Raw genomic sequence first — 52,244 nt, forward strand, 5'->3', positions numbered from 1 at the left:
TCCTTGGCCTGTTCCTGATGCGCAGCCTGGCGACCTGGGTCAGCGATTACACGCTGGCAAAGACCGGCCGCAGCGTGGTCCGTGACCTGCGTGAGCAGGTGCTGGACAAGTACCTGCACCTGCCGTCCTCGCACTTCGATACCGAAGCCACGCCGGTGATGGTCAGCCGCCTGAACTTCGACACCGAGCAGGTCACCCAGGCCAGCGCCGATGCGCTGAAGACCATGGTGGCAGACACCCTGACCATCATCGCCATGCTGGTGGTGATGCTGCAGATGAGCGTCAAGGTGACCCTGGCCATGCTGCTGGTGGTGCCGCTGATCGGCGCCATCGTGTCCTACGTCGGCAAGCGCTACCGGCGCATCAGCCGCGGCATCCAGGACGGCATGGGCACCATGGCGCAGACCGCCGAGCAGTCCCTGGCCGCGCAGCAGGAAGTGAAGGTGCACGGCACCCAGCAGCACGAGATCAGCCGCTACTCGCGGCTGGCCAACCGCATGCTGGCGCTGAACATGAAGGTGGAAGTGACCCGCGCGGCCGCCTCCAGCGTGGTCCAGTTCCTGGCGGCGCTGGCGCTGGCGGTCATCGTCTGGGTGTCCACCCGCGAAGCGCTGGCTGGCAAGCTCAATGCCGGCCAGTTCATGGGCCTGATGACCTCGATGATGGCCATCATTCCCTCGCTGCGACGCCTGACCAGCGTGCAGACCTCGATTTCGCGCGGCGTGGCGGCCGCCGAGCGCCTGTTCGGCATCATCGACATGCCGGTCGAGCGCGACGCAGGGCGTACGCCGCTGCAGCGCGCCCGGGGCGAGCTGGCCTTCGAACACGTCATGCTGCGCTATCGCGCCGACAGCGGCATCGCCCTGGATGACATCACCTTCGTTGCCAAGCCCGGCACCGTCACCGCCATCGTCGGCCGCTCCGGCAGCGGCAAGACCAGCCTGATCCGCCTGGTACCGCGCTTCTACGAGCCCAGCGGCGGTGTCATCACCCTCGATGGCGTGGCGCTGGACGATTACGCGTTGGCCGATCTGCGCCGCCAGGTGGCCATGGTCGGGCAGAAGGTGATGCTGTTCGACGACACCATTGCCGCCAACATCGCCTATGGCATGGAAGCAACCGAGGAGCAGATCCGTGCGGCGGCCGAAGCGGCCAACGCCTGGGAATTCATCGCGCGCATGCCGCAGCAGCTGCAGACTCCGGTGGGCGAGAACGGCGCGCTGCTGTCTGGCGGCCAGCGCCAGCGCCTGGCGATTGCCCGTGCGATCCTGCGCGATGCGCCGATCCTGATCCTGGACGAAGCCACCGCTGCGCTGGACAACGAATCCGAACGCCTGGTGCAGGACGCACTGCAGCGCCTGATGCCCGAGCGCACCACCCTGGTGATCGCGCACCGGCTGTCCACCATCGAACACGCCGACCAGGTGCTGGTGATGGACCATGGCCGCATCGTCGAGCGTGGCACCCACAAGGAGCTGCTGGAAATGGGCGGCCTGTACCAGCACCTGCACAGCATGCAGTTCCGCGAAAGGCAGGACTGATGGCAGGCAAGGGTACGCAGACCCCGCCGTACTGGTACGACGGCAGCCCGGTTCCATTTGCGATGCGGCTGCTGGCCCCGGTCTATGCCGGCGTGGCCGCGCTGCGCCGGCGGCTGTACCGCAAGGGCTGGTTCAAGCGGCATGCGCTGCCGGTGCCGGTCATCGTGGTCGGCAACATCACCGCCGGTGGTACCGGCAAGACGCCGCTGACCATCGCGCTGGTCGAGCGCCTGCGCGCGGCCGGCTGGAAGCCGGGCGTGGCCAGCCGCGGCTATGGTCGCGAAGAGGCGGACAAGGCGCGCTGGGTTGAGGCCGATACGCCGACGGCACTCGGCGGTGACGAACCGGTCCTGATCGCGTGGAAGACCGGCGTGCCGGTGCGCGTGGACAGCGACCGCGTGGCCGCCGGCAAGGCACTGATCGCGGCCGGTTGCGATGTCATTGTCTGCGACGACGGCCTGCAGCATTACCGCCTGCAGCGCGACATCGAGATTGAAGTCGTTGATGCGCAGCGCCGCTACGGCAACGGCCGGATGATTCCTGCCGGGCCGTTGCGCGAGCCGGTCAGCCGTGCCGAGGAATGCGATTTCCGTGTGGTCAACCTTGGCCAGGCCGACGAGACGGCCGCTGCCCAGGCCTGCGGCTTCGGCCAGTGGCCGATGGCCCTGCATATCGACAGCGCGCAGCCGCTGGCCGGTGGCCGGCCGCGTCCGCTGGCGTATTTCGCGGGCCAGCGCGTGCATGCCGTGGCCGGCATCGCCCACCCACAGCGCTTCTTCGACATGCTGCGGGCACGTCGCATCGGCGTGGTGCCGCATGCCTTCGCCGACCACCAGGTCTACCAGCCGCAGGACCTGTCCTTCGGCAGCCAGCTGCCGGTGCTGATGACCGAAAAGGATGCGGTGAAATGCCGCGCCTTCGGCAACGACTGGCATTACGCGGTGCCACTGCGCGCTGAGCTTCCTGCCGCCTTCTGGGTGGCCCTGACCGACCGCCTGGACAAGCTGCGCCCGAACTGAGCGGCCGCGCGGCGCTTGCAAACGCCTGCCGCCGGCCGCATTCCCGTTGTATCGCGCCTGCCGAGTACCGCCCGCATGACCGAATTCGTTGTCGCCATTCCGGCCCGCTATGCCGCCTCCCGGCTGCCGGGCAAGCCGCTCCGCCTGCTGGGCGGTGAGCCGCTGGTGCTGCACGTGGCACGCCGTGCATTGCAGGCCGGTGCCCGTGAGGTCTGGGTCGCCACCGATGACACGCGCATCGCCGATGCGCTGGACGGCCTGGGCGAGGTGAAGGTCGCCATGACCGCAGTCGAGCATGCTTCCGGTACCGACCGCCTGGCCGAGTGCGCGCGCATCGCAGGCTGGTGCGACGAAACGGTGGTCGTCAATCTGCAGGGCGATGAGCCGTTCGCCCCGGCTGCCGGCATCCGTGCCGTGGCGCAGGCGCTGGTCGAGGGCGATGCGCCGATGTCGACCTTGGCCACGACCGTCGAGGATGCCCACACCCTGTTCGACCCGAACGTGGTCAAGCTGGTGCGCAACGTACGCAACGAGGCGATGTACTTCAGCCGTGCGCCGATCGCGTGGCATCGCGATGGCTTCGCGCGCAGCCGCGATGTGTTGCCGGAAGGGCACCGCTGGCTGCGCCATATCGGCATCTACGGCTATCGCGCCGGCTTCCTGCAGCAGTTCGCAGCGATGCCTGCGGGCCAGCTGGAGCAGGTCGAGGCGCTGGAACAGCTGCGCGTGCTGGAAGCGGGTTTCCCGATCAGCGTGGCGATCTCGCCCGAAGCCTTCCCGCCGGGCATCGACACGCCCGAAGACCTGGCCCGTGCCGAAGCCCTGCTGCAGTCCATGGCCGCGCGATGAACCTGCTGGTGGTCTGCCTGGGCAACATCTGCCGCTCGCCGATGGCCGAGGGCGCGCTGCGTGCGCGGCTGCAGGCCTCGCCGCTGGCCGACCGGGTGCAGGTGGATTCGGCCGGTACCGGCGACTGGCACGTGGGCGAAGCGCCTGACCGCCGCGCCATTGCCTGTGCCGCCCGCCATGGCGTGGGCATCGGCGACCTGCGTGCACGCCAGTTGCAGGCGGCGGATTTCAACCGTTTCGACTGGATCCTCTGCGCCGACGAGGCCAACCTGCGCGACGCCGCACGGTTGGCCACGCCTGCCCGGCGCGAGCGCCTGGCGCTGTACCTGCCCTGGTCGGGCGGGCAGGGCGCCCGGGCCATCCCCGATCCCTATACCGGCGGGCAGGACCACTTCGAACACGTCTGGGCGATGGTCGACCAGGCTGCAGAACGTACCGTGGCACGACTGTTGCATGACGCCGACTCCGGCATAATCAGGCCATGAACGCACAGCCCGTCCAGGACCTGCCCGAGTTTGCCACCTGGCTCAATGCCGCCCCCTGCACCTTGACCGAACTGCGTGGCCGCCCCGTCGCACTGCTGTTCGTCAACGCTGCATCGGCCTGGAGCATGCAGCGCATGGCCGAGTTCGGCCAATGGCTCTCGCGCAACCCCGGCCGCCTGCAGCCCCTGGTGCTGCATGTGCCGCGCTTCGATTTCGAACGTGATGCCGCTGCTGCGCTGAAACTGCTGCGCCGCCAGGGGCTGTCGATGCCGGTGCTGCTCGACGGTGACTGGGATGGCTGGCGCCGCTTCGGTGTGACGGCGTGGCCAACGGTCATCCTGCTCGATGCGCAGGGCCGCGAGCAGCAGCGACTGGTGGGGCTGGGCGCGCCGGGCGAGCTGGAGCGCGCCCTGAACGAGCTGTGCGAGGGCGCGCCACCGGCACCGCCGCGCGGTGGCAGCGAACTGCATCCCGAACTGCCGCACACGCTGCGCTTCCCGTCGGGCCTGGCGGTCAATCGTGATCGTCTGTACATCGCCGACAGTGGCCGCCATCGCATCCTCGAGTGCAGCCACGGCGGGCGTGTGCTGCGCCAGTTCGGGCTGGGCACTGCCGACTTCATGGACGGCAACCTGGCCGAGGCCGCCTTCCACCGCCCGCAGGGGCTGGTGCTGGAGCGCGAGTCGCTGTACGTGGCCGACACCGGCAATCACGCAGTGCGCCGCATCAACCTGTCCACCGGCCAGGTCGACACCCTGTGCGGCAACGGCCGCCCCGGTACGCCGGTCGAAGGCCCGGTGGCGCAGCCGCGGCAGGTGGCACTGGACCACCCGGTCGGCCTGGCCATCGCCGACAACCAGCTGCATATCGCCATGGCCGGCGACAACCGCCTGTGGAGCTTCCACCTCGGCCTGCGCAGCCTGCAATGGCGCGCCGGCAGCGGTGCCATCGACGAGCGCGACGGCAGTGGCCACATGGCCGCCTTCGCCCAGCCCACCGGGCTGGCGGTGGTGCAGCAGGTGCTGTACGTGGCCGACGCCCTGGGCTCTTCCATCCGCGCGGTGCAGTTGCGCGGCGACCTGGTGCAGACCCTGGTCGGGCAGGGCGCGTGGCGCTTCGGCGAAGACGACGGCCCGCGCGCGCAGGCCAGCCTGCAGTTCCCGCAGGCCATCGCGCTCAGCCCGGACGCGCCGGAGCTGTGGATCGCCGACACCGGCAATGGCCGGCTGCGCACCCTGCGCCTGGGCGGCGGTGACCTAGTCACCCAGCCGCTGCCGCGCCGCCTGCATGGTCCGGCCGGCCTGACCGTGGGCGCCGGTGCGGTGTGGATCGCCGAGACCGACGCACACGCCGTGCTGCGTTTCGACCCCGACAGTGGCGTGCTCAGCGAAGTGCCGATCAGCGAATGACCGACGTCACCGCACCGGCCTTCGACGGCAAGGCCTTCGCGGCCCAGTTGAGCACCGCACCCGGCGTCTACCGCATGTACGCGGCCGACGACACCCTGTTGTACGTGGGCAAGGCACGTGCGCTGCGCAATCGCGTCGGCAGCTATTTCAACGGCAGCCCGAAGAATGCGCGCATCATGTCGATGCTGTCGCAGATCGCGCGCATGGACGTGACCGTCACGCGTTCGGAAGGCGAAGCGCTGCTGCTTGAAAACCAGCTGATCAAATCACTGTCGCCGCGTTACAACGTATCCCTGCGCGACGACAAGACCTACCCGCATGTACTGCTGACCCGCGAGGACTGGCCGCGCATCGCGCTGCACCGTGGCCCGCGCGCCATTCCCGGCCGCTACTTCGGGCCGTACCCGGGTGTCACTGCGGTACGCGAGACGCTGAACCTCATGCACAAGCTGTTCAAGCTGCGCAGCTGCGAGGACAGCGTGTTCCGCAACCGTTCGCGGCCCTGCCTGCAGTACCAGATCGGCCGCTGCAGCGCGCCCTGCGTGGATCTGGTGCCTGCCCCCGAGTACGCCGAATCGGTGCGCCGCGCCACGCTGTTCCTGGAAGGCAAGAGCGACGAGCTGACCCGCGAGCTGGGCGAGCAGATGCAGGGCGCCAGCGAAGCCCTGGAGTTCGAGCAGGCCGCGCGCCTGCGCGACCTCATCGCCTCGCTGCGCAGCATGCAGACCCGCCAGTACGTCGATGGCCGCGCTGCCGACCTGGACGTGCTGGCCGTGGCCATGCAGGGCTCGCAGGCCTGCGTGCTGCTGCTGGCCTTCCGTGACGGGCGCAACCTTGGCACCCGCCCGTTCTTCCCGCGCACCAATGGCGAGGACAGCCCGGAAGAGGTGCTGGCCGCGTTCGTGTCGCAGTACTACATCGAATTCGAACCGCCGCGCGAGATCCTGCTGGACCGGCAGATTCCCGATGCCGACCTGCTGGTGGCCGCGCTTTCGGCCTCGGCCGAGCGCAAGGTACAGCTGAAGTGGAACGTGCGTGGCGAGCGCGCCGGCTACCTGGAACTGGCCAGCCGCAACGCCCAGCTGACCCTGGCGACCGAACTCAACAGCCGCAACGCGCAGCACGCGCGCAGCGAAGCCCTGCGCGAAATGCTGGGCCTGGCCGAGCCGGTCAAGCGGGTGGAATGCTTCGACATCAGCCACACCATGGGCGAGGCCACCGTGGCGTCGTGCGTGGTGTTCGATGCCGCCGGGCCGGTACGCGCGCAGTACCGCCGTTTCAACATCAGCGGCATCGAGCCCGGTGATGACTACGCCGCCATGCACCAGGCCATTGACCGCCGTTTCCGGCGTGCGGTGGAAGAGCAGGGCGTGCTGCCCGACGTGCTGCTCATCGACGGTGGTGCCGGCCAGCTGGCGCAGGCGCAGGCCGCCCTGGCCGACCTGGGCGTGGAGGGCGTGCTGCTGGTGGGTGTGGCCAAGGGCGTGGAGCGCCGTGCAGGCCACGAAGCGCTGGTGATGCCCGATGGCCGCGAGCTGCGCCCGGGCGCGGCCAATCCGGCGCTGCAGTTCATCCAGCAGGTACGCGACGAGGCGCACCGATTCGCCATCACCGGCCACCGCGGGCGCCGCCAGAAGGCCCGGATGACCAGCAAGCTGGAAGACATCCCTGGTATCGGCCCGCGCCGGCGTGCCAGCCTGCTCAAGCATTTTGGTGGCCTGGTAGGCCTGAAAGCCGCCGGTGAGGCCGAGATCGCCAAGGTCGAGGGCATCAATGACGCCCTCGCTGCACGCATCTACGCTAACCTGCACGGGTTGGCCACGCCTGACCCGGCCGAGTAGAGAGAGAAGCAAGCCGCATGAAGTTGACCCTGCCCACCTGGCTGACGTTGTTGCGGATCGTGATGATCCCGGTGCTGGTGCTGGTGTTCTACCTGCCCTACACCTGGACCAATTTCGCGTCCGCAGCGATCTTCGGCCTGGCTGCGATCACCGACTGGCTCGATGGCTGGATCGCACGTCGGTACAAGCTGGAATCGGCGTTCGGCGCGTTCCTCGATCCGGTGGCGGACAAGCTGATGGTGGCCGTGGCGCTGTTCCTGATCGTGCAGGGCCACCCGACGCCGTGGATGGCGTTCTGGGCGGCGGTGATCGTCGGCCGGGAGATCGCGGTGTCGGCGCTGCGCGAGTGGATGGCCGAACTTGGCCAGCGCGCCAAGGTGCGCGTGGCGATGATCGGCAAGGTCAAGACCACGGCACAGATGGTCGCGCTGTTGTGCCTGCTGTATTCGGTGGCGCCGAGCGTGCCGGTCAGCGACATCTGGATGGGCCCGCCGGTGTTCCATATCGGCGACTGGACCCTGGCCATTGCCGCCGTGCTGACCCTGTGGTCGGGCCTGCAGTACCTGCACGCCGCCTGGCCAAGCCTGCGCGAAGACGAGCGCGCGGCGCGCGAGCGTTCGCGGCAGAAGAAGCTGGGCAACTGATGAGTCCGGGGTCGGATCCCTTTCCACAGGAAAGGGCTCCGACCCCACGGCTGGCCCCCATCCACGCATGGCGTGGATCTACTGGGGTATCCCGCTCCGGGGTCGGATCCCTTTCCGCAGGAAAGGGCTCTGACCCCGCGGTTGCTGCCATCCACGCATGGCGTGGATCTACTGGGGTATCCCGCCCCGGGGTCGGATCCCTTTCCGCAGGAAAGGGCTCTGACCCCACGGTTGCTGCCATCCACGCATGGCGTGGATCTACTTGGGTATCCCGTCTTCGACGTGCACATGGTCCATTGATGCGGATGTAAAACCGCCAATGAAATGCGCTTCGCGATGCTCTGGGCGCTTGGGTGCAAAGGCGCCTGATCGGAGCGCCCAGTCGTACGCGCCTTCATTCAACGGATAGCAGGTGAGCACACCTGTCAGCGCGTGCTTGGCCGCCCATGACAAGCCGGCCTCACGATTGCCGAAGACGCCCCCGGCGAAGCGCGCGCCTGCGCCGTGGAAGACCCAGATCTCAGTGGGTTCGGTGTTGATGTTCGCGCCTCGGCTGGATGTACACCGGCATGGATACAACATGTCGGTCGCTTCGCGAAGCCCCCCGAAAAAACCGCTTGACGCCATTCCCAGAACAGGTAGAATTTCGCCTCCCAAGCGGGAATAGCTCAGTTGGTAGAGCGCAACCTTGCCAAGGTTGAGGTCGCGAGTTCGAGTCTCGTTTCCCGCTCCAGATTCAAGAAAAGCGCTCCCGCAAGGGAGCGTTTTTCGTTGTGTGCGACTCCGCTTCATCCCCACTTCACCGCCACCCCATCGCACCGCCACGCACGCCGGCGAAGCTGCAACACCGTTCCAACCGGTGATGCTGCGATGCCCCACATGTCCTCTGCCTACGACCACGATCTGGTCATCGTCGGCGCAAGTTTCGCTGGTGCGGCCTGCGCGTTGGCCGCTGCGCAGTACGGTCTGCGCGTCTGCGTATTGGAGCGCAAGTCCGATCCCGGCGAGCGCCTGCACACCACCGGCATCGTGGTGAAGGAAGCGATGGAGCAGACCTGGCTGGAGCGCATGCCAGAGCATCTGGTCGAGCGTGTCGCCCGCGTGCGGCTGTACGCGCCGAACCTGCGCAGCGTGCAGCTGGCCGCGCCCGGGTACTACTTCCTCACCACCGACACCCCGAACCTGATGCGCTGGCTGGCCGACGAACTGCGTGCCAGCGGCGTGGATCTGCGCCTGCAGCAGTCCTTCAGCAATGCGGAGGCCGATGGCGATGGCTGGCAGGTGGAAGGGGCAGGGCGGTGCGCCTATCTGGTCGGTGCTGATGGCGCGCGATCACGCGTCGCCCGGCGTACCGGCCTGGGCCAGGTGCGCGACAACCTCTATGGCGTCGAGCGCGAATTCGATGGCCTGCAGTTGCCACGGGGGGATGCGCTGCACTGCTTCGTCAGCAAGCGCTACGCACCGGGCTACATCGGCTGGGTCGCGCAGAATCCCACGGGCGCGCAGATCGGGCTCGCCCTGCGCCATGATCCGATGCAGGCGCGGGTGCCGGACATCGATGGCTTCATCGAGCACGTGCGCGACATCGTCGGCATCGCACCGTCCTTGCAGCCATCGTCCACCCGCGCCGGGCGGGTGCCCTGCGGCCTGCCGGATGGCCCGATCACCGGCCACCGCCTGGTCCTGACCGGGGATGCGGCCGGCATCGTCTCGCCACTGTCGGCTGGTGGCATCCACTCCTCCTGGCGGCACGGCTGGGCAGTGGGTGATGCCATCGGCCTGCATCTGCGCGGCAAAGGGCCTGCAGCCGAGCAGGTGGCCCGGCGGGTGGCGCCGACCTTCCGTCGCAAGCGCCTGCTGCGCTGGGCGATGGATCACCTGCAGCAGGATTGGCCGCTCAACGCCCTGCTGCGCACAGCGGCAACGCGCCGCGTGGCCGAGCAGATCTATTTCCATCAGCGTGGGGTGCGGGCCTGATCGATCAAGCTGAACAACGCCCCGCAGATCCCCCGGAAAATCCGGTTGACGCCGTGCAGCAATACCGACACAATAGCGCTCCTTCGACGCAGCTCGAACGGAATCTGCGGGAATAGCTCAGTTGGTAGAGCGCAACCTTGCCAAGGTTGAGGTCGCGAGTTCGAGTCTCGTTTCCCGCTCCAGATCAGGAAAAACGCTCCCGGAAGGGGGCGTTTTTCGTTTGTGCCTGCTAGGTGCGACGGTACTTCTGCCACGCCGTGGCCAGTGACACGGCAATCAGCGCCAGCAGCAGGGCCAGGTCAGCCAGCAACAGCCACAGCAGGTGCGTGCCATACACCGGCGACTGATGCATCGCACCCATCGCGAACGGGACCGACCATGCAAGCAGCAGCGTCCAAGCGATCAGCAGGCGCAGCCAGAGCCGACGCCATTGCCATGGGCGCACGATCAGCAGCATGACCGCAAGTTCGGCCGTGCTCATCAGGGCAAACGTGACAACCTTGCCGGTCGGGTAGGGCAGGATCGCCCCGGGCTCCAGGCCGCGCTGCATCCAGTAGTCGGGTTGCGTACCCGCGTGGATCAACGCTGCCATCAGCATCAGCCAGATCAGTGTTGCAACGACGCCGTATGGGCGGATCCTGCGCTCAGGCATCGGTGGGTTCCCTGCTGTTGGTACGGATGGCGGCGTGCGCGGACAATCGCGCTGCGGTGGAGATCGCGGCCAGAACCAACAGGCCCGGACCGAGGCTGAAGTACAGCATACGCAGCGGATGGTCCTGCAGCATCCAGGCCGCGATGGCGAGCGGAATGGCCAGTATCAGCAGTTTTGCCGCCAGCGGCCGCGCGACCGCGATCATTGGCTGTGCGCCTATGAACAGCACGTACGCGTAGTACTGCGCGAGACCCAGGCCGATGTCGCCGTGCGAGCTGAAGCCGACATGGTGGCCATACCCGTTCATGCCCAGCGGCATCAGCGTCCCATAGAGCGCGCCCACCAGCAGGTGCAGCAGGAGAGAGATCAGCAGGGGTTTGCCACGCAGGAACATGGGCGCATGCGTCCGGGCGGGGCAGGGTACCTCACCGCGCCAGGCCTGGATCGGCATGCGTGAAGACTGTTGACGACGTGAAGGAATTTGGACACAATAGCGCTCCTTCGACGCAGGTCGAACGGAATCTGCGGGAATAGCTCAGTTGGTAGAGCGCAACCTTGCCAAGGTTGAGGTCGCGAGTTCGAGTCTCGTTTCCCGCTCCAGATTCTACAGGGCCCCTCTCGGGGCCTTGTTTTTCTCCCGCCACGGCAGGGCGGGGCACGTTGAGCCACAAGGCTTTGCGCGCAGTCAGAAATGTGAAATCGCTGGTGTGTGTTTCGATTTTCCGGTACCATGGCGGCTTATGCGGGAATAGCTCAGTTGGTAGAGCGCAACCTTGCCAAGGTTGAGGTCGCGAGTTCGAGTCTCGTTTCCCGCTCCATGTTTCGACAGGCCCCATCGCGGGGTTTTGTCATGTCAGGGGCTCCGTTCCTGGCTGTAGTACGTTGGCCTCATGGCAGAGTGGCTATGCACCGGATTGCAAATCCGTTTACAGCGGTTCGATTCCGCTTGAGGCCTCCACATAAACCCCTGATTCGTCAGGGGTTTTTCTTTGTCTGGCGTTTGGCTGCAGGCTCTGGAATTCCCTGCTTTGGGCATGAAGTCAGCCGTCTGCCACCCGTTTCCGGGTGGCAGAGGCGCATCGGCATGTGCCAAGTGCGTTTCGTGAGGTTGAGCGGGGATGGAAACCAAGCGGCGCCGGGCCGATTCCCTGGAGGGTACGGGACGCTGTCAGGTCCAAGGACCATATAGATCGCTGGGATCGATTCCCGCTCGGGTCAGAATGCGATCACGTCGCAATTGTTCTGCCCATTGTGCCGTGAACTGCGCTGTTGGCACTTCCGCAGAGGTGCGGCATATCGGACAGGTCAGCTGCACGCCGCTAGGAACTTCTTCAAGCCCAACGCCTGCAGACAGCCGGGACTCGTTGCCGCAGGCCTGACAGTTGCAGATCACAGCCTCGACGTTCTTGAGGCTGCCGTTGATGCGCAGCAGAGCGCTGATCCTGAGGATCCGGAACGAAGTTGGGGTGGTCATGGGGTCCAGCCATATGAGGGCTGGACACGGGCACGAAGAATTTCGCGCCGGAGAAGAGCCAAGAATAGTGACAGTATCGTCAAACCGGTGAAGGGCGCATCAAGCCTGACAGTATCAATCCCTTCCTCCTTCGCATCTCTGTCGTGCGCAGCAAAGCCCGGGCGAGGTCGAGGTTCTTCGCGCGCTTTCTCGAGGTTGCCGACCGGTGAGCGTTCCTACAGCGGGGAAACGGAAATGAGCTTCCAGCAGCCTTCTGCGATCTCTTCAGCACCAGGATCCCCTCGCAGGCTGGACCTGCTTGCCAGACGCTCCTGGAGATCGTGCAACCAGGCGATGCGGGTGCCGTGCGGGTTCCTGATGTATATGTCGCAGGCCAACCGAACAACGGGTGCAACCTCATGACGAAAGTTCATTGCAGGAAGGGACCCGGCATTGAAAGCCAGTTCCCAGTGAGCGAGCTCTCTGTCTATGTCGACATAGTCCTTGTTTCTAAGGCTTTCCATGGCAGTTCTCCTATCGGAACCTGGACTGTACGCGCTTGCTCGCGCCGCTGTCTGCGCCGTTGTTCATAAATGGGACGCTGCAGCACGTTCCCCTAACAGGGGAAAGAGGACTGTGAGTGGGCAGCACTGAGCTGCACTGGAGTAACAGATGAACAATATCAATCAGAGTCAGGATCCCCGCAGCAACGACAGCGCCGATGCAAAGAGCGCTGGTCAGCAGGGACAACAGGGCCAGGTGAGTGGCGATGAGCTCGCTGGCAACCCAGATGGAAAGGGCGAAAAGGAGCTGCAGAAGCAGCAGCAAGGCAGTCAGGAAGACAGTAAACAGGGAAGCGGCGAGGAAAAGCAGGATCAGCAGCAGAACGCTCGCCGCTAGGGCATGACGAGGAGCCGTGCCTGGCGCGGCTTTCTTCCCGCTCAGCAGGATTCAAGAATGATGGCATTGCATGAGCAAGCGGTAAGTTTGATGACCAAGATCATGTATCAGTCACGCCCCGCAGTTACCACGACCATGGGGCTGTGTCGTTCCTGTCACTCCCCCAGCCCTGGTGGGATGGACTGTGCGCGCTGCCTCACTGAAGAGCTGGGAAGAGTCATTGAGAATCGAGGTGCAGCTGTGCGTTGGCTCGATTCGTTTTTGAAGGTTCAGCAGGACGAGGCACAGGTTTTCCTGTGCGCCAGTCGTGTCGCCCCGGGTGGGCACCTCTGAGCCCTCTGCACGGCTTCGGTCACCCCCATGCCTTTCTTCATCAGCATCTACGACAGGAACGGGAGAGGCTTGCGCCTTCCTGAAGGTTGGTGGATTGACTTGTCATGCGCCTCTCCGGCCTTGGTCAGGCGATCAACCCGGATTGATCTGCCCATGTCCTTTGTTGACGAGCATCCCCGGCTGGACCCGGTTGTTTTGGACGATCTCCATCGCCGTATTGAAGGTGCCCAATGGCTGATCTGGAAAAGCATGACCCCATAAGCGTACGCTGGCTCAGCTTTCGCCTGCGAAATGGGCAGTCCATCGGGCCAGAGAAACTGAAGGCCGTCTGGTCAGATGCTGCCGAGACCAACAGCTGCAGCGTGCGCAGGGAGCACGGCCCCGACGGTCATGTTGTCTATGTGCTGTATGCATCACGTGGTCTCCCAATGCCGCGGCGAGCAGAACTGCGGCTGCGATCAATGCTGGAAGACGCTGGGTACGCCTTCACCATGGGGGCGATTGCCGGTGGGCATCCGGCCGGAGGCTGAGCCCACTGTACCGGCCCAGGACTGGCGACGGTCAATGGCAGCCGGGCGGCTGCGGCCCGCCGAGCGTCATTTGCCCCTGCCAACCTGCACTGCCGGCCCAGCAGCCGCCCTGCTAACGTCCGTCCCCACACTCAGGAAGAGGGGCAGGCAATGCGCGCATTGGCAATCCGGCAGGCGATCCATCTTCCTCTCGGCGCAATGCTGGCCGTGATCGTGTTCGCCTTCACCGTGCCGGGTTACAGCTCGCTGTCCCAGCACCTCAGTGAGCTGGGGCTGATGCTGGGCCTGCCGGCACACGTGTTGACGGCCTGCATCGTGATCAATGGCGGGGCCATCTTCCTCTTCAGTCTTGCGCTGCTCGGCTGGGGGCGACGCTTCGCACTCACCGCGCTGACCTCCACCCTGTTTGGCATCGCCATGCTCAGCAACGGCCTGTTCACTACTGGCAGCCCGCTGCACGGCATGTACTCCATCGGCATCTTTTCGATCCTGATGCCGTTGTTGTTCCTGGTCGAGCTGGGTACCGATGCCTCCGCACGCATTGCCTGGGTAGCGCGGGTGACCTCGCTGCTGGGGATGGCGTATCTGTGGTTGATGCTGTCCGGCCTGGATCCGCAACCCTGGCATGGGCTGACCCAGCGCATCGCGCTGTTGCCTGCATTTGCCTGGTACACCTTCGCCGCGCTCGAACTGAGACGGGTGTTCGGGAACATCTGACAACGTGGCTGGTTAAACTCATGCCATGAACCAGATCGACAACTTCCGCGGCGCACTGCTCGGCCTGGCCTGCGGTGACGCCGTCGGCACCACGGTGGAGTTCAAACCGCGGGGCAGTTTCACGCCGCTCACCGACATGGTCGGTGGCGGGCCCTTCCATCTGAAGCTGGGCCAGTGGACCGACGACACGTCGATGGCGATGTGCCTGGCCGAAAGCTTGGTGCGCTGCGATGAGTTCGATGCGCGCGACCAGATGACCCGCTATGCCAACTGGTACCGCAACGGCTACTGGAGCGCGACCGGCGAGTGCTTCGATATCGGCATGGCCACGCGCGCGGCCATTGACCAGTTCCTGCTCAGCGCCCAGCCGTTGGCGGGCAACGAAGATCCACGCAGCGCCGGCAACGGTTCGATCATGCGTCTGGCGCCGGTAGTGCTGCGCTATGCAGGCACGCCGGAGTTGGCGGCCATGGCCGAGCTGAGTTCGCGCACCACCCACGCCGCGCGCGAATGCCTGGATGCCTGCCGCCTGCTGGCCGTGGCGATGGAACGGGCGCTGGCCGGGCAGCCGAAGCAGGCCGTGCTGGATCTGCGCGATGTTCCGGTGCAGGGTGAACGCCTTCAGCAGATTGCGGCGGGCCACTACCAGCAGGCGAGCCGCGAACAGATCCGCGGCAGCGGCTATGTCGTGGACAGCCTGGAAGCGGCGTTCTGGTGCTTCCACCGGCACGACAGCTTTGCAGCGGCCGTGCTCGAGGCGGCCAATCTGGGCGATGACGCCGACACCACGGCTGCAGTGCTCGGCCAACTGGCCGGCGCCTTCCACGGCGCGGCAGGCATCCCTGCACATTGGCTGCAGGTGCTGGCGATGCGCGCGGAGATCCAGGTGCTGGCCGACGCGCTGCATGAACGCAACCGGGTCACGCAGGCAGGCGGGGGCTTTGCCGCTGCCAGCGAACCGTCGTAGCGTAGGCAGCAACGGCCTGTATGGCCACGGACAGGAGGTCTGGATGAACGCACGCCTGGGTATCGGTCTGGTGTTGCTGGTGCTGGCGCCGTTGGCATCAGCGCAGGTCTACAAGTGCAAGGGTGCATCGGGTGAGACTGTCTATTCGCAGGACCCCTGCGGTGCGGGCAGCGAGCCGGTGAAGCTGCGTTCCAATCGCGCCGCCTCCGAGAGCGCCGGCGAGGCGTCCAACCGGGCCGCGGTGTATCGCACCACGGGCATGAGCGATGCGGCCATTGCCGAGCGTAACTGCCTGCAGAGCGAGCAGTCGCGCATCCATGCCCCGCTCGAATCGCGCACCCAGGCCGTCAACCGGCAGGTCGCCGAGCTGGAGCGCCAGTTGGCGGTGACCCGCAGCGCTCCGCCTGCGGAGGGGAACGATGTATCCCGTGCGACCCTGGAATCGGGCATGCGGGCGCAGATATCCAGTCTGCAGCAGTCGCTGAGTGCGGAGCGGGTCGCCGCCGATGCACAGATGTCCACCGCGCGCGACCGCTGTGCGACGGCGCGCCGACAGCAAGAAGACCAGGTCAATCAGCAATACGCCGCCCCGGCCAGGCCCTCGCCCTGAGGCGGCGCTGACCGGGCCGGTAGGGCGCCGGCTCGTGACGCAATCAGTCTCAAACCAGCGCGACATGCGAACGGGGTATGGTCGAGGTCCAGGCATTTGGGAGCAGCAATGGCACGTAGGGACATGCAGGACCGCATGCAGCACGCGGCAGGCCAGCGATGAGCAGATCCTCCGCAGATGTGCGCTGGCTGACGTTCCGGCTCAAGAACGGTCAGTCGATCGGGCCGGACCAACTGAAAGACGGCTGGGTCATCGCCGCCGAGACGCGGCACTGTGGCGTGCGCCGTGAGCATATCGAAGGCTCGGGCATGGTCTACGCCCTGTATGGCCCTTCCGATCTGCCATCACCGCGCCGCGCTGAGCTGCGCATGCGCGATTTCCTGATGCGCTCGGGCTACACGTTCACCATGGGCACGCTGGGCGGCTGAGGTCGCCCCCCGCTTGCCCGCACGCAAGCCGCTTACGGGCGCACGGTCAGGACCTGGCCGATGCTGCCGATCGGTCCCTGTTCGTCGTGCAGTACGGTGCTGGTCAGGCCGATGCCCTGGCTGCCGAACGAGACCGAGGTATCGAAGCCCAGCCAGTCGCCCTGCGGTGTACCGAACAGGTGCACGGTCAGGTCCAGGTTGGGGAAAGCGACGTCCTTTGGATCGGCGCGCACGGCCATGCCGTTGGACAGATCGAACAGGGTGGCGGCGCGGGCCAGGGGGCTCACTGTCTCGCCGTCCAGCAACGCCTGTTTCGCACGCGCCCAGTACGTCGCGCGGCCAGGGCCCTGGTCGTCGCGGCGGATCTGCACGTGCTGGATGAAACCGCCGGGCCAGACCAACGCCGGGTCCCATTCGGGCATGGTTTCAGGCCCTGCAATGCGGGCAAGCGGCGTGCCGGCAATGGCGGCGGTATCGTTCGGACACATCAGCCAGGCGCGCACGCGCAGGGCAGCGCGGTCCTGGTGGGTGAGGGTGGCTTCAACCAGTTCGATGGTGCGTCCACCGCGCAGCACCTGCACCTGCGCCTGCATGGCTTCAATCGGAATGGTGCCGAGAATGTCGTAGGACAGGCGGCCGATCAGGAAGCCATGGCCGCGTGCGGCCGCATCGCGTTCCAAGTGGTGGGCAAGCAGTCCCATTGCCGGGGCGATGTGCTGTTCGTTGGTGTTCCAGGCACCGCCCACATGTGCGGTCGGCAGGTAGCGGGTGTCGCTCAGTCGTTCGAAAAAGGCCATCGGTTCACGGTGCGGTGGATGGAACGACGCGCACCACGGCGCGTCGTCTGGCCATCGTAACGCTGCGCCCGCGGCGTTGCGCGTGGACGTGATCTTCAGCGGGTGGCGGCGGCCTTCAGCGCGTCCACCACCTGCGCGCCGCTGAAGCCGCAATGTCCTTCGCCCACGGAAGGCAGCACGCGCAGTTCCGCGGCACTGCCCGCACGTGCGGCCAATTGTGGATACACCGCCTGCATGCGCGGCACGATGGTCGGATCGCCATGGTTGAACTGCAGCACCAGCGGCCGTTGCAGACGGCCACTCAGTGACAGCCGGTCGCGCACGTACGCCTGCGCAGCGGCATTGGCCTGCACGCGCTGCACGCCCGCGTTGAAGGCTGCATCATCGCCGAAGCCACTGTAGACGGTGCCGTCGTTGCCTGCCGGCAGGCCACCGGCGCGCTGCGCCAGTTCATGCAGTACCAGCGCGTGCAGGCTGATGGTTCCGGCCAGCGCATCCGGCGCCACCTGCAGGCGCGCGGCCAGTTGCGCGGCGTGCTTCGGCTGTGTCGCCAGCGCGGTGGCGATGCCCTGGTACAACGCCATCTGCGGCAGTGCAGCGGCCTCGCTTGAGAGCAGGCCGGTGGCGGGAAGGCCCTCGGCCTTGGGGAAGAAGTAGTTGAACGCCACCAGCGTGGTCAGCAGATCCTCGGCCAGCGTTTGCCCGGGTAGCGTGGCACCACACAGTGAAACGCCACCCGCATAGGCGTTGGGGTGCTGTTCCAGGCTCGCCGCAGTGACCGCGCCGCCCATCGAGAAGCCCAGCATCCAGGTGTGCCGCACCTGCTTCAGTTGGGTCAGCGCGTGCTGGCGCAGGCGCTCCATGTCGGCCACCGCATCGGCCACCGCCCAACCCTGGCTGGAATAGGCGCTCTGGGCGACGGCATAGCCCGCATCAAGCAGCGCCTGGGTGCTGTCCGCAGCAGACATCGGTGTCTCGCGCGGCACGCCCACGGGTTCATAGCCATGGGCCAGCATCACCAGTTCACCGTTCCAGCGCGCGGGCACATCCAGGCGCCACGGTGCGCCCTGCAGTTCCCCGCTGAGCGTGCGTGGCGTCGGCGGGGTGGCCGCGTGCAGTGCGGGAAGGGGCAGCAGGCCGATGACCAGGGTCAAAGCCAGCAGAGCGCGCATCGCGGTCATCCCTGCGCCACCGGAGCTTGGCAGGCCATCCGATGCATCGGGAAATCCATCGCCTGCTGCGGGTTGTCGTGGGCGATCTCGATGCGCGCGTGCAGGCGCTGGTTGTCGAGGCGCTGGTAGTGGATGCGCTGCGGGAAATCGTTGGTGGGGTTCTCGAATACCGCGCCATCGGCATCCACCCGCGTGGCAGTGAAGTCGGTGGCGTTGCGCCCGTTGGGCAGGGCAGTGAACACCAGTCGGCCATCGTCGTGCTGGCGCAGTGCCATGAACTCGAAGCCGACGGTGCGACCGTCACGCAGGCTGCGGCTGCTGCCGAACAGGGTGGCACCGGCGGGCGTGGACCACTGTTCACCGGCGCCTATGGGTTGCCCATCCAGATGCCAGCAACCGGCCAGCCACGCCAGCTGTTCGATCTTCGCCGGCGTACCGGCGCAGGCGGCCGAGGTCATCAGCAGTGGCACCAGGGCCAAGGCCATGCGGTTGGGCATTGGTGCCTCCATGCGCGGGTCGAGCGGCCTGTATAGCGCCGACACGGCACGCGAGCCAGTGCCGCCGGGGATTGGGCGATGTGCGATACGATAGGTCTCCAAAAACACCATCTTTTTGATGTAGAGTCCCGTCATGGTCGACCGTCTCGCTGTCCTGCTGGAACGTTTCGCGGTCAACGCATCGGTGTTTCATGCCGGGGCGCTGTGCGGCATCAACAGCCTGCCGGGCGAAGACGAGGCGGGCCAACTGCATCTGGTGCGGCGCGGGCCGGTGCAGGTCAGTCATGGCCAGCAGACCGTGCAGGTCGATGCGCCCAGCCTGCTGCTGTATCCGCGGCCGATGCCGCACCGCTTCAGTACCGACCCGCAGCGCGGCGCCGACATGGCTTGCGCCAACCTGCATTTCGAAGGCGGTCGGCTCAATCCGATCAGCGCGGCCCTGCCGGATTTCATCTGCCTGCCGTTGGCCGATCTGCACGGCGGTGCGGCTGCCCTGGACCTGCTTTTTGAAGAAGCCTTCGAACAGCGCTGCGGTCGCACCGTGATGGTCAACCGCCTGTTCGAGGTGGTGATGATCCAGGTGCTGCGGCAACTGATGGAAGGCGGGCAGATGCGCGGCGGCTTGTTTGCCGGGCTCGGCCATCCGCGCCTGCGGCTGGCACTGGTGGCAATGCACCAGGCCCCGGCGCAGGCCTGGACGCTGGAGGACCTGGCCGAAACGGCGGGCATGTCGCGCAGCGTGTTCGCTGCCAGTTTCCGCGATGCCATGGGCACCACGCCCGGCCAGTACCTGCAGGGCTGGCGCGTTGGCCTGGCCCAGCAGGCGCTGCGCCAGGGCCGCCCGCTGAAGCGGATTGCCGATGACGTCGGCTACGGCAGCGAGGCCGCGCTGTCGCGTGCGTTCAAGGCCCACACCGGGCAGTCCCCCCGGCAGTGGCGCGAACAGGACCGCGCCAGCGCCGGCTGAGGGCTCAGCCCATCACCAGGCGGGCCAGCTTCATGCCGCCAAACAGGCCGGCCACGCCAAGTGCGACCGAGCCGCCGGCATACAGTGCCGCCAGCCCATGCTGGCCACGCTGCAGCAGCAGGCCGATTTCCAGCGAGTACGTGGAGAACGTCGTGTAGCCGCCAAGAATGCCCGTGGCCAGCAGCAGCCGCAGCTGCGGCGAAGCGCCGTTGCGCAGGGCAAAGGCCTCCACCACCACGCCCATCAGCAGTGCGCCGCTGATGTTGATGAGGAACGTGGACCATGGCCAGGGGCTGCCAACCGCGACGCGCGCGCCGAGCAGGTTGCAGGCATGGCGCAGGCAGGCACCGACGCCGCCGCCCAGGAAAACCAGCACGTAATTGTTCACTGCTTGCATCGCTTGCCTCGAGTACTTGTCTGCAGGATCGACGGCGTACGCGATGGCGGGCACGGCCTGCCATCGACGAACGCCGGGTTCGTCAACAACAGGAGCCATCAGCCATTCCAGGCGGTTATCGGGGGAGCCCCATCCCCATCGGCGTCCATGCTACCAGCGCAGCGCTGGCCTGGGCAGCCTGGATCAGGGCAGGGCGGTTGCGACCACGCGTGCCACCTTGCTGCGGCTGATCCCTTCGCGCAGCAGGTCATTGGCCATCAGTCCCAGTGATGCCTGACGGCGGAAGCCGACATCAAGCCCGCGTCGGTCCAGGATGTTGGCCACCAGTTCGTAGGCGGTTTCCCAGACATCCAGGTAGGCCTCGCTGGGCATGTACATATAGGCGGTGCCGCGCTCGCCCACCGCGCCATCGACCGGGCCGAACAGCAGCTCGCGCGCGTCCATCTTCACCGCATCGGCGATGCGGAAGAGCTGCTCTGCCTTTACGTGGTCGGCTTTGACGTTGTCATTGAGCCAGTTGCTGACGGTAGCCGTGGTGCTGTTCGCGGCGCGGGCCAGGTCGGCCGGGCGGGGATGCCCGGCGTCTTTCATGGCGGCGGCGAGTCGTTGTCCGAGAGTATTCATCTATGCAAGCCAGCTTAACGCGTGGATTTAGAAGAATCCTTGCCGCCAGAATAAGTCTGATGACAAAAGAGATCGAAAATGGACGAATTCTGGTGCAAGCGTCACGTGCGCGCGCGGCTGGGACTTCACACCGACGCGGAGCTGGCCAGGCTCTTTGGAATCAGCAGATCCGCTGTCTCGCAATGGCCCGGCGACGTTCCGATTCCGCCGCTGCGGCGCTTCATGCTGCAGCAGCGTTATCCGGCCCTGTTTCCGGTTGAAAAGAGCAAAGCAGTGGAAACAGCCTGAATTGCGACATGACGTGTCGAATATGGGCCGGGAAATCCATTTTGTTAAGCATGCTTATCGTCATAGCTCAATTCGATTGAAAAATCCGCTGCACGGGCCCTCGCCATGCTCACAAGGCACGGGTGTCGGCATCGACGCGGTCCTGGCAGGGAGGCATGACGTGCCTTGGAGGATGAACGATTAATAATTTCAATCACAAAAGTCGCATTCCCTAATTGACCTGTCGTGAAAATTGTGACTAATTGGCATCAACCGGTTGTGAAGGCCGGGAGTCTTTCAGTAGCACGAAAGTGGATCGGTTGACCGTCAACGATGCAGGACAAGTCCAACGGAGGTCGTATGGAATACGGCATGCATGGCTTGGCTGAACGGGTACGCCGCGAACTGGAAGCCAGTTATCACAAACACGGATGCGGTCCGGCGTTCTGGGACACCTACCAGCAGGTGCTGGACCGGTTGGTTCCGCAGGGGACCGAGCGTACCGAAGTCACCAACGATCTGGCGCTCATCATCGAGCAGCTGGGCATCGTGCGCCGGGCGCAGCTGGTGCCGCCGGACGGCAGCAGCCGGCCGCGCTGAATCAGGACAGTCGCCAGGCACCACAGGCAAGCAGGGCCAACAGCAGGGATGCCAGCGCGGTGGTGCGTGGGCGCCACCAGTGGCGGGCCTGGCCGGCCATGCGCTGCGGGCTGCAATAGCGCACCAGCCCCGGGCCGAAGCCGGCGCGGTGCTGCTGCTGTGCGCATGCTTCCAGGCAGGCACCGCAGGCCAGGCAGTCGGCCTGGGGCCCGTGGCGGATATCCAGCTGCATCGGGCAGGCTGACACGCAGGCCGCACAGTCCAGGCAATCGCCCAGCCGGTCCGCGCTGAAGGTAGGCATCGGTCCGGCCAACAGCGGGTGGGCAGCGCGGAAAACGTAGTCCTGTGCGGTCACCGCATCCAGCAGGCCACGGCCACGGCCGAGCACGCCGCCCAGCGCCGGCGGCCGCGGACCCCGCGGTTCGCCGCGGCGCGCGTCGTACAGCATGCGCGGGGTGTGCGGATCGGTCAGCAGTGGTTGCAGGCGGGCGAACGGGCACAGGGAACGGCACACCTGTTCGCGCAGGAAGCCGGCGTTGCCGTAGGTAGCGGCCGAGTAGAACAGCACCCAGAACAGCTCCCCGCCGGTCCAGCCGGCGTGGGTGGCCGCACCCAGCAGATCCTGGATGGGGCTGAACAGGCCCACGAAAGTAATGCCGGTCCACAGTGAAAGCAGCAGCCAGCTCAGCCGTGTGGCAGGGCCCGCCACACGCGCCGGCAGCCAACGCGCCAACGCGCGGGCGATGCCATCGAAGGCGCGCATCCACAGGGTCTGCGGGCAGCCATGGCCGCACCAGACCCGGCCCGCCAGATGGGTCAGCAGGGCCAGGCTGACCGCGAGCACGGCCAGCAGCCCCAGCAGCACGCCGACATCATCCGGCCACAGGGTCCAGCCGAACAGATCGAAACGGCGTGCGGTCAGGTCCAGCAGCAGCGCCTGGCGGCCGTTCCAGCGCAGCCAGGGCAGCACGTAGAACAGCGCCAGCAGGGCTGCGCTGAGGACGCCGCGCCAGCGCCAGGGGCGCGGCAGGGAGAGCGGGGCGCGGTTCATCCCAGTGGCAGCTCATCGTCATCGCCGTCGCTGACCGGCCGCTGCAGGTACCAGGTCACCGCGCTCGACAGGGCAGTGACCGCCCAGAACATGAAGAAGCCGACGGTGTAGCCCAGCTCGCGGCTGATCGTGCCGCCCGGGAAGCTGATGGCCTGCAGCCGCAGAGGGTCGACGAAGGCGAAGAACACCACGCTGGCCAGGCCGGCGGCGATGAAGCTGGGCCAGAGGACCGCGCCCCAGTGCTGGATCAGTTGCTGGCGGCGGCTGGAAGACGGTGTGTTCATGCTGTCCCAGGTCTGAGGAAGAGGGCGGCGCGTATACTTCGCGGTGGTCGGCGCAGCATCCGCAGGGCATGCGTCCTGCAAGCGCGTCAGCCTAGGCGGGCCCGGCCACGCCGACATTGATCTGGATCAACAGCGGCAGCGGCCGCCTTCGGCACACTGCCGATCCGTACTGGGTAACCCGATGAACGCAGCATCCCCGACCGAACTTCCCACCGCCTCGCTGGCGCTGTGCAGCGAAGAGGAAGTAACCCGCCTGGTCCACGACTTCTATGCCCGGGTGCGGCAGGAGGAGCGGCTCGGTCCGGTATTCAACGGGCATGTCCATGACTGGCCCTCGCACCTGGCCCAGCTGGTCGATTTCTGGTCGGCCATGCTGCGCGGTACCCGCCGCTTCAGTGGTTCGCCGATGTCCAAGCACATGGCCATCGCGCTGGACAAGGATCTGTTCGACCGCTGGCTGGTGCTGTTCCACATCACCACCGCCGAGTGCGGCAACGCGCCGATGCAGGCGCTGGCCGACGACGTGGCCAAGCGCATCGCCGAGACCTTCTGGCGCCGCTACCAGATGCTGCGCTGGCCGCAGGTGGGCCTGCCGGTGCTTGGCGAACGCGGCCAGGATTGATCCAGGTCAAGGCGGGGGCGATGCGCCGGCGCGATGCTGGCGCCATGGACACGTTCTCTCCCTCCGCTGGTGGCCTGGCCTGGACCTTCGACCCCGATCTGCTGCGCAGGCATGACCGGCCCGGGCCGCGCTACACCTCCTATCCGACCGCGCCACACTTCCACGATGGCTTCGACGCGCCGGCCCTGCGCCAGGCGATCGCCGACAGCAATGGGACAGCGCGTGCGCTGTCGCTGTATGTGCACGTGCCGTACTGTTCCAGTCCCTGCTTCTACTGCGGCTGCAACCGGGTGATCACCCGCGATCGCGGCCGTGGCCACAGCTACGTGGCGCGGGTGCTGGCCGAGGCCGACCTGCTTGCACCGCAGTTCGATGACGGACGCGAAGTGATCCAGCTGCACCTGGGCGGCGGCACGCCCAATTTCCTCGACGCCGAGGCAATGACCACGCTGGTGGAAGGGCTGCGTCGGCGTTTTGATTTCAGTGATTCGTCACAGCGCGATTTCTCCATCGAACTGGACCCGCGTTTCATCGATGCGGGTGACGTGGCGATGCTGGCACGGCTGGGCTTCAACCGCGCCAGCCTGGGTGTGCAGGATTTCGACCCGCAGGTGCAGGCGTCGATCAACCGCGTGCAGGGCGTGCGGCAGACGCTGGACATCCTGCGCGCCTGCCGGGACAGCGGCATGCGCTCGGTCAACGTCGATCTGATCTACGGCCTGCCCGGGCAGAACCTGGAAGGGTTCGGACGCACCCTGGAACTGGTGCTGGCGCTGCGTCCGGATCGACTGGCCGTGTATGGTTACGCCCATCTGCCGCACCTGTTCCGCGCGCAGCGGCAGATCGATGAATGCCGTCTGCTTTCGCCGGAAGACAAGCTGGCCCTGCTCGGGCTGGCGGTGGAACGGCTTTCCGCAGCAGGCTACCAGTACATCGGCATGGACCACTTCGCGCTGCCCGAGGAAGACCTGTCACGCGCGCAGCGTGCCGGCCAGCTGCACCGCAACTTCATGGGCTACACCACCCACGCCGACACCGACCTGCTGGGCCTGGGCGTCAGTGCGATCAGCCACGTGGGCGCCACCTACAGCCAGAACCCGCGTGATCTGCCGTCATGGGAAGCGGCGGTGGACCAGGGCCAGCTGCCGGTCTGGCGCGGCGTCGCGCTCAGTCAGGACGACCAGCTGCGCGCGGAGCTGATCCAGCAGCTGATGTGCCAGGGCGAGGTGGATGGGCATGCCCTGGGCCTGCGGCATGGGGTGCGGTTCGAGGAGTACTTCGCCCAGGACCTGCAGGCCGTGCAGCGGCTGCAGCACGATGGCCTGGCCGAATACAGCAACGGCGTGGTGCGCACCAGCGAACCGGGGCGGCCGCTGCTGCGGCTGCTGGCGATGTGCTTCGACCCTTATCTGCGGGCTGCGCAGGAACAGCCGCGGTATTCGCGGGCGATCTGAGCGCGTTGTTCAGCGCGGTTCGGGCGCGGGGGCGTCACGCGGTGGTCCGAACTCGCGCGCCACATTGGCAGGGCTGCTTGCCGTGCGGAACACGGTGGGCCAGTCACCAGGTTCGCCGCCCAGACAGTCGGGCTGCAGCTGCACGGTCTCCGGCTGGAAGGCCGCGCCGTCCCAGCGCCAGCTCGCGGCATGGCCGCAATCGCCGCCGCCCCGGTAGAAGGTGGTTTCGGTGAGGCGCTGGCTGGACGGGTCGAAACGCGCCCAACCCAGTTGCTGCAGTTCGAAGCTGGGCGCATCGTCGGTGATGGGCGGCGCGCCGGCCACGGTGAAGTCCAGGGCGCGGGCGCTGGGAACGCGGCCATGGTCGACCACGAACACCGCGACACTGGCGTTGTAGGCGCCGGTCCGGCAGCCGATGAAGACCAGTTCCCGATGTGCGTCGAGGGCGAAGGCCTGATCGTACTGGCGGGCGATGCTGTCCTCGAGGTCGCATTGCCGCTGCAGCAGCGCTTCGGTATGCAGCCGCCGCAGTCCGGCAATGCGCGAAGCGACCAGTGAGGGCGACAGCGTGCGCGTGCTGGCGGGTGCGACCTGCAGGGCTGGCAGCCGCGCGGGCGGGGCGGCTAAGGCACCTGCTGCGGCAGTCGCCGCCAGCAGTGCCAGCCAGGGACGTAGGTATCGCATCTTTATCGATCCTTGACGAAGTGGTGCCCGGAGCCGGAATCGAACCGGCATGGGGTTGCCCCCGGCGGATTTTAAGTCCGATGCGTCTACCAGTTTCGCCATCCGGGCCTGCAGCGCGGGGGAATTGTAGCGGAATCGCATGGCCGCCCGGCAGATAACGCTGCTTTTACGCAGCTGGCTGTGGCGCTGGTTACAGTCCGCCCACTCTCCCAGGAATGGCGACATGCACGGACGTGGCAGGCAATGGACGCAATGGGCGCTGGTGCTGGCCGCCGGGTTGGCCGCCGGGACGGTTGTGGCGCAGCCGACCCCACCGCCCGTCGATGCGGTGGTCGATCTGGATGCGGTCCAGGTGACTGGCGAACAGCCAGGGCCGGGGCTGTGGAAGGTGACCGGCCCGCAGGGGCATGTGCTGTGGATCCTCGGCACGGTATCGCCGTTGCCGGCGCGCATGGAATGGCGATCGGACGAGGTCGAACGCACCATCGCCGGCGTCGATCATGTGCTGGGTGAGCCGGGTTTCGGGCTGGACGCGAAGATCGGCTTCTTCAAGGGCCTGACGTTGCTGCCGCTGGCGAAGAAGACGGCGCGCGACCCGCAGGGCCGCACGTTGGACCAGGTGCTGCCCGCACCGACCCATGCGCGCTGGCTGGGCCTGAAGCAGACCTACCTGGGCAATGATCGCGGCGTGGAGAAGGATCGCCCGCTGGTGGCCTCCGGCCGGCTCTACCAAGCGTTCCTCAAGCGCAACGACCTGCGTGACAGCAGGCAGGTCAAGGATGCGCTCAAGCGGGCCTACAAGGCCCATGATCTTGATCCGGAAGATGTGCAGGTAAAGCTGAAGATCGATGACCTCCGTGGCGCGCTGAAGGAGCTGCAGGCTTCGGAAGTGGATGACCGTGCGTGCTTCGAGCGTACGCTCGACACCGTGGAGTTCCAGGCGCCGGTGCTGCGCGAGCGCGCCAATGCCTGGGCGCTGGGGGATATCGCCGCGTTGAAGCGGCTGCCCGTGTCGGCGATGGCGCAGAGCTGCCGAGAGACGCTGCAGGATTCGGAGTTCGTGCGCCGCCGCGGCTGGAGCAACCTGCCGCAGCAGGTGCGTGCGCGTTGGCTGCAGGCCGCCGATGCTGCACTTGCCAGGCATGCAGGTACCTTCGCCACGATGCCGGTCAGCCAGCTGCTGGGCGAGGGCTACCTGGAAGAACTGTCGCAGCGTGGCTATGTGATCGAGGCACCACCGGAATAGTCAACGCTTGAAGTCCTCGCGCTTCCTGTCATATTTCCCTCTATCAGGGGAAGGGGAGCGTTGAAGATGGCGTTGCATGCGTTTGCCTATGTCAGCACGGCCAGGGAGGGTTTGGACGTGCCCGAACTCGATGCGCTGCTGGCCGACGCGACCCTCTTCAACCGCATGGCCGGCGTGACCGGTGTCCTCATGTTCGATGGCAGCCGCTTCCTGCAGTACATCGAAGGTCCGCGCGATGGCGTTGCGTCGGTGCATGCGCGCATTCTCAACGCGCGCCGCCACGGCAGCATCAACGAGCTGGCCGCAGGCGAACTGCAGGCGCGCTGGTTCCCGCGCTGGACCATGGCCAACTGCATGGTTGAACCCGGCGTGCTGGACAGCATCGTTGCCGCGCCGTGGCATGGCTTCGACAGCGGGCCGCCGTCGTGCAGCCATGGCTTCGCCCTGCTGCTGCGTGCCTGGACCGGCGGCCATGGTGAACTGGAGCCGGCTGCGGTCAGCCTGGGCTCCTGAGGCCGGCGTGGCCTGCCGCCGCCGGGGCGGGTAACCTTGGCGCATGTTTGCTTCCGCGTCGGACATCCGCATGATCCCTTCCTTGTCGCTGCCTTCGGGGCGTCGCGCATGAGCGCGCCCATCAGCGCTGCGCATCTGCCGCTGCCGGCCGTGATCGGACTGGGCTATGTCGGCCTGCCACTGGCGGTGGCCTTTGGCCGGCATCTGTCGACCCTGGGCTACGACATCGACGCCGCACGCATCGCCGAGCTGGGCAGCGGCCAGGATCACACCCTGGAGATGGAGCCCGAGGAACTGCTTGCGGCTGTGCAGCTGCGCTACAGCAGCGACCCTGCGCAGCTGGACGCGTGCAACGTCTACATCGTCACCGTGCCCACGCCGATCGATGCGTACGAACAGCCGGACCTCGAGCCGCTGCGCTCGGCCACGCGGCTGGTGGCCAGCCATCTGCGCGCCGGCGATCTGGTCATCTACGAGTCCACGGTCTACCCGGGTACCACCGAGGAAGTGTGCGTGCCGCTGCTGGAAGAGGGCTCGGGACTGCGCTTCAACGAGGATTTCTACTGCGGCTACAGCCCCGAACGGGTCAGCCCTGGGGATCGCCAGCGGCGCCTGACCGACATCCGTAAGATCACCTCCGGTTCGACCCCGGCGGTGGCGGCGGTGGTCGACGGTCTTTACCAGCGCATCATCGCCGCCGGCACCTTCCCGGCGCCGTCGATGCGCGTGGCCGAGGCGGCCAAGGTGGTGGAGAACATCCAGCGCGACGTCAACATCGCCCTGGTCAACGAACTGGCGCTGATCTTCGACCGGCTCGCCATCGATACCCAGGATGTGCTGGACGCTGCGGGCAGCAAGTGGAATTTCCTGCCGTTCCGGCCCGGCCTGGTCGGTGGCCACTGCATCGGTGTGGATCCCTATTACCTGCTGCACAAATCCGAGAGCGTGGGCTTCCACCCGGACCTGATCCACACCGCGCGGCAGGTCAACAACCGTGTCGGCGAACACGTCGCCACGCGCGTACTGGCGATGCTGGCCGAGCGCGGTCGCGCGGCGCCGCAGTCGCGCATCCTGGTGCTGGGCGTGACCTTCAAGGAGGACTGTCCGGACCTGCGCAACAGCCGCGCGCTGGAACTGGCCCAGCGCCTGCAGTTGGCCGGTGCACAGGTGCAGGTGAGCGACCCGTGGGTGGGGCCAGCCGCACTGGCCGACGCCAACGTGCACTGGGTGGCCGAGCCGCAGGCCGGGCATTACGACGCGGTGGTACTGGCGGTGGCCCATGCCAGCTTCAAGGCGCTGGATGAAGGCCGCATCCGCGCGCTGCTGGCACCGGGCGGGCTGGTCTACGACGTGAAGTCGGCCTGGCCGCGCAGCGTGGTCGACGACCGCCTGTAGACACCCGCACGGTAGACTGGGGCGGTTGCAACCGAGGAACGCCATGCACCGGTATATCGTCTACCTGCTCGCCATCCTGCTGTTTCCCCTGTGCCTGTGGCTGGCCACGATCTGGCCGGCCTGGTACTGGGGCGTCGGCCTGACCGCCGCGATGGTGGCACTGGGCACCTGGGACCTGCTGCAGAAACGCAGCACACTGCGCCGCAACTATCCGGTGATGGCGCACTTCCGCTACGGGCTGGAATCCATCGGCCCGGAAATCCGCCAGTACTTCGTGCAGAGCGACCTGGAGGACGTGCCGTTCTCGCGCCAGCAGCGTGCGCTGATCTACCAGCGCGCCAAGAACGAGATGGACACGGTGCCCTTCGGTACCCTGCGCAGCACCTACGCGGTGGACTACGAGTGGATCAACCACTCACTGGCACCGACCACCATTGCCGCGCATGATTTCCGCGTGCTGATCGGTCCTACCTGTGCCAAGCCCTATTCGGCCAGTGTGTTCAATATCTCGGCGATGAGCTTCGGCTCGCTGTCGGCCAACGCGATCCGCGCATTGAACGACGGCGCACGTCGCGGCGGTTTCTACCACGACACTGGCGAGGGCTCGATTTCGCCGTATCACCGCGAGATGGGCGGTGATCTGGTCTGGGAAATCGGCTCGGGTTACTTTGGCTGCCGCGACGAGAAGGGTGGTTTCAGCGAGGAACGCTTCATCGCCAATGCCACCCACGATCAGGTGAAGATGATCGAGATCAAGCTGTCGCAGGGTGCCAAGCCGGGACACGGTGGCGTGCTGCCGGCGCCGAAGGTGACTGCCGAAATCTCCGCCACCCGCGGCGTGCCGATGGGCGTGGACTGCGTGTCACCGTCGCGCCATTCGGCGTTCTCCACACCGGTGGAACTGCTGCAGTTCGTGGCCCGCCTGCGTGAGCTGTCCGGTGGCAAGCCGGTGGGCTTCAAGCTGGCCATCGGCCATCCGTGGGAATGGTTCGGGATTGCCAAGGCCATGCAGGAAACCGGCCTGCTGCCGGACTTCATCGTGGTCGATGGTGCCGAGGGTGGCACCGGCGCGGCCCCGGCCGAATTTGTCGACCACGTCGGCGTACCGATGCACGAGGCACTGCTGCTGGTACACAACACCCTGGTCGGCCTGGATCTGCGCGAGCGCATTCGTATCGGTGCGGCCGGCAAGATCACCAGTGCATTTGAAATCGCCCGCACCATCGCGTTGGGTGCGGACTGGTGCAATGCCGGCCGTGGGTTCATGTTCGCACTCGGCTGCATCCAGTCGTTGAGCTGCCACACCGACAAGTGCCCGACCGGCATCGCCACCCAGAACCCGTCGCGCTGGAAGCACCTGGACGCGCCCGACAAGGCCACGCGGGTGCACAGCTACCACGAGCACACCCTGCATGCGCTGAAGGAACTGCTGTGTGCGGCGGGCCTGAACGATCCGGCCGAGCTTGGGCCGGAACACATCCTGCGTCGCGTTTCGCCTGTCGAAATCCGTTCGCTGGCCTCGCTGTACCGCTACCTCGAACCGGGCGAGCTGCTGCACAAGGTGCCGGACCACGCGGTCTTCCACTCGTTCTGGGCCGAAGCCCGCAGCGATTCGTTCCAGCCGCCGCCGCGCATCCAGGCGCTGCGCGCCAGCAAATCGCGATAACCGCTGTTGTAGAGTCGAGCTTGCTCGACTGCTTTTGTTGATTGGAAAGCAGTCGAGCAAGCTCGACTCTACAGGGAGGCATCATGCAGTTCAGGACCGGCACCGCCGATGACGTGGCCACGCTGTGGGCCCTGCGCACGCGCTGCGTACGCGAAACCTGCAGCAGCCACTACCCGCCCGAGGTGATCGCGCCGTGGTCGGCGTCACCGCCGCCCGCACAGTACGCGCGCTTGCTCGCGCAGGGCGGCTGCGTGGTGGCCGAGGACGGGCAGGGCGTTCTGCTGGGCTTTGGCGTGTTCGATGCTGAAGGCAACGAGATCGATGCGCTGTTCGTCGATCCGGACAAGGGCGGGCAGGGCATCGGCCAGGCGCTGATGCAGCGTCTGCTGGCAATGGCCGATCCGAGGCGTGATGTCGTGCTGTCGGCCTCGCTCAATGCCGTGCCGTTCTATCAACGGCAGGGCTTCATCGCCGGGGCCGAGGAAGCTTACCCGCACCCCAGTGGCGTCGCCCTGGCCTCGGTGCGCATGCACCGGAACGTGTAGAGTCGAGCCATGCTCGACTCTACAGAAACAGCGCAGTCGAGCATGGCTCGACTCTACAAAACGCGGGTCAGCGCCCGGCCAGCCACGCGATGACCCCCTCGGCCGCGCGCAGTCCGCTCGCATAGCACGCGGTCAGCAGGTAACCGCCAGTCGGTGCTTCCCAGTCCAGCATCTCGCCGGCGCAGAACACACCGGGCAGGGCGCGCACCATCAGGCTGTCATCCAGCGCCTGCAGGCGCACGCCGCCAGCGGTGCTGATCACCTCGTCCATCGGGCGTGGCCGCAGCAGGCGCAGTGGCAGCCGCTTCAGTGTGGCCGCCACCGCAGGCAGGTCGTGGCCTGCATCCTTGCCCAGGTGCTCGAAGACCAGCGCGGCTTTCACTGCATCCAGCCCCGCGTGGCGGCGCAGGTGCTCGCCGAAGCTGCGGCCCTTGCGCGGGCGGGACAGATCGGCCAGCAGGCGCGCTTCATCGCGGCCCGGCACCAGGTCCAGCCACAAGGTGGCGTGGCCATCCCGGTTGATGGTCTCGCGCAGGTCGGCGGCCAATGCGTACACCAGGCTGCCTTCGATGCCGTACGCGCTGGCCACGCATTCGCCCTGCAGCGACTGCGGCTGCCCCTGCAGATCGATCCAGTGCGCGACCACCGGCTTCAACGGTGCGCCGGCATTGCGCTGTGCGAAGAACGGGGTCCAGTCCACGTCGAAGCCGCAGTTGGCGGATTGCAGCGCGGCGATGTCCACGCCGCGCGCCTGCAGCGGTGCGACCCAGGCGCCATCGCTGCCCAGCTGCGGCCAGCTGCCGCCGCCCAGGGCCAGCACGGTGGCATCGGCCTGCACCTCGACCGGGCCGTCTTCGGTGCTGAAGCACAGCGCGCCGGCGTCACTCCAGCCGGTCCAGCGATGGTTGGCATGCAGGCGCACGCCCTGTTCCTTCAGGCGGCGCACCCAGCCACGCAGCAGCGGCGCCGCCTTGCGGTCGACCGGGAACACGCGGCCGGAGCTGCCGACATAGGTCTCCACGCCTAAGCCGGCAGCCCAGTCGCGCAGCGCCTGGGCGTCGAAACCATCCAGCCACTGGCCGACGGCAGCGGCCTGTTCGCGGTAGCGGCTGTCGAACAGCGGGCGCGGGTCGGAATGGGTCAGGTTGAGCCCACCCTTGCCGGCGATCAGGAACTTGCGGCCGGGCGAGCCCTTGGCCTCGTACAGGTCCACATCCAGGCCCGCCGCGCGCAGGCGCTCGGCGGCGAACAGGCCGGCCGGTCCGCCGCCGATGACGGCGACCCGGCGCGGTGCAGCGGCATTACGGTTTGACATCGAGCAGCTCGACATCGAACACCAGCGAGGAACCGGCCGGGATCGGGCCGATGCCGCGGTCGCCATAGCCATAGGCCGGCGGGATCATCAGGGTGCGCGTGCCGCCCACCTTCATGCCGGCTACCCCCTCATCCCAGCCACGGATGACCTGGCCGGCGCCGAGGGTGAAGGTGAAGGGTTCGCCGCGGCCGACCGAACTGTCAAAGGTCTTGCCGTGCTTGCTTTCGGTGCGCTGGTCGTAGATCCAGCCGGTGTAGTGCACGGAGACCTTCTGGCCGGGGACGGCTTCGGCGCCGGTGCCGACCTGGGTGTCGATGCGCTCGAAGGTGGTCAGGGTGCCACCCGGGGGCGGACCGGCCGGTTCGCGGGCACAGCCGGCGGCGACAAGGGACAGCAGCAGGGGGAGCAGCAGGCGGCGCATCGGGTGTCTCCGGGATGGGCAGTGTCGGGGGCGGCAAGGGTAGCGCATCGGTGCCGGGTATCATGGCCGCATGGCCAAACTCCTGCTCAATCTCCGCAACGTCGGTGACGACGAATACGCCGATGTCTGCACGCTGCTGGATCAGCACGGCATCGCCTGGTACCGCACCGAGCCCAGCCCGTGGGGCATTTCCAACGGCGGCCTGTGGCTGAGCGAGGATGCCGACCAGCCGCGGGCGAAGGCGCTGATGGCCGAGTACCAGGCGGCGCGCGGGGTGCGCGTGCGCGCCGAGCGCGAGCAGGCGCTGCGCGACGGGACGGCCGAAACCTTCGGCAGTCTGCTGCGGCGGCGGCCGGTGTTCGTGGTGCTGGTGCTGCTGGGGATGGTGGTAGCCGCGGCACTGGTGCTGCTGCCGTTCGTGCTGTTGCGGGGCTGAGGGGCTTTCCGGCCGGGTTGCACCCGGCACCCACCGAAGCAAGATCAACGGCAACGTCAAAAGCCGGGCTTCAGTGGGAGGGCGGGGCGGTGTGGGCAGGCGGGGGACGGCAAAAGCTGCTTCTGCGTGCCTCTTAGAGCGCCTTGCTCGTGTGCGCTGTCCTGCGCACACGGCAAGACCGGGGTTGGGCGTCCTGCCCAACCCGCCCGGCGCATGCCCCGGGCCCATGGCGCTCTGCGCCCCCGCCTGCCCACACCGCCCCGCCCCTGACAGATTCTGGCGCTGGCGGGCTTGGGGTCGGATCCTTCCGCCGCACGGAGGGCGCTGACCCCTGAATCTGTCTGTGCGGGCGGGAGGCGCTAAAATGGTGGGATGATCGCCAATACCGCCGCCTACCACTTCGCCGTCATCGACGCCCCCCAGCTCCTGTGCGACCAGCTGCTGGCGCGCGCCGAGGCCGCGGAGCTGCGTGGAACCATCCTGGTGGCGGGCGAGGGCCTGAACCTGTTCCTGGCCGGCGCGCCGCAGGCGGTCGAGGACTTCTATGCCGCCCTGCATGCCGATGCGCGTTTTGCCGACATGCGGGTCAAGACCAGCTTCAGCGAGCATCAGCCGTTCGCGCGGCTGAAGGCCAAGGTCAAGGACGAGATCATCAGCTTCCGCCGCGATGACGGCCAGCCGCTGGAGTACCCGCGCGCGCCGGCCGTGGATCCGGCCACCGTGCAGCGCTGGCTGCGCCAGGGCCACGACGATGCCGGCAAGCCGGTGGTGATGCTCGATACGCGCAACCTGCAGGAAGTGGAGTACGGCACGTTCAAAGACGCGCTGGTGCTGCCCATCCACAAGTTCACCGACCTGCCCGAGGCCCTGGCGCCGCACCGCGAAGCGCTGAAGGACAGCACCGTGGTCAGCTTCTGTACCGGCGGCATCCGCTGCGAGAAGGCGGCGCTGTGGATGGTCAATGACGGCATGGACAATGTCCTGCAGCTCGACGGCGGCATCCTTGGTTACTTCGAGGAAGTGGGCGGCGAGGGCTACGAAGGCCGCTGTTTCGTGTTCGATGAACGCGTAGCGCTGGATGCGGCGCTGCAGCCGATGGTCGATGAACCGCTGGCTGCGCCGCGCCCCAGCGCGTTCTGACCGCGCGACTCTGTAGCGCCGAGCCCTTGCTCGGCTGCCGTTGAGCGGTGAAAAACAGCCGAGCATGGGTTCGGCTCTACAAGGCCCGGCAGGCCCAGAGCCCGCCCCGCAGGAATCAGCATCCCGCCACCGTCACTGGCCGTGGCCCGTCCCGACCCCATGAAAGGGGACATCCTGTGACGGAAATACGCCTGATGATCCCGTTGTCGATCCTCGACCTGGCCCCTGTCTGCGAGGGCAGTGATACCACCGCCGCCTTCGCCAACATGCTGGAACTGGCCCAGCACGCCGATGCGCTGGGCTACCGCCGCTACTGGCTGGCCGAACACCACAACATGCCCGGCATCGCCAGCGCGGCCACTGCCGTGCTGATCGGCCACGTGGCCGGCGGCACCCAGCGCATCCGCGTTGGCTCCGGCGGCATCATGCTGCCCAACCATGCGCCGTTGCAGGTGGCCGAGCAGTTCGGCACGCTGGCATCGCTGTACCCCGACCGCATCGACCTTGGCCTGGGCCGCGCGCCCGGCACTGACCAGCCCACCGCGCGCGCGCTGCGCCGCTACTTCGACAGCGCCGACCAGTTCCCGCAGGACGTGCGCGAGCTGCTGCATTACTTCGAACCGGTGCAGCCCGGCCAAGCCGTGCAGGCCGTACCCGGTGGCGGCCTGCGGGTGCCGACCTGGATCCTCGGCTCGAGCCTGTTCGGCGCGCGCATGGCCGCCTCGATGGGCCTGCCGTATGCGTTTGCCTCGCACTTCGCGCCCGATGCGCTGGACGAAGCGCTGGCGGTCTACCGCCGCGAGTTCCGCCCCTCGGCCACGCTCAAGCAACCGCACGCGATGCTGGCGCTGAATGTCGTCGCCAGTGACAGCGAAGCCGAATCGCGCCGGTTGTTCACCAGCCAGCAGCAGAGCTTCGTCAACCTGCGCCGCGGCCGCCCGGGCCGCATTCCGGCGCCGATCGACGATATCGAGACCTTCTGGGAGCCGCACGAGAAGCTGGGGGTGGAGCGCGCGCTGGCCTGCACCGTGCTGGGCGATCCGCAGCAGGTAGCCGAGGGCATCGCCGCCTTCGTTGATCGCCACAAGCCCGACGAACTGATGCTGACCGCCAACCTGTACGACCACCGCGCGCGCCTGCGCTCGTTCGAGCTGGCGATGCAGGCCTGGCACGCCCGCCACGCGGGCTGAACATCGGCGTCACGGTGCATTGCAGCCGCGCCGGGTCTGATGGGGGCTCCTGCAACCGGAGCCCCCACCATGGCCGATTCCCGCGCCGAACACATTGCCCAGCTGGCCGAACTGATCAAGGACGTGGAGGTGGCGATGTTCACCACCGTCGGCGTTGACGGCCGCCTCTACAGCCGCCCGCTGGGTACCCAGCAGGTCGCCTTTGATGGCGACCTCTGGTTCGCCACCGCCGCTGACAGCCCGAAGGTGGCCGAGATCGCGCTGAACCCGCGGGTCAACGTGGCCTATGCCTCTGCATCGAAGAACACCTATGTGTCCGTGGCCGGGCGTGCGCGCATCGTCGATGACCGCGCCAAGATCGAGGAGCTGTGGTCGCCGCCGATGAAGCTGTTTTTCCCCGGTGGCAAGGATGACCCCAACCTGCGGCTGATCCATGTGCGTGCCGATTCGGCCGAGTACTGGGATGGCCCGGGCACGCTGCTGGGCAAGGCGCTGACCTTCGTGCTGTCGGCGGTGCAGGATGAGCCGGCGCGGCTGGGCGACAACGGGTTCATCGACCTGCGCTGACGGCTTCATCCACGCATGGCGTGGATCTACTGCCCATGCCAGGGCGTTCGAATCGATGCCCTGCACGCGGACGGTGTAATCATGCAAGCCGATCCAGTAGATCCACGCCACGCGTGGATGGTAGCGCCGGGCCATGCCCGGCGAACGCAGCGACCAGCACTCAGAACCAGCGCTGGAACAGCTCCACCGTGTAGCCCACCAGCTGCCCGGAACTGAAGCCGAAGAAGGCAATGGCCGCCATGCCGGCAATCCAGTTGAACAGCATCAGCGCGCCATCCCGCTCCAGCAGCGCCAGTGCGAACAGCAGCAGCTGGAAGCCGAACAGGAAGTTGGTGAACGGGATCGGCAGCGACAGCAGCACACCCAGCAGCACCAGCAGCAGGCCAGTGAAGGCGTGCGCCGGCAGTGGTGCCAGCAGCTGCTGCATGCGAGGCGAGAGCATGCGGTCCAGGCGCCGCAACGGACGGTCGATGCGGTCCAGAAAGCGGTGCATGGTGCTGCGCCTGGGCCCGCGGCTGGCGATGAAGCCGGGCAGCCAGGGCTTGCGCCGGCAGCACAGCATCTGCAACCCGATCAGCACCACCAGTGGCCCGCTGACCGCGCCGCCCATGCCCGGAATCGGTATGAAGGCGGGCAGGATGGCCACGAACAGGAAGACGCCGAAGGCGCTCTGCTGCAGGTCCTTCAGGATCTGCCCGAGCGGCATGTGCTCGGCCGGGTCGCCCGAAGCGAACATCGCCAGCAGGGTGCGGATGCCCTCGTTGCGGTAGACCGGGCCCTGCTCGCCCGATCCGTCGTGCGCTGCCTGGTTCGGATCAGGCGGTGAGCTCATCGGCCTGCTCGTCGGACAGGGTGCGCAGCAGCAGCTTGTCCACGCGCGCGCCGTCCAGATCGACCACCTCGAAGCGCCAGCCGGCCCAGTCGAAGTATTCGCCCGCATGCGGGATGCGGCCGAAGTAATGGATGCACATGCCGGCCAGCGTGTAGTAGTCGCCGTCCTCGGCGTCGGGCAGCTCGTTGCTGCCGATCAGTTCGCGCAGGTCCTCGATCGGCAGCGAGCCGTCCACCAGCAGCGAGCCGTCTTCGCGGGTCACCACCAGCGCGTCTTCGTCGGCGTTTTCCACCGCCTGCAGGCGGCCCACCACGGCGCCCATCAGGTCGCTGATGGTCACCAGGCCCTGGATCTCGCCGTACTCGTCCACCACCAGTGCCATCGACTGCTGTTCCTCGCGGAAAATCTCCAGCAGCTTCATCGCATGGGTGGATTCGGAAACGTACAGCGGCTCGCGCAGGGTCTGGAACAGCGCGTTGTCACCGCGCGCCATGCGCGTGGCCAGCGATTTCAGTTCCAGGATGCCGACCACGTCCATGTCGTTGTCGCGCAGCACCGGGTACCGCGAGAACTCGTGCTCGGCCATGATTTCCAGGTTGCGCTCCAGCCCGGCCTGGGTGTCCAGCCAGGCAATGCGGTTGCGCGGGGTCATCAGGCTGTCGGCGGTGCGGTCGCCCAGGCGCATGACGCGGTTCATCATGTCGCGCTCGTGGGTGTCGATCACGCCGGCTTCGTGGCTCTCGGCCACCAGCATGCGGATCTCCTCTTCGGTCACCTGGGCGGCCTCGTCCTTGCCCAGGCCCAGCAGGCGCAGCACCAGGCGGGTCGAATGGGACAGCAGCCAGACCGCCGGGAAGGCGATGCGGGCCAGCCAGCCCATCGGCAGGGCGACCATGCCGGCGATGTCTTCCGAACGGGTGATGGCCAGGCGCTTGGGCACCAGCTCACCGAAGATCAGGGTCAGGAAGGTGATCAGCGCGACGGCCAGGGTCTTGCCGATCAGGTTGGCCAGCGTCTGCGGCTCGCCGAACAGGGTGATGGTGTCGGCCAGCGAGGGGAACATCACCTGCAGGTGGTGGGCGATGCTGCTGCCGATCGCTTCGCCGCCGTAGACGCCGGTCAGGATGCCACCCAGGGTGATGCCGATCTGGACGGTGGACAGGAAGTTCTCGGGCTTCTCGGACAGTTCCAGCGCCTTGGCCGCGCGCTTGGAGGTGCTGGCCATCTGCTTCAGGCGGCTCTTGCGCGAGGTCATGACCGACATCTCGGACATGGCGAAGAAGCCGTTGAAGACGATCAGGGCCAGGACAATCAGGATCTCAAACACGGGCGTCGTCCCCGGTTGGTGGCAGGGAGGGCGGGTGCTTGCGGTGGCGGCAGGCGCTCAGGAACGGGGTCCGGCGCGGCGCACGGGGGTAAGGGTCGTCGTCCATAAGGTGCGCCCGGGGGCGCGCTGGCATCTTAGCAAAGGGCCGTGGTGGGGTGGCAACTGCCTGTTCAGGTTGGGGGTCGTGCAGCCCCCGAAGCGGGCGGGGATACCCGAGATGGTCATCTAGCCGTCATAATTCATTCTGGTGCCGTCCTTCCCGCGACGGCTGACAGGTTTCTCAATGTTCTCTCTGCAGACCATTTTCGGTTCCGGCAAACAGTTCTACACCCTGCTTGATGAGGCCGCCGTCGCGGCGTCCGACGCCGCCAAGGCGCTGCATTCGATGCTGCGCGAGGCCGACCGCCAGCCCGCCCTGGATGCCTTCAAGCTGGCTCGCCTGCGCGAGCGCGCCGCCTCTGACAAGATCAGCCAGGCGCTGGTGGACAGCTTCATGACCCCGATCGAGCGCGAGGACATCGAAGCGCTGGGTTCGGCGCTGTACAAGATTCCGAAGCAGATCGAGAAGTTCGCCGATCGCTATTCGCTGGCCACGACCCACCTGGAGCACATCGACTTCGCGCCGCGCGCGGCGATGCTCGAGCAGGCCGCCACCGTGGTGGTGGAAATGGTGGCCGACCTGCGCCACATGAACCTGGACCGGATGACCGCGCTCAACGAGAAGCTGCGTTCGCTGGAAAACGAGGCCGACCGCCTGATGCTCGAGCTGTACCGCGACATCTACTCCGGTCGCCTGGACAACCTGCAGATGTTCCTGCTGAAGGAATTCTTCGAGATCCTGGAAAAGGCCATCGACCGTTGCCGCGAGGCCGGCGTGGTGGCGTACCAGATCGTGTTGAAGAACAGCTGACGGACGCCGCCGCATGTTGACCCTTGTCCTGGTGGTGATCCTGGCCGCGCTCGTCTTCGAGTTCATCAACGGCTTCCACGACACTGCCAATTCCATTGCCACCGTAGTGGCGACCAAGGTGCTCTCGCCCGGCTGGGCGGTGATGCTGGCCGCAGGCATGAACCTGATCGGCGCGCTGACCGGCACTGCGGTCGCGCTCACCATCGCTTCGGGCCTGCTCAACACCAACGTGGTGGACGTCACCCCGCAGGTCATCCTGTGCGCGCTGCTGGGCGGCATCATCTGGAACCTGATTACCTGGTGGAAGGGCCTGCCGTCCTCCTCCTCGCACGCGCTGATCGGCGGCCTGTGCGGTGCCGGCCTGGCGGCCGCCCACAACAACTGGGACGCGCTGATCTGGTCCGAGCGGCTGGGCAGCTGGGCGCAGAACAAGGGCCTGCTGTGGAAGGTGTTCGTGCCGATGATCACCTCGCCGATCGCCGGCTTCCTGCTCGGCATCGTGGTGATGGTCCTGCTGTGGGCGATGATTGCCGGTCTGGCGAAGATCGGTGGTGCCATCGGCCGCCTGGCCCGCCCGCGCATCGTCAACGCCTTCTTCGGCAAGGCGCAGATCGCCTCGGCGGCCTACATGGGCTTCGCCCACGGCCACAACGATGCGCAGAAGACCATGGGCATCATCGCCATGACGCTGATCGGTGCCGAAGCCACCGGTGCACTGAACGACCTGCCGTCGTGGCTGGCCTTCATGCACCCGGACGCGCATGCCGGTGACGGCATCGCGATGTGGATCGTGCTGACCTGCGCGGTGGTGATGGCTGCCGGTACCGCCTCGGGTGGCTGGAAGATCATCAAGACCCTGGGCCACAAGATGGTCAAGCTGCACCCGATCCACGGCTTCGCCGCGGAAACCAGCTCGGCCACCATCCTGACCCTGGCCGCCCACTTCGGCATGCCGGTCTCGACCACCCACAGCATCTCCACTGCCATCATGGGCGTGGGCTTCGCCAAGAACCCGCGTTCGCTGAAGTTCGGCGTGATCGAGCGCATCGTCTGGGCCTGGATCCTGACCATCCCCGCGGCCGGTGGCTGTGCGTACCTGATCCTGAAGCTGTTCGAGCTGTTCGGCTGGACCTGATCGCCAGCGACCCCGGTAGACGAAAAAGCCCGCCGGATTCCGGCGGGCTTTTTCATGGGCGAAACAATTCTTCTGCACCCATCGTGTCGACCAAGGTCGACACCTACCCGAGCAGAATCAGGGTCAGATTCCGTGCCGACCAACGGTCGGCACCCACCAAAAGCAGCAGGTTCCAACAGCCGCGGGAAACTGTCGAAGGCGGGGTGGGTCCGGTTGCGGGGGTGTGAGCGGCATGGATGCCGCGACCAAGCCCCCATGGACGGGTTTACGGCGTCCCCCGCAACCGGACCCACCCCGCCAACCCACGGAACCCCGGCTTCTGCAGTTGCAGTTGCCGTTGCAGTGGCCGTTGATCCAGCGGGTGCCGGGCCGCAGGCCCGGCGACCACCACCCATCAGTTGCGCTGGAACAGCGCCTTCACGTCATTCCGGAACGCCGCCTGGCTGTCCACCCGGCTGTAGAACATGTGCCCGCCCGGATAGCTGCGCACCTGCACCCGGTCCCGGTTGCTGCCCATCGCCGGCATCTGGTCCACCGTCAGGATCGACCCCATGAACGGGCACGACAGATCGTTCCAGCCGTGCACGATCAGCACCTGCAGGTGAGGGTCGATCGCCACCGCCTGGCGCAGCTGGGTCACCGCGCCCTGGCGCAGCTCGCCACCACGGTCCCACAGCCGGTTCACGTCGTAGTTCAGCGCCTGGTAGCGCGCATCGACCTTCCAGCCCACTACGCGCGTCACGAAGTCGACCATCGCCGTGGTCGTCGGCGCGATGATGCTGTCCAGCAGCGGATCATTGGCGCGCTGTTCCGGATCGTTCGGGAACGGATCGAATGCGGTCACGTTAGAATCGTAGCGGCTGCCCAGCGTGCCCTTGTCGCGGAACACTTCACGCAGGTAGGCCTGGGTTTCCAGGCGGCCACCGGCGCGGCGCACGAACTGCGGGTCCAGCCCGGTCAGCTCGGTTACCCGGCGCAGCATCGCCTCGGTCGCCTGCGGATCGCTGCGGCCCTTCATCAGTGCGGTGGCGTAGTCACCACGGGTGTATTCGACCACCTCGCGCATCGCCGCATCGGTCAGCTTGCCCTGGCGTTCCAGGTGCGCCGCCGCGATCGACGGCAGCGTCTGCATCCACGCCATCGGCGAGACGTCGGCGTTGTCTTCCAGGGTGGGGCTCAGGTACGGCGAGACCAGCACCAGGCCGTTCATCGCCACGCCCAGGCGCGTCTGCAGGTAGTGGGTGATGCGCGGGCCGCGATAGCCGCCGTAGCTTTCGCCGGTCAGGTACTTGCGCGCACCCATGCGCTGGTTGCGCAGCAGCCAGTCGTAGATCGAGCGTGACAGGTACTCGATGTCGGCACTGGGGTTGTACAGCTGTTTCTTGGCCTCGTCATCGCCGATGCGCGCGCGGCTGAAACCGGTGCCGACCGGGTCGATGAACACCAGGTCGGTGAAGTCCAGCCAGGTGCCGGGATTGTCGTGCAGGGTGGCCGGTGCCGAGGCGCTGTCGCCTTCCGAACCGAAGGTGACCACCTTGGGGCCGATCGCACCCATGTTGAGGTAGACCGACGATGCACCCGGGCCACCGTTGAGGGCGAAGGTCACCGGCCGGTCCTTGCCGGGCATGGTGTAGGCGGTGAACACCACATCGGCGATCACTTTGCCCTTGTCATCGCGCACCGGCAGGGTGCCGACGGTGGCGGTGTAGTCGAGGGTGCGGCCGGCCAGGCGGATGCTCTGGCGGGCCGAGGCGTCGGCCGGCAACGCGGGCGCTTCGGTCGGGTCGCCCTTGGAGTCGGACTTGGATTCGGCGGCCGACGCAGTGACGACGCCGGCGGGGGTAACGAGCAGGCCGACGCAGAGCGCGGCGATGTGCAGCAGGGACTTCATGGCACCAGGACGGTAGCGGAAGAGGGTCCTGATGCTAGGCCGCTGCCGCGCGTGCCGGATGTGTCCAAAGGCATGGCCGCGGCGGATGGCCGGTTGCAGCCAGATTCGGTCAAGCGGGCAGGGCGCTGCGTGCGGTGTCGTCGGCCAGCAGGCCGTACACCGCCGAATCGGACGGCTCCCCCTGGATGCGCCAGCGTTGGCGCAGCACGCCTTCCAGATGGAAGCCGAGGCGATCGAGCACGTGCGCGGAAGGGCGGTTGCGCGGGTCGATCTCCGCTTCCACCCGGTGCAGGCCGAGGATCTCGAACAGATACGTAACCACCTGCTGCAGCGCTTCGTGCATGTAGCCCTGGCCCTGCTTGTCCGGGGCCAGCAGGTAGCCGATCTCGGCGCGGGCCGCGTCGCGGTCCAGGGCGAACACTACGCAGATGCCCAGCAGCGGGCCGTCCAGCGATTCGCGCACGGCCAGCTTGAGCTGGGTGCCGGTGGTGTGCGCGGCGAGGTCGTCGTCGATCTGCGCGCGGGCCTCGGTCGGCCGCGTCCACGCCGGATGGTTCCAGAAGCGCATCACGTCCGGGTCGGACTGCAGGGCGAACAGGGCGGCCGCATCATCGCGGCGGATCGGGCTCAGGACCAGGCGCGCGCTGTGCAGCGGCAATCCCGGGAACAGCAGCGAGTGGCTGGCCAATACGAGGGTCCAGGCGGAGACGCACGCATTATCGCGCCACCGGGTTTGCAGAGGGTGGCGCAATGCCGGTAGAGCCGAGCCGATGCTCGGCTCTACAGAAGGGCTGCGAGGATCAGGCTTCCAGCGAAGCCAGGTCGCCCTTGCTCTCCAGCCAGCCCTTGCGATCGGACGCACGCTTCTTGGCCAGCAGCATGTCCATCAGCGTACGGGTCTGTTCGCCGTCGTCCACCGTCAGCTGCACCAGGCGGCGCGTATCGGGGTGGATGGTCGATTCACGCAGCTGCGGCGGATTCATCTCGCCCAGGCCCTTGAAGCGGGTGACATTGACCGCGCCCTTGATCTTCTCGCGTTCGATCTTGTCCAGGATCGAGCGCTTTTCTTCTTCGTCCAGGGCGTAGAACACCTGCTTGCCCACGTCGATGCGGAACAGCGGCGGCATCGCCACGAACACATGGCCGGCATCGACCAGCGCCGGGAAGTGCTTGAGGAACAGCGCGGTCAGCAGGGTGGCGATGTGCAGGCCGTCCGAGTCCGCGTCGGCAAGGATGACGATCTTGCCGTAACGCAGGCCGGCGATGTCTTCCTTGCCCGGGTCGCAGCCGATGGCCACGGCCAGGTTGTGCACTTCTTCCGAGGCCAGCACGCTGTTGGAGGACACTTCCCAGGTGTTGAGGATCTTGCCGCGCAGCGGCAGGATCGCCTGGAAATCCTTGTCGCGCGCCTGCTTGGCACTGCCGCCTGCCGAGTCACCTTCCACCAGGAACAGTTCGGTGCGCGACAGGTCCTGGCTGATGCAGTCGGCCAGCTTGCCGGGCAGGGCCGGGCCCTGGGTGACCTTCTTGCGGACGACCAGCTTCTCGGTCTTCAGGCGTGCACTGGCGCGCTCGATGGCGATCTGCGCGATCTTCTCGCCCAGCTCCACGTTCTGGTTGAGCAGCAGGCTGAAGGCATCGTGGGCGGCGCCTTCGACGAAACCGGCGGCCTGGCGCGAGGACAGGCGTTCCTTGGTCTGGCCGCTGAACTGCGGGTCGGTCATCTTCAGCGACAGCACGAACGACACCCGGTCCCACACGTCTTCCGGGGCCAGCTTGACGCCGCGCGGCAGCAGGTTGCGGAAGTCGCAGAACTCGCGCAGCGCTTCGGTCAGGCCGGTACGCAGGCCGTTGGCGTGGGTGCCGTGCTGGGCGGTGGGAATCAGGTTGACGTAGCTTTCCTGCACCAGCTCGCCTTCCGGCAGCCAGGCCACGGCCCAGTCAACGATCTCCGTGTCCTTCTTCAGGTTGCCGACGAACAGATCGGCCGGCAGCGACTCGCGGTCGCCCAGCTCCATCTTCAGGTAATCGCGCAGGCCGTCTTCGTAGTACCAGGTGTCGACTTCGCCGGTGGCTTCGTCGGTCAGCTTCACGGTCAGGCCCGGGCACAGCACGGCCTTGGCTCGCAGCAGGTGCTTGAGCGCGCGCACGGCGAACTTGGGCGTATCGAAGTACTTCGGATCCGGCCAGAAGCGCAGGCGGGTGCCGGTGTTCTTCTTGCCGACCGTGCCGACCACTTCCAGCGGCGAGGCGCGGTCGCCATCGCGGAAGGTGATGCGGTGTTCGGCACCGTCGCGCTTGATGTGGATCTCGACCAGGGTGGACAGCGCGTTGACCACGCTGACGCCCACGCCGTGCAGGCCGCCGGAGAAGGTGTAGTTGTTGTTGTTGAACTTGCCGCCCGCATGCAGGCGGGTCAGGATCAGCTCGACGCCCGGGATCTTCTCTTCCGGATGGATGTCCACCGGCATGCCGCGACCGTCATCGCTGACTTCCACGCTGCCGTCCTTGTACAGGGTGATCTCGATCGAGCGGGCGTGGCCGGCGAGGGCCTCGTCCACCGAGTTGTCGATCACTTCCTGCGCCAGGTGGTTCGGGCGCGCGGTGTCGGTGTACATGCCAGGACGGCGCTTGACCGGGTCAAGGCCGGACAGGACTTCAATATCGGCGGCGTTATAGCGTGCGTTCATCTATCTTCAAAGCGCGGAGCGACGCGCAAGTGTGCGGCGTGGACGGGAATTTTGCACGCCTGCGGTTCAGCCTCGGCGCCGGGGAGGGGGTAAAATGACAATCGCTGGAATCTGAACGCCGGCGCCCCCATGTCCAAGCCATACGCGAGGAGGACTCCATGAAGAAGTTGCTGACCATTGCGATCCTGGCCGCTGTCGCCGTTGCGGTGCCGCTGGTGATGGCGCAGAACGCAGGCCCGTCGGCCCCGCAGCAGGGCGACCAGGCGGACAAGGCGGCGCAGTCCGAGGCGGATGCCAAGGCCAAGCGCCGTGCGCAGGCCAATGCCGAAATGAAGGCCAAGGGCCAGCCGGTCCCGCAGCAGGAAGAAGAGGAAGAGGCGCGGAAGAAGAAGTAAGGCTTCCGCCGCCAAGGCTGCTGCCGCAAGGCTCTGGCCCCTGAACGCCCCGCAGTGCGGGGCGTTTTCTTTAGGTGGTGACGCCATCTCCCCCTTGGGTTGGCGGCCATCTATCTGTAAACTATGGCTTTCCGGGAGTAGTGCGTGTCCACCATTTGCGAATGGGCTGGACCGGCCATGCGTGGCCTCCAGCAATGCGGGTCGCAGGTGACGGTCGAATTGACCGGCACGGCCGCCCCGACCTCGCACGATGGTCCCCGTCCGGCGCCTGCCGCCGACCGGTCCCGCGCCTCCCTCGCTGCCCCAGCGAACCGGAAAACCCCCTTTCTGCTCCACGCCCGCCCCTCGGGCAGGCGTGGCGCTGCCGTTTTCCATTTCCAGACAGGATGCTTGCAGCCATGACTCCCTTGATTTTCGTAACCGGCGGCGTGGTGTCCTCGCTCGGCAAAGGTATTGCCGCTGCGTCACTGGCCGCCATTCTCGAAGCGCGTGGCCTGAAGGTCACGATGATGAAGCTCGACCCGTACATCAACGTCGATCCGGGCACCATGAGCCCGTTCCAGCACGGTGAGGTCTACGTCACCGACGACGGCGCCGAGACCGACCTCGACCTGGGCCACTACGAGCGTTTCGTGCGTACCCGCCTGAGCCGCAAGAACTCGGTCACCACCGGCCGCATCTACGAGAACGTCATCCGCAAGGAGCGTCGCGGCGACTACCTGGGTGCGACCGTGCAGGTCATCCCGCACATCACCGATGAAATCCGCCGCTGCATCGACGAAGCCACCGAAGGCTACGACGTGGCCCTGGTCGAGATCGGCGGCACCGTCGGCGACATCGAGTCGCTGCCGTTCCTGGAAGCGATCCGCCAGGTGCGCACCGAGCGCGGCCCGGAGAAGGCGCTGTTCATGCACCTCACCCTGGTGCCGTACATCGGCGCCGCCGGTGAGCTGAAGACCAAGCCGACCCAGCACTCGGTGAAGGAACTGCGTTCGATCGGCATCCAGCCGGACGTGCTGCTGTGCCGTTCCGAGCAGGCCGTGCCGGATTCGGAGCGCCGCAAGATCGCCCAGTTCACCAACGTTTCCGAGCGCGCCGTCATCAGCGTGCCGGACGTGGACGTGCTGTACCGCATTCCGTCGGGCCTGCACGCGCAGGGCCTGGACGAGATCGTGGTCAACCAGCTGAAGCTGGCCGACAAGGCCGGCCCGGTCGACCTGTCGATGTGGGAGGACGCGGTCGACGCGACCCTGCACCCGCTGGATGAAGTGACCATCGCCGTGGTCGGCAAGTACGTCGACCACCAGGACGCCTACAAGTCGGTCGGCGAAGCCCTCAAGCACGGCGGCCTGCGCCAGCGCACCAAGGTCAACCTGAAGTGGCTGGAAGCGCAGGACCTGGAAGGCACCGACATGGCCGCGCTGGCCGACGTCGACGGCATCCTGGTGCCGGGCGGCTTCGGTGACCGTGGTTTCGAAGGCAAGGTGCTGACCTCGCAGTTCGCCCGCCAGAACAGCGTGCCGTACTTCGGCATCTGCTACGGCATGCAGGCGGCCGTGGTCGACTACGCGCGCCACGTGCTGGGCCTGGAAAACGCCAACAGCACCGAGAACGACCGCCAGTCGCCGGACCCGGTGATCGGCCTGATCACCGAGTGGCGCACCGCCACCGGCGATGTCGAGAAGCGCGATGACAAGAGCGACCTCGGCGGCACCATGCGCCTGGGCCTGCAGGAGCAGCGCCTGAAGCCGGGCACGCTGGCCCGCGAGCTGTACGGCAAGGACGTGGTGTCCGAGCGCCACCGCCACCGCTACGAGTTCAACAACCGCTACCGCACCCAGCTGGAAGATGCCGGCCTGGTGATCTCGGGCAAGTCGATGGACGACACCCTGGTGGAAGTGGTCGAGCTGCCGCGTGATGCGCACCCGTGGTTCCTGGCCTGCCAGGCGCATCCGGAGTTCCTGTCCACGCCGCGCGATGGCCACCCGCTGTTCATCGGTTTCATCCGTGCCGCGCGCGAGCGCAAGGCCGGCGGCGCGCTGCTGGCGCAAGCCCGCGCCTGACTTGTGAAGGGGGGCTTCGGCCCCCATCCTGCATGCTTCAACCCCAGCACGCCGGTCCTGCCGGCGTAGCGGACAACAAGGAAACGCCATGAAACTGTGTGGATTCGAGGTTGGGCTGGACCAGCCCCTGTTCCTGATCGCCGGCCCCTGCGTGATCGAGTCGATGCAGCTGCAGCTCGATACCGCCGGCAAGCTGAAGGAGATCACCGATCGCCTCGGCGTCAACTTCATCTTCAAGTCGAGCTTCGACAAGGCCAACCGTACCTCGGGCACCGCCTTCCGCGGCCCGGGCATGGAAGAGGGCCTGAAGGTGCTGGCCGAAGTGAAGAAGCAGATCGGCGTGCCGGTGCTGACCGACGTGCACGAATACACCCCGATGGACGAAGTGGCCTCGGTGGTGGACGTGCTGCAGACCCCGGCGTTCTTGGTCCGCCAGACCGATTTCATCCGCAAGGTGTGTGCGGCCGGCAAGCCGGTCAACATCAAGAAGGGCCAGTTCCTGGCGCCGTGGGACATGAAGCCGGTCGTGGAGAAGGCCAAGTCCACCGGTAACGAGCAGATCATGGTCTGCGAGCGTGGTGCCAGCTTCGGCTACAACAACCTGGTCAGCGACATGCGTTCGCTGGCAGTGATGCGCGACACCGGTTGCCCGGTGGTGTTCGATGCCACCCATTCGGTGCAGCTGCCGGGCGGGCAGGGCACCAGCTCCGGCGGCCAGCGCGAACACGTGCCGGTGCTGGCACGTGCGGCGGTGGCCGTGGGCATCTCCGGCCTGTTCGCCGAGACCCACCCGGATCCGTCCAAGGCACTGTCCGATGGCCCCAACGCGTGGCCGCTGGACCAGATGGAAGCCCTGCTCGAGACCCTGATGGAGCTCGACGCGGTGACCAAGAAGCACGGTTTCTCGCGCTTCGCGTGAGTTTTGACCCGTGGGCGGCGCTGGAAGCCCAGCGTCGCCGGCGGCATTGGCGCAGCTGGCCGTGGGGCTGGGTGGCGCTGCTGTTTGGCCTGCTCGCCTGGGGTGCGTTCGGCTATGCGGTGCTGCTCGCCGCCGCCGGTACGCGCATGCCGGGCGATGGTGCGGCCCCGCACTGGCAGGTCACGATGCTCAAGGTTTCCTTCTGCGCGGCCGTCGTGATGTATGCGGCCGGTACCGCAAGCACCGTGCTGGGCTGGCGGCTGCACCGCGCGCGCGTCGCCGCTGCGCTGGCTGCGGTGCTGCTGGTCGTGCCTTCGCTGCTGCTGGTCTGGGCCATCCTGGCCCAGCTGTAATCGTTCGCCGGCGCGCACTGCGCCCATTCATGCGGTACCCATTCAGATGACAAGCCCGACCACTTCCGCGCGCGTGCTGCGCCGACCCTGGCCCTGGGGCGTCTGCGCGCTGGGTCTTGCCGTGCTCGCCTGGGCCGCCCTGGGTGCCGGGCTCATGGTCTTCCTGTCTGCGATCGGCATGCCGGGTGATGGCAGCCATGCGCTCGCCTCCAGGCAGTGGCTGCTGATGCTGGCGATGGCCGTGCTGGTGCTGTCCGCACTCGGCAGTGGCGTGGCCTCGGTACTGGCCTGGCGCAGGCAGCGTGGGCGCGGCATGGCTGCGGTGGCGGCGTTGCTGCTGGCGCTGCTCGGCCTGCTGATCGCGGTGCCGCTGCGGGTGCAGGGCGCCGATCCGGTGGTGGCCGACGGCACCATTTGGCAAGCGGCGGGCAGCCGGGGATAATCACGCGGCATTTCACATTTGTCGCATTCCCTCCTCCAGACAGGTAACCGGTCCGCTCATGAGTACGATCCGCAGCATCCACGCCCGTGAAATCCTCGACAGCCGTGGCAACCCCACGCTGGAAGCCGAAGTCATCCTGGAGGACGGTTCGTTCGGTCGCGCCGCGGTTCCCTCCGGCGCCTCGACCGGCACCAAGGAAGCGGTCGAGCTGCGTGACGGCGACAAGACCCGTTACCTGGGCAAGGGCGTGCGCAAGGCCGTCGAGAACGTCAACGGCGCCATCGCCAATGCACTGAAGGGCTTCGAAGCCGTCGACCAGGCCGGCCTGGACCGTCGCCTGATCGATCTGGACGGCACCGAGAACAAGGGCCGCCTGGGCGCCAACGCGCTGCTGGCCGTGTCGATGGCCGCCGCACATGCCGCCGCCGCTTCCAGCAAGCAGGCCCTGTGGCAGTACCTGGCCGCCAAGACCGGTGCGACCCCGTCGCTGCCGGTGCCGATGATGAACATCATCAACGGCGGCGCCCACGCCGACAACAACGTTGACTTCCAGGAATTCATGGTGCTGCCGGTGGGCTTCACCTCGTTCTCCGAAGCCCTGCGCGCCGGCACCGAAATCTTCCATTCGCTGAAGTCCGTGCTGAAGAGCCACGGCCTGAGCACCGCCGTGGGCGACGAAGGCGGCTTCGCGCCGGACTTCCGCAGCAACGTCGAAGCGCTGGACACCATCCTGGAAGCGATCGGCAAGGCTGGCTACACCGCCGGTGAAGACGTGCTGCTGGGCCTGGACGTGGCCTCCAGCGAGTTCTTCGAGAACGGCAAGTACAACCTGGTGGGCGAAAACAAGCGCCTGACCTCCGAGCAGTTCGTCGACTTCCTGGCCGACTGGGCCGCGCAGTACCCGATCATCACGATCGAAGACGGCCTGGCCGAGAACGACTGGGCCGGCTGGAAGCTGCTGACCGACCGCGTCGGCAAGAAGGTGCAGCTGGTGGGCGACGATCTGTTCGTCACCAACCCGAAGATCTTCCAGGAAGGCATCGATTCGGGCACCGCCAACGCGATCCTGATCAAGGTCAACCAGATCGGCACCCTGAGCGAAACCCTGGAAGCGATCGCCATGGCCGACCGCGCCGGCTACGCCGCCGTGGTCTCGCACCGTTCGGGCGAAACCGAAGACACCACCATCGCTGACATCTCGGTGGCCACCACCGCCACCCAGATCAAGACCGGCTCGCTGTGCCGCAGCGATCGCGTGGCCAAGTACAACCAGCTGCTGCGCATCGAGGAAGCCCTCGGCGCCAGCGCGCGTTACGCCGGTCGTGACGCGTTCGTGTCGCTGAAGCGCTGAGCCCATGCGCGACTGGCGCTGGCTGCTGTTGCTGCTGGCCCTGCTGCTGGCATGGCTGCAGTACCGTTTCTGGTTCGGCCCGGGCAATTCGGGTGAAGTGATGATGCTCGAAGCCCAGGTCGCCAACCAGGAGCGGGACAATGAAGGTCTGCAGCAGCGCAACGACGCGCTGGCTGCTGAAGTGAAGGACCTCAAGGAAGGCCAGGCCGCCATCGAAGAACGCGCGCGCAGCGAGCTGGGCATGATCAAGCCCGGCGAGAAGTTCTACCGCGTGGTGGAGGATGCGCCGGTCCGTCCGGCGCAGGCTGCACCGGTCGCGGCGCAGGTCGGCGACCACCCGGCGGACGTGCCGTGAGCGCGGCCATCTGGGCGGTCGTCCCGGCTGCCGGGCGTGGCACCCGTTTCGGCGCGCCGTTGCCCAAGCAGTACCTGCAGGCGGGCGGGCAGATCCTGCTTGCCCACACCCTGGATGCGCTGCTGGCGCACCCGGCGGTGGCCGGGGCGATGGTGGTCATCGGCGAGGACGATGCGGATTGGCCGGGGTGGACCGGGTGGTCCGGCAAGCCGGTGCTGACCTGCGTGGGTGGTGCGACCCGCGCCGCCTCGGTGCTGGCCGGCCTGCAGGCGCTGCCGGACAGCGTGCGCGCCGATGAGTTCGTGCTGGTGCACGATGCTGCGCGGCCCAACCTGTCGCTGGCTGATCTGGGGCGCCTGCTGGAAGTGGGGCGTGCCGACCCGGTCGGCGCGATCCTTGCCGCGCCCGTGCGCGACACCCTTAAGCGTGCCGGTGACGATGGTGGCATCGATGGCACCGAGCCGCGCGAGCGCCTGTGGCGCGCGCTGACCCCGCAGCTGTTCCGTCGCCACCAGCTGATCCGCGCGCTGGCCGCTGCGGCCGCCAGTGGTGTCGACGTCACCGACGATGCCATGGCCATGGAGCGCCAGGGCCAGCGTCCGCTGCTGGTGGAAGGCAGCGAGGACAATTTCAAGGTCACCACGCCGGCCGACCTCGACCGTTTCGAATTCGTACTTTCCCGCCGCGCCGGCTGATCGCCCGCGCGGCCCTGCTGCAAGGGTTGCATCCATGAGCACCGCTCCGTTCCCGCCCGTCCGTATCGGCCAGGGCTACGACGTCCATGCCTTCGGTGAAGGCGACCACATCATGCTCGGCGGCATCCGCGTGGCGCACAGCTGCGGCGTGCTGGCCCACAGCGATGGCGACGTCATCCTGCACGCGTTGTGCGATGCCATGCTCGGCGCCATCGCGCTGGGTGACATCGGCCAGCACTTCCCACCCAGTGACGACCGCTGGAAGGGCGCCGACAGCAGTGATTTCGTCCGCCACTGCGACAGCCTGCTGCGCGAGCGCGGCTGGCGCGTCGGCAACACCGACATCACCGTCATCTGCGAGCGGCCCAAGGTCGGCCCGCATGCGCTGGCCATGCGCGAACGCATCGGCGGCCTGCTGCAGCTGCCGCTGGACGCGGTCAGCGTCAAGGCCACCACCTCCGAGAAGCTCGGCTTCACCGGCCGTGGCGAGGGCATCGCCGCGCAGGCCGTGGTCCTGCTGGTGGCGGCATGATTCCGTTGCCGCTGGCCTTTGGCGCGCCGCTGCTGAGCGCGCGCATCCGCACCACGCCGGAGGATTTTCAGGTCGACGAACTGCCGGCCTTCGAAGCCACCGGTGAAGGCGAGCACCTGCTGCTGCACATCCGCAAACGCGGTGCCAAT

59 protein-coding genes, 6 tRNA genes and 1 riboswitch (2 of these 66 running past the window's edge) are annotated in these 52,244 nt (G+C 66.9%); of the genes, 45 read left to right on the forward strand and 20 right to left on the reverse strand.

What is annotated here, in order from left to right; all coding sequences use genetic code 11:
• The 7 genes from msbA to pgsA all read left to right on the forward strand — a co-directional run.
• Positions 1-1,541, forward strand: the 3' portion of a protein-coding gene (gene msbA, locus VER16_RS12535; RefSeq protein ID WP_324808614.1) for a lipid A export permease/ATP-binding protein MsbA. 208 nt of this gene lie to the left of the window's left edge; 1,541 of the gene's 1,749 nt are visible here — the last part of the coding sequence; its start codon lies off the left edge, out of view; its stop codon occupies positions 1,539-1,541.
• The gene (gene lpxK / locus VER16_RS12540) at positions 1,541-2,560 is read left to right on the forward strand and encodes a tetraacyldisaccharide 4'-kinase (RefSeq protein ID WP_324808616.1); all 1,020 of its coding nucleotides are present in this window, start codon (positions 1,541-1,543) and stop codon (positions 2,558-2,560) included. Before msbA ends, lpxK begins: the two co-directional genes overlap by 1 nt.
• Positions 2,561-2,635: 75 nt before the next feature.
• Positions 2,636-3,409, forward strand: a complete 774-nt coding sequence (gene kdsB, locus VER16_RS12545) for a 3-deoxy-manno-octulosonate cytidylyltransferase (RefSeq protein ID WP_324808618.1) — start codon at positions 2,636-2,638, stop codon at positions 3,407-3,409.
• Positions 3,406-3,894: a low molecular weight protein-tyrosine-phosphatase gene (locus tag VER16_RS12550; RefSeq protein ID WP_324808620.1), complete on the forward strand. Its 489-nt coding sequence runs from the start codon at positions 3,406-3,408 to the stop codon at positions 3,892-3,894. Before kdsB ends, VER16_RS12550 begins: the two co-directional genes overlap by 4 nt.
• On the forward strand, positions 3,891-5,303 hold the full coding sequence (locus VER16_RS12555) for a hypothetical protein (RefSeq protein ID WP_324808622.1): 1,413 nt from the start codon (positions 3,891-3,893) through the stop codon (positions 5,301-5,303). The genes VER16_RS12550 and VER16_RS12555 overlap by 4 nt, the downstream gene beginning before the upstream one ends.
• Positions 5,300-7,144 carry an excinuclease ABC subunit UvrC gene (gene uvrC, locus VER16_RS12560; RefSeq protein ID WP_108764687.1) on the forward strand — a complete coding sequence of 615 codons (1,845 nt, stop codon included), beginning with the start codon at positions 5,300-5,302 and terminating at the stop codon, positions 7,142-7,144. The genes VER16_RS12555 and uvrC overlap by 4 nt, the downstream gene beginning before the upstream one ends.
• A 17-nt stretch (positions 7,145-7,161) precedes the next feature.
• Positions 7,162-7,788, forward strand: a complete 627-nt coding sequence (gene pgsA, locus VER16_RS12565) for a CDP-diacylglycerol--glycerol-3-phosphate 3-phosphatidyltransferase (RefSeq protein WP_324808625.1) — start codon at positions 7,162-7,164, stop codon at positions 7,786-7,788.
• A gap of 258 nt (positions 7,789-8,046) precedes the next feature.
• Here pgsA and VER16_RS19460 read toward each other — a convergent pair whose 3' ends face one another.
• Complete coding sequence (locus VER16_RS19460) at positions 8,047-8,415, reverse strand: DUF7710 domain-containing protein (RefSeq protein WP_422664271.1); 369 nt, start codon at positions 8,413-8,415, stop codon at positions 8,047-8,049.
• Positions 8,416-8,445: 30 nt separating this feature from the next.
• On the opposite strand from VER16_RS19460, the gene VER16_RS12570 reads away from it, so the two are divergent.
• The 3 genes from VER16_RS12570 to VER16_RS12580 all read left to right on the forward strand — a co-directional run bounded on the left by VER16_RS12570 (position 8,446) and on the right by VER16_RS12580 (position 9,947).
• Positions 8,446-8,521: transfer RNA gene (locus VER16_RS12570), tRNA-Gly, on the forward strand.
• A 137-nt stretch (positions 8,522-8,658) separates the two neighbouring features.
• Positions 8,659-9,765: an NAD(P)/FAD-dependent oxidoreductase gene (locus tag VER16_RS12575; RefSeq protein WP_324808627.1), complete on the forward strand. Its 1,107-nt coding sequence runs from the start codon at positions 8,659-8,661 to the stop codon at positions 9,763-9,765.
• A 106-nt stretch (positions 9,766-9,871) separates the two neighbouring features.
• Positions 9,872-9,947, forward strand: a tRNA-Gly gene (locus VER16_RS12580).
• Positions 9,948-9,994: 47 nt separating this feature from the next.
• Here the strand turns inward: VER16_RS12580 and VER16_RS12585 are convergent.
• On the reverse strand, positions 9,995-10,417 hold the full coding sequence (locus tag VER16_RS12585) for a hypothetical protein (RefSeq protein ID WP_324808629.1): 423 nt from the start codon (positions 10,415-10,417) through the stop codon (positions 9,995-9,997).
• Positions 10,410-10,811: a hypothetical protein gene (locus VER16_RS12590; protein ID WP_324808631.1), complete on the reverse strand. Its 402-nt coding sequence runs from the start codon at positions 10,809-10,811 to the stop codon at positions 10,410-10,412. Before VER16_RS12590 ends, VER16_RS12585 begins: the two co-directional genes overlap by 8 nt.
• A 130-nt stretch (positions 10,812-10,941) precedes the next feature.
• Here VER16_RS12590 and VER16_RS12595 point away from each other — a divergent pair.
• The 3 genes from VER16_RS12595 to VER16_RS12605 all read left to right on the forward strand — a co-directional run bounded on the left by VER16_RS12595 (position 10,942) and on the right by VER16_RS12605 (position 11,375).
• Positions 10,942-11,017: transfer RNA gene (locus VER16_RS12595), tRNA-Gly, on the forward strand.
• Between the two features lie 142 nt (positions 11,018-11,159).
• Positions 11,160-11,235: transfer RNA gene (locus tag VER16_RS12600), tRNA-Gly, on the forward strand.
• A 66-nt stretch (positions 11,236-11,301) separates the two neighbouring features.
• Positions 11,302-11,375 (forward strand) — tRNA-Cys (locus VER16_RS12605).
• A 210-nt stretch (positions 11,376-11,585) separates the two neighbouring features.
• On the opposite strand, the gene VER16_RS12610 is transcribed toward VER16_RS12605, so the two are convergent.
• Positions 11,586-11,891, reverse strand: a complete 306-nt coding sequence (locus tag VER16_RS12610; RefSeq protein ID WP_324808632.1) for a hypothetical protein — start codon at positions 11,889-11,891, stop codon at positions 11,586-11,588.
• Positions 11,892-12,542: 651 nt separating this feature from the next.
• Between VER16_RS12610 and VER16_RS12615 the strand changes: the two genes are divergently transcribed.
• The 6 genes from VER16_RS12615 (at position 12,543) to VER16_RS12640 (ending at position 16,355) form a co-directional block, all read left to right on the forward strand.
• Positions 12,543-12,770, forward strand: coding sequence for a hypothetical protein (locus VER16_RS12615; RefSeq protein WP_324808634.1), 228 nt, complete (start codon positions 12,543-12,545; stop codon positions 12,768-12,770).
• A gap of 563 nt (positions 12,771-13,333) precedes the next feature.
• Entirely contained in the window at positions 13,334-13,633 is a 300-nt protein-coding gene (locus VER16_RS12620) for a hypothetical protein (RefSeq protein ID WP_324808636.1), read from the forward strand.
• A 150-nt stretch (positions 13,634-13,783) separates the two neighbouring features.
• On the forward strand, positions 13,784-14,350 hold the full coding sequence (locus tag VER16_RS12625) for a DUF998 domain-containing protein (RefSeq protein ID WP_324808638.1): 567 nt from the start codon (positions 13,784-13,786) through the stop codon (positions 14,348-14,350).
• Between the two features lie 25 nt (positions 14,351-14,375).
• Complete coding sequence (locus VER16_RS12630) at positions 14,376-15,317, forward strand: ADP-ribosylglycohydrolase family protein (RefSeq protein WP_324808640.1); 942 nt, start codon at positions 14,376-14,378, stop codon at positions 15,315-15,317.
• 43 nt (positions 15,318-15,360) lie between these two features.
• Entirely contained in the window at positions 15,361-15,927 is a 567-nt protein-coding gene (locus VER16_RS12635) for a DUF4124 domain-containing protein (protein WP_324808642.1), read from the forward strand.
• Positions 15,928-16,085: 158 nt separating this feature from the next.
• Entirely contained in the window at positions 16,086-16,355 is a 270-nt protein-coding gene (locus tag VER16_RS12640) for a hypothetical protein (protein WP_324808644.1), read from the forward strand.
• A 32-nt stretch (positions 16,356-16,387) separates the two neighbouring features.
• Here VER16_RS12640 and VER16_RS12645 read toward each other — a convergent pair whose 3' ends face one another.
• The 3 genes from VER16_RS12645 to VER16_RS12655 form a co-directional block, all read right to left on the reverse strand.
• The gene (locus VER16_RS12645; protein WP_324808646.1) at positions 16,388-17,152 is read right to left on the reverse strand and encodes a thioesterase family protein; all 765 of its coding nucleotides are present in this window, start codon (positions 17,150-17,152) and stop codon (positions 16,388-16,390) included.
• A gap of 95 nt (positions 17,153-17,247) precedes the next feature.
• Entirely contained in the window at positions 17,248-18,324 is a 1,077-nt protein-coding gene (locus tag VER16_RS12650; protein WP_324808647.1) for a hypothetical protein, read from the reverse strand.
• Positions 18,325-18,329: 5 nt separating this feature from the next.
• Positions 18,330-18,821 carry a DUF6265 family protein gene (locus VER16_RS12655; RefSeq protein WP_324808648.1) on the reverse strand — a complete coding sequence of 164 codons (492 nt, stop codon included), beginning with the start codon at positions 18,819-18,821 and terminating at the stop codon, positions 18,330-18,332.
• 133 nt (positions 18,822-18,954) lie between these two features.
• Here VER16_RS12655 and VER16_RS12660 point away from each other — a divergent pair, with 133 nt between their 5' ends.
• Complete coding sequence (locus VER16_RS12660) at positions 18,955-19,788, forward strand: AraC family transcriptional regulator (protein ID WP_324808650.1); 834 nt, start codon at positions 18,955-18,957, stop codon at positions 19,786-19,788.
• A 4-nt stretch (positions 19,789-19,792) separates the two neighbouring features.
• Here VER16_RS12660 and crcB read toward each other — a convergent pair whose 3' ends face one another.
• Together crcB and VER16_RS12670 are read right to left on the reverse strand one after the other, a co-directional pair.
• The gene (gene crcB / locus VER16_RS12665; protein WP_324808652.1) at positions 19,793-20,185 is read right to left on the reverse strand and encodes a fluoride efflux transporter CrcB; all 393 of its coding nucleotides are present in this window, start codon (positions 20,183-20,185) and stop codon (positions 19,793-19,795) included.
• Positions 20,186-20,267: 82 nt separating this feature from the next.
• A riboswitch (Fluoride riboswitch) is annotated at positions 20,268-20,331 on the reverse strand.
• 37 nt (positions 20,332-20,368) lie between these two features.
• Entirely contained in the window at positions 20,369-20,809 is a 441-nt protein-coding gene (locus VER16_RS12670; RefSeq protein ID WP_324808653.1) for a helix-turn-helix domain-containing protein, read from the reverse strand.
• A gap of 78 nt (positions 20,810-20,887) precedes the next feature.
• Here VER16_RS12670 and VER16_RS12675 point away from each other — a divergent pair, with 78 nt between their 5' ends.
• Both VER16_RS12675 and VER16_RS12680 read left to right on the forward strand, forming a co-directional pair.
• Positions 20,888-21,097 (forward strand): hypothetical protein, encoded by a 210-nt coding sequence (locus VER16_RS12675; protein WP_324808655.1) that lies wholly within the window; start codon positions 20,888-20,890, stop codon positions 21,095-21,097.
• A gap of 339 nt (positions 21,098-21,436) precedes the next feature.
• The gene (locus VER16_RS12680) at positions 21,437-21,676 is read left to right on the forward strand and encodes a hypothetical protein (protein WP_116862951.1); all 240 of its coding nucleotides are present in this window, start codon (positions 21,437-21,439) and stop codon (positions 21,674-21,676) included.
• 1 nt (position 21,677) lies between these two features.
• Here the strand turns inward: VER16_RS12680 and VER16_RS12685 are convergent, their stop codons facing one another.
• Together VER16_RS12685 and VER16_RS12690 are read right to left on the reverse strand one after the other, a co-directional pair.
• Positions 21,678-22,727, reverse strand: a complete 1,050-nt coding sequence (locus VER16_RS12685) for a 4Fe-4S dicluster domain-containing protein (protein ID WP_324808656.1) — start codon at positions 22,725-22,727, stop codon at positions 21,678-21,680.
• Positions 22,724-23,011 (reverse strand): hypothetical protein, encoded by a 288-nt coding sequence (locus VER16_RS12690; RefSeq protein ID WP_324808658.1) that lies wholly within the window; start codon positions 23,009-23,011, stop codon positions 22,724-22,726. Before VER16_RS12690 ends, VER16_RS12685 begins: the two co-directional genes overlap by 4 nt.
• Positions 23,012-23,192: 181 nt before the next feature.
• On the opposite strand from VER16_RS12690, the gene VER16_RS12695 reads away from it, so the two are divergent.
• Entirely contained in the window at positions 23,193-23,633 is a 441-nt protein-coding gene (locus tag VER16_RS12695) for a group III truncated hemoglobin (RefSeq protein WP_324808660.1), read from the forward strand.
• A gap of 44 nt (positions 23,634-23,677) precedes the next feature.
• Positions 23,678-25,087 carry an oxygen-independent coproporphyrinogen III oxidase gene (gene hemN, locus VER16_RS12700; RefSeq protein WP_324808661.1) on the forward strand — a complete coding sequence of 470 codons (1,410 nt, stop codon included), beginning with the start codon at positions 23,678-23,680 and terminating at the stop codon, positions 25,085-25,087.
• Positions 25,088-25,096: 9 nt separating this feature from the next.
• Here the strand turns inward: hemN and VER16_RS12705 are convergent, their stop codons facing one another.
• Both VER16_RS12705 and VER16_RS12710 read right to left on the reverse strand, forming a co-directional pair.
• Positions 25,097-25,771 (reverse strand): DUF1176 domain-containing protein, encoded by a 675-nt coding sequence (locus VER16_RS12705; RefSeq protein WP_324808663.1) that lies wholly within the window; start codon positions 25,769-25,771, stop codon positions 25,097-25,099.
• 21 nt (positions 25,772-25,792) lie between these two features.
• A tRNA-Leu gene (locus VER16_RS12710) sits at positions 25,793-25,879 on the reverse strand.
• A gap of 115 nt (positions 25,880-25,994) precedes the next feature.
• Between VER16_RS12710 and VER16_RS12715 the strand changes: the two genes are divergently transcribed.
• The 5 genes from VER16_RS12715 (at position 25,995) to VER16_RS12735 (ending at position 31,136) form a co-directional block, all read left to right on the forward strand.
• Positions 25,995-27,017, forward strand: coding sequence for a TraB/GumN family protein (locus tag VER16_RS12715; RefSeq protein ID WP_324808665.1), 1,023 nt, complete (start codon positions 25,995-25,997; stop codon positions 27,015-27,017).
• A 66-nt stretch (positions 27,018-27,083) separates the two neighbouring features.
• Positions 27,084-27,530, forward strand: a complete 447-nt coding sequence (locus VER16_RS12720) for a BLUF domain-containing protein (RefSeq protein ID WP_324808667.1) — start codon at positions 27,084-27,086, stop codon at positions 27,528-27,530.
• A 108-nt stretch (positions 27,531-27,638) separates the two neighbouring features.
• Complete coding sequence (locus VER16_RS12725; RefSeq protein ID WP_324808669.1) at positions 27,639-28,925, forward strand: nucleotide sugar dehydrogenase; 1,287 nt, start codon at positions 27,639-27,641, stop codon at positions 28,923-28,925.
• 43 nt (positions 28,926-28,968) lie between these two features.
• Positions 28,969-30,591, forward strand: coding sequence for an FMN-binding glutamate synthase family protein (locus tag VER16_RS12730; protein ID WP_324808671.1), 1,623 nt, complete (start codon positions 28,969-28,971; stop codon positions 30,589-30,591).
• A gap of 83 nt (positions 30,592-30,674) precedes the next feature.
• Positions 30,675-31,136, forward strand: coding sequence for a GNAT family N-acetyltransferase (locus VER16_RS12735; protein WP_324808673.1), 462 nt, complete (start codon positions 30,675-30,677; stop codon positions 31,134-31,136).
• A 67-nt stretch (positions 31,137-31,203) separates the two neighbouring features.
• On the opposite strand, the gene VER16_RS12740 is transcribed toward VER16_RS12735, so the two are convergent.
• Positions 31,204-32,451 (reverse strand): TIGR03862 family flavoprotein, encoded by a 1,248-nt coding sequence (locus tag VER16_RS12740; protein ID WP_324808675.1) that lies wholly within the window; start codon positions 32,449-32,451, stop codon positions 31,204-31,206.
• Positions 32,438-32,872: an FKBP-type peptidyl-prolyl cis-trans isomerase gene (locus VER16_RS12745; RefSeq protein ID WP_324808677.1), complete on the reverse strand. Its 435-nt coding sequence runs from the start codon at positions 32,870-32,872 to the stop codon at positions 32,438-32,440. The genes VER16_RS12740 and VER16_RS12745 overlap by 14 nt, the downstream gene beginning before the upstream one ends.
• 70 nt (positions 32,873-32,942) lie before the next feature.
• Here VER16_RS12745 and VER16_RS12750 point away from each other — a divergent pair, with 70 nt between their 5' ends.
• From VER16_RS12750 to VER16_RS12765, 4 genes are all read left to right on the forward strand, one after another.
• The gene (locus tag VER16_RS12750) at positions 32,943-33,308 is read left to right on the forward strand and encodes a DUF6164 family protein (RefSeq protein ID WP_324808679.1); all 366 of its coding nucleotides are present in this window, start codon (positions 32,943-32,945) and stop codon (positions 33,306-33,308) included.
• Between the two features lie 372 nt (positions 33,309-33,680).
• A complete protein-coding gene (locus VER16_RS12755; RefSeq protein ID WP_324808681.1) occupies positions 33,681-34,448 on the forward strand; it encodes a sulfurtransferase in 768 nt (255 codons plus the stop codon).
• A gap of 194 nt (positions 34,449-34,642) precedes the next feature.
• Positions 34,643-35,638 (forward strand): LLM class flavin-dependent oxidoreductase, encoded by a 996-nt coding sequence (locus VER16_RS12760; protein ID WP_324808683.1) that lies wholly within the window; start codon positions 34,643-34,645, stop codon positions 35,636-35,638.
• Positions 35,639-35,707: 69 nt separating this feature from the next.
• Positions 35,708-36,205 carry a pyridoxamine 5'-phosphate oxidase family protein gene (locus tag VER16_RS12765; protein WP_324808685.1) on the forward strand — a complete coding sequence of 166 codons (498 nt, stop codon included), beginning with the start codon at positions 35,708-35,710 and terminating at the stop codon, positions 36,203-36,205.
• Between the two features lie 160 nt (positions 36,206-36,365).
• Here VER16_RS12765 and VER16_RS12770 read toward each other — a convergent pair whose 3' ends face one another.
• Positions 36,366-37,037, reverse strand: a complete 672-nt coding sequence (locus tag VER16_RS12770) for an exopolysaccharide biosynthesis protein (protein WP_324808688.1) — start codon at positions 37,035-37,037, stop codon at positions 36,366-36,368.
• Positions 37,021-38,364, reverse strand: coding sequence for a hemolysin family protein (locus VER16_RS12775; protein WP_324808690.1), 1,344 nt, complete (start codon positions 38,362-38,364; stop codon positions 37,021-37,023). Before VER16_RS12775 ends, VER16_RS12770 begins: the two co-directional genes overlap by 17 nt.
• A gap of 283 nt (positions 38,365-38,647) precedes the next feature.
• Between VER16_RS12775 and VER16_RS12780 the strand changes: the two genes are divergently transcribed.
• A complete protein-coding gene (locus tag VER16_RS12780) occupies positions 38,648-39,274 on the forward strand; it encodes a DUF47 domain-containing protein (RefSeq protein WP_324808692.1) in 627 nt (208 codons plus the stop codon).
• Positions 39,275-39,287: 13 nt separating this feature from the next.
• A complete protein-coding gene (locus tag VER16_RS12785) occupies positions 39,288-40,409 on the forward strand; it encodes an inorganic phosphate transporter (protein WP_324808694.1) in 1,122 nt (373 codons plus the stop codon).
• A 394-nt stretch (positions 40,410-40,803) separates the two neighbouring features.
• Here the strand turns inward: VER16_RS12785 and VER16_RS12790 are convergent, their stop codons facing one another.
• From VER16_RS12790 to parE, 3 genes are all read right to left on the reverse strand, one after another.
• Positions 40,804-42,300, reverse strand: a complete 1,497-nt coding sequence (locus tag VER16_RS12790) for a S10 family peptidase (protein WP_324808696.1) — start codon at positions 42,298-42,300, stop codon at positions 40,804-40,806.
• A 109-nt stretch (positions 42,301-42,409) separates the two neighbouring features.
• Positions 42,410-42,988: a GNAT family protein gene (locus VER16_RS12795; protein ID WP_324808698.1), complete on the reverse strand. Its 579-nt coding sequence runs from the start codon at positions 42,986-42,988 to the stop codon at positions 42,410-42,412.
• 112 nt (positions 42,989-43,100) lie between these two features.
• Positions 43,101-44,990 (reverse strand): DNA topoisomerase IV subunit B, encoded by a 1,890-nt coding sequence (gene parE, locus VER16_RS12800; RefSeq protein WP_324808700.1) that lies wholly within the window; start codon positions 44,988-44,990, stop codon positions 43,101-43,103.
• A 158-nt stretch (positions 44,991-45,148) separates the two neighbouring features.
• On the opposite strand from parE, the gene VER16_RS12805 reads away from it, so the two are divergent.
• From VER16_RS12805 to truD, 10 genes are all read left to right on the forward strand, one after another.
• Positions 45,149-45,385, forward strand: a complete 237-nt coding sequence (locus tag VER16_RS12805) for a hypothetical protein (RefSeq protein WP_324808702.1) — start codon at positions 45,149-45,151, stop codon at positions 45,383-45,385.
• Between the two features lie 398 nt (positions 45,386-45,783).
• Entirely contained in the window at positions 45,784-47,448 is a 1,665-nt protein-coding gene (locus tag VER16_RS12810; protein ID WP_324808704.1) for a CTP synthase, read from the forward strand.
• 88 nt (positions 47,449-47,536) lie between these two features.
• Positions 47,537-48,367 (forward strand): 3-deoxy-8-phosphooctulonate synthase, encoded by an 831-nt coding sequence (gene kdsA, locus VER16_RS12815; protein ID WP_079221430.1) that lies wholly within the window; start codon positions 47,537-47,539, stop codon positions 48,365-48,367.
• The gene (locus tag VER16_RS12820) at positions 48,364-48,720 is read left to right on the forward strand and encodes a hypothetical protein (RefSeq protein WP_324808706.1); all 357 of its coding nucleotides are present in this window, start codon (positions 48,364-48,366) and stop codon (positions 48,718-48,720) included. The genes kdsA and VER16_RS12820 overlap by 4 nt, the downstream gene beginning before the upstream one ends.
• A 46-nt stretch (positions 48,721-48,766) precedes the next feature.
• Positions 48,767-49,162 (forward strand): hypothetical protein, encoded by a 396-nt coding sequence (locus VER16_RS12825; RefSeq protein WP_324808709.1) that lies wholly within the window; start codon positions 48,767-48,769, stop codon positions 49,160-49,162.
• A gap of 58 nt (positions 49,163-49,220) precedes the next feature.
• Positions 49,221-50,513, forward strand: a complete 1,293-nt coding sequence (eno, locus tag VER16_RS12830) for a phosphopyruvate hydratase (RefSeq protein WP_324808711.1) — start codon at positions 49,221-49,223, stop codon at positions 50,511-50,513.
• Positions 50,514-50,517: 4 nt separating this feature from the next.
• Complete coding sequence (gene ftsB, locus VER16_RS12835) at positions 50,518-50,868, forward strand: cell division protein FtsB (RefSeq protein ID WP_079221434.1); 351 nt, start codon at positions 50,518-50,520, stop codon at positions 50,866-50,868.
• Positions 50,865-51,563, forward strand: a complete 699-nt coding sequence (ispD, locus tag VER16_RS12840; protein WP_324808714.1) for a 2-C-methyl-D-erythritol 4-phosphate cytidylyltransferase — start codon at positions 50,865-50,867, stop codon at positions 51,561-51,563. The genes ftsB and ispD overlap by 4 nt, the downstream gene beginning before the upstream one ends.
• Positions 51,564-51,597: 34 nt before the next feature.
• Positions 51,598-52,095 carry a 2-C-methyl-D-erythritol 2,4-cyclodiphosphate synthase gene (ispF, locus tag VER16_RS12845; protein WP_079221436.1) on the forward strand — a complete coding sequence of 166 codons (498 nt, stop codon included), beginning with the start codon at positions 51,598-51,600 and terminating at the stop codon, positions 52,093-52,095.
• Positions 52,092-52,244, forward strand: the 5' portion of a protein-coding gene (truD, locus tag VER16_RS12850) for a tRNA pseudouridine(13) synthase TruD (protein ID WP_324808716.1). It continues 879 nt past the right edge of the window; the window shows 153 of its 1,032 coding nt (coding positions 1-153); the start codon lies at positions 52,092-52,094; the stop codon falls past the right edge of the window. Before ispF ends, truD begins: the two co-directional genes overlap by 4 nt.

It is taken from the genome of Stenotrophomonas sp., from assembly GCF_035634915.1.
In the GTDB taxonomy this organism is placed as follows: domain Bacteria; phylum Pseudomonadota; class Gammaproteobacteria; order Xanthomonadales; family Xanthomonadaceae; genus Stenotrophomonas.

What these genes read in the sequence shown, in the direction of transcription:
- lpxK (WP_324808616.1), top strand. Translation starts at nt 1,541, where the DNA reads ATGGCAGGCAAGGGTACGCAGACCCCGCCGTACTGGTACGACGGCAGC.
- kdsB (WP_324808618.1), top strand. Translation starts at nt 2,636, where the DNA reads ATGACCGAATTCGTTGTCGCCATTCCGGCCCGCTATGCCGCCTCCCGG.
- VER16_RS12550 (WP_324808620.1), top strand. Translation starts at nt 3,406, where the DNA reads ATGAACCTGCTGGTGGTCTGCCTGGGCAACATCTGCCGCTCGCCGATG.
- VER16_RS12555 (WP_324808622.1), top strand. Translation starts at nt 3,891, where the DNA reads ATGAACGCACAGCCCGTCCAGGACCTGCCCGAGTTTGCCACCTGGCTC.
- uvrC (WP_108764687.1), top strand. Translation starts at nt 5,300, where the DNA reads ATGACCGACGTCACCGCACCGGCCTTCGACGGCAAGGCCTTCGCGGCC.
- pgsA (WP_324808625.1), top strand. Translation starts at nt 7,162, where the DNA reads ATGAAGTTGACCCTGCCCACCTGGCTGACGTTGTTGCGGATCGTGATG.
- VER16_RS19460 (WP_422664271.1), bottom strand. Translation starts at nt 8,415, where the DNA reads ATGGCGTCAAGCGGTTTTTTCGGGGGGCTTCGCGAAGCGACCGACATG.
- VER16_RS12575 (WP_324808627.1), top strand. Translation starts at nt 8,659, where the DNA reads ATGCCCCACATGTCCTCTGCCTACGACCACGATCTGGTCATCGTCGGC.
- VER16_RS12585 (WP_324808629.1), bottom strand. Translation starts at nt 10,417, where the DNA reads ATGCCTGAGCGCAGGATCCGCCCATACGGCGTCGTTGCAACACTGATC.
- VER16_RS12590 (WP_324808631.1), bottom strand. Translation starts at nt 10,811, where the DNA reads ATGTTCCTGCGTGGCAAACCCCTGCTGATCTCTCTCCTGCTGCACCTG.
- VER16_RS12610 (WP_324808632.1), bottom strand. Translation starts at nt 11,891, where the DNA reads ATGACCACCCCAACTTCGTTCCGGATCCTCAGGATCAGCGCTCTGCTG.
- VER16_RS12615 (WP_324808634.1), top strand. Translation starts at nt 12,543, where the DNA reads ATGAACAATATCAATCAGAGTCAGGATCCCCGCAGCAACGACAGCGCC.
- VER16_RS12620 (WP_324808636.1), top strand. Translation starts at nt 13,334, where the DNA reads ATGGCTGATCTGGAAAAGCATGACCCCATAAGCGTACGCTGGCTCAGC.
- VER16_RS12625 (WP_324808638.1), top strand. Translation starts at nt 13,784, where the DNA reads ATGCGCGCATTGGCAATCCGGCAGGCGATCCATCTTCCTCTCGGCGCA.
- VER16_RS12630 (WP_324808640.1), top strand. Translation starts at nt 14,376, where the DNA reads ATGAACCAGATCGACAACTTCCGCGGCGCACTGCTCGGCCTGGCCTGC.
- VER16_RS12635 (WP_324808642.1), top strand. Translation starts at nt 15,361, where the DNA reads ATGAACGCACGCCTGGGTATCGGTCTGGTGTTGCTGGTGCTGGCGCCG.
- VER16_RS12640 (WP_324808644.1), top strand. Translation starts at nt 16,086, where the DNA reads ATGAGCAGATCCTCCGCAGATGTGCGCTGGCTGACGTTCCGGCTCAAG.
- VER16_RS12645 (WP_324808646.1), bottom strand. Translation starts at nt 17,152, where the DNA reads ATGGCCTTTTTCGAACGACTGAGCGACACCCGCTACCTGCCGACCGCA.
- VER16_RS12650 (WP_324808647.1), bottom strand. Translation starts at nt 18,324, where the DNA reads ATGCGCGCTCTGCTGGCTTTGACCCTGGTCATCGGCCTGCTGCCCCTT.
- VER16_RS12655 (WP_324808648.1), bottom strand. Translation starts at nt 18,821, where the DNA reads ATGCCCAACCGCATGGCCTTGGCCCTGGTGCCACTGCTGATGACCTCG.
- VER16_RS12660 (WP_324808650.1), top strand. Translation starts at nt 18,955, where the DNA reads ATGGTCGACCGTCTCGCTGTCCTGCTGGAACGTTTCGCGGTCAACGCA.
- crcB (WP_324808652.1), bottom strand. Translation starts at nt 20,185, where the DNA reads ATGCAAGCAGTGAACAATTACGTGCTGGTTTTCCTGGGCGGCGGCGTC.
- VER16_RS12670 (WP_324808653.1), bottom strand. Translation starts at nt 20,809, where the DNA reads ATGAATACTCTCGGACAACGACTCGCCGCCGCCATGAAAGACGCCGGG.
- VER16_RS12675 (WP_324808655.1), top strand. Translation starts at nt 20,888, where the DNA reads ATGGACGAATTCTGGTGCAAGCGTCACGTGCGCGCGCGGCTGGGACTT.
- VER16_RS12680 (WP_116862951.1), top strand. Translation starts at nt 21,437, where the DNA reads ATGGAATACGGCATGCATGGCTTGGCTGAACGGGTACGCCGCGAACTG.
- VER16_RS12685 (WP_324808656.1), bottom strand. Translation starts at nt 22,727, where the DNA reads ATGAACCGCGCCCCGCTCTCCCTGCCGCGCCCCTGGCGCTGGCGCGGC.
- VER16_RS12690 (WP_324808658.1), bottom strand. Translation starts at nt 23,011, where the DNA reads ATGAACACACCGTCTTCCAGCCGCCGCCAGCAACTGATCCAGCACTGG.
- VER16_RS12695 (WP_324808660.1), top strand. Translation starts at nt 23,193, where the DNA reads ATGAACGCAGCATCCCCGACCGAACTTCCCACCGCCTCGCTGGCGCTG.
- hemN (WP_324808661.1), top strand. Translation starts at nt 23,678, where the DNA reads ATGGACACGTTCTCTCCCTCCGCTGGTGGCCTGGCCTGGACCTTCGAC.
- VER16_RS12705 (WP_324808663.1), bottom strand. Translation starts at nt 25,771, where the DNA reads ATGCGATACCTACGTCCCTGGCTGGCACTGCTGGCGGCGACTGCCGCA.
- VER16_RS12715 (WP_324808665.1), top strand. Translation starts at nt 25,995, where the DNA reads ATGCACGGACGTGGCAGGCAATGGACGCAATGGGCGCTGGTGCTGGCC.
- VER16_RS12720 (WP_324808667.1), top strand. Translation starts at nt 27,084, where the DNA reads ATGGCGTTGCATGCGTTTGCCTATGTCAGCACGGCCAGGGAGGGTTTG.
- VER16_RS12725 (WP_324808669.1), top strand. Translation starts at nt 27,639, where the DNA reads ATGAGCGCGCCCATCAGCGCTGCGCATCTGCCGCTGCCGGCCGTGATC.
- VER16_RS12730 (WP_324808671.1), top strand. Translation starts at nt 28,969, where the DNA reads ATGCACCGGTATATCGTCTACCTGCTCGCCATCCTGCTGTTTCCCCTG.
- VER16_RS12735 (WP_324808673.1), top strand. Translation starts at nt 30,675, where the DNA reads ATGCAGTTCAGGACCGGCACCGCCGATGACGTGGCCACGCTGTGGGCC.
- VER16_RS12740 (WP_324808675.1), bottom strand. Translation starts at nt 32,451, where the DNA reads ATGTCAAACCGTAATGCCGCTGCACCGCGCCGGGTCGCCGTCATCGGC.
- VER16_RS12745 (WP_324808677.1), bottom strand. Translation starts at nt 32,872, where the DNA reads ATGCGCCGCCTGCTGCTCCCCCTGCTGCTGTCCCTTGTCGCCGCCGGC.
- VER16_RS12750 (WP_324808679.1), top strand. Translation starts at nt 32,943, where the DNA reads ATGGCCAAACTCCTGCTCAATCTCCGCAACGTCGGTGACGACGAATAC.
- VER16_RS12755 (WP_324808681.1), top strand. Translation starts at nt 33,681, where the DNA reads ATGATCGCCAATACCGCCGCCTACCACTTCGCCGTCATCGACGCCCCC.
- VER16_RS12760 (WP_324808683.1), top strand. Translation starts at nt 34,643, where the DNA reads ATGATCCCGTTGTCGATCCTCGACCTGGCCCCTGTCTGCGAGGGCAGT.
- VER16_RS12765 (WP_324808685.1), top strand. Translation starts at nt 35,708, where the DNA reads ATGGCCGATTCCCGCGCCGAACACATTGCCCAGCTGGCCGAACTGATC.
- VER16_RS12770 (WP_324808688.1), bottom strand. Translation starts at nt 37,037, where the DNA reads ATGAGCTCACCGCCTGATCCGAACCAGGCAGCGCACGACGGATCGGGC.
- VER16_RS12780 (WP_324808692.1), top strand. Translation starts at nt 38,648, where the DNA reads ATGTTCTCTCTGCAGACCATTTTCGGTTCCGGCAAACAGTTCTACACC.
- VER16_RS12785 (WP_324808694.1), top strand. Translation starts at nt 39,288, where the DNA reads ATGTTGACCCTTGTCCTGGTGGTGATCCTGGCCGCGCTCGTCTTCGAG.
- VER16_RS12790 (WP_324808696.1), bottom strand. Translation starts at nt 42,300, where the DNA reads ATGAAGTCCCTGCTGCACATCGCCGCGCTCTGCGTCGGCCTGCTCGTT.
- parE (WP_324808700.1), bottom strand. Translation starts at nt 44,990, where the DNA reads ATGAACGCACGCTATAACGCCGCCGATATTGAAGTCCTGTCCGGCCTT.
- VER16_RS12805 (WP_324808702.1), top strand. Translation starts at nt 45,149, where the DNA reads ATGAAGAAGTTGCTGACCATTGCGATCCTGGCCGCTGTCGCCGTTGCG.
- VER16_RS12810 (WP_324808704.1), top strand. Translation starts at nt 45,784, where the DNA reads ATGACTCCCTTGATTTTCGTAACCGGCGGCGTGGTGTCCTCGCTCGGC.
- kdsA (WP_079221430.1), top strand. Translation starts at nt 47,537, where the DNA reads ATGAAACTGTGTGGATTCGAGGTTGGGCTGGACCAGCCCCTGTTCCTG.
- VER16_RS12825 (WP_324808709.1), top strand. Translation starts at nt 48,767, where the DNA reads ATGACAAGCCCGACCACTTCCGCGCGCGTGCTGCGCCGACCCTGGCCC.
- eno (WP_324808711.1), top strand. Translation starts at nt 49,221, where the DNA reads ATGAGTACGATCCGCAGCATCCACGCCCGTGAAATCCTCGACAGCCGT.
- ftsB (WP_079221434.1), top strand. Translation starts at nt 50,518, where the DNA reads ATGCGCGACTGGCGCTGGCTGCTGTTGCTGCTGGCCCTGCTGCTGGCA.
- ispF (WP_079221436.1), top strand. Translation starts at nt 51,598, where the DNA reads ATGAGCACCGCTCCGTTCCCGCCCGTCCGTATCGGCCAGGGCTACGAC.